The following is a 46,290-nucleotide window of genomic DNA, read 5'->3' on the forward strand; positions in this document are numbered from 1 at the left end:
TTGCTGGCGTTGCGATGGGTCTCATCATGGAAGAAGACGGCTCCTACGCGATCCTGTCCGACATCCTTGGCGACGAAGATCACCTCGGCGACATGGACTTCAAGGTTGCGGGTACCGAAAACGGCATCACGTCCCTTCAGATGGACATCAAGATTGCAGGCATCACGCCTGACATCATGGAAAAAGCTCTGGATCAGGCCAAAGACGGTCGTATGCACATCCTCGGCGAAATGGGCAAAGCCATCTCTGGCGCGCAGGAATTCTCTGTGCACGCGCCTCGCATCGAGACCATGCAGGTTCCAACAGACAAGATCCGTGAAGTCATCGGGTCTGGCGGTAAAGTTATCCGCGAGATTGTTGAAGTCTCTGGCGCAAAAGTGGACATCAATGACGAAGGCATCATCAAGATTGCGTCGCCAAACGGTGAGTCGATCAAGAAAGCCTACGACATGATCTATTCCATCGTTGCTGAGCCTGAAGAGGGCAAAGTCTACGACGGTAAGGTTGTGAAAATCGTTGATTTCGGTGCCTTCGTGAACTTCTTCGGCAAGCGCGATGGTCTGGTACACGTGTCTCAAATCGAGAACCGTCGCCTGAACCACCCATCCGACGTTCTCAAAGAAGGTCAGGACGTGAAGGTCAAACTGCTTGGCTTCGACGATCGTGGCAAGGTTCGCCTGTCCATGAAAGTTGTAGACCAAGCGACTGGCGAAGAAGTTAAGCCAGAAGCGAAAGAAAAGTCCGACGACTAAGCCTCGTCAGATTGAAATACGAAAAGCCCCGGTGGAAACGCCGGGGCTTTTTTGTTGGGGTCACAACACCAAGACCTTTCCCCGTTCTTTGTTTGATCAGGCCTCTAATGATGCCCCCACAAACAAGGAGGAGGGACTTCCCATGAAAAAACCATTGGCCGAATTTATCGGCACATTCACTCTCGTACTATTTGGTTGCGGCGCTGCCGTCATCGCTGGCGGTGACATCGGTCTTACAGGCATCAGTTTTGCCTTCGGTCTTGCCCTGATTGGCATGGCCTATGGCATTGGCTCAGTATCGGGCTGCCACATCAACCCAGCTGTGACGCTAGGCGTTGTTGCATCGGGCCGTATGAGCATCGCTGAGGCCATTCCCTACATGATTGCTCAGGTCGCTGGTGGCATCGCTGGCGCATTAGTTCTAATGATCATCGCAACAGGAAAAGCTGACTATAGCGTTGCTGCAAACGGACTTGGTCAGAATGGGTGGGGCGCTGGATATCTTGGCGAATACACAATGGCAGCAGCGTTTGTGTTCGAGGTCATCGCGACATTCTTGTTCCTTGTCGTCATTTTGGGCGCGACGGGCGCAGGCGCGCCTTCCGCAATGGCTGGCCTTGCAATCGGTCTCGCACTCGTTGTGATCCACTTGGTTGGCATTAACGTGACTGGCGTTTCGGTGAACCCTGCCCGCTCAATCGGGCCAGCTCTTTTTGCAGGCGGCACAGCGCTTGCTCAGCTCTGGCTCTTTATTGTTGCGCCAATTGTTGGTGCAGTGGCGGCTGGCTTGTTGTTCAAGTCCGGTCTGCTTGACGCCGAGTAATGCGAAAATGGGGTAAAGATATGCTCTTTTCCCCGTTATTTCATTCTTAAACACAGTCAAATAGACTTCATTAGCACGGTACCTTCACTCACGGAAAGTGCCTGAACCTTCGCTCTCGAATTCCCTCGGGGCGGAGGTTCTTTTTGTCGCGTTGTATAGAAGACGCGCCGCAAAGGCTTCCCCCTCCAGCTTCGTTGACTTCACCCCATTTTGGGCAGAAAATTGGACGTAACAAATTTGGAGAAGATGTATGAAAAAAGCGTATTTAGTAGCATCTGTTTTCGCAATGATTGCAGGAACGGCATCGGCACAAGACAACAACCTTCGTTTCGGTCTTGGTGTCTCTACACTCGGCGGTACGCTTGAAGCAGCCTACCGTATCAACCAAAACTTCGCGCTTCGCGGTGTTTTGTCTGGCGGTCTTAATGCCAACGGCAACCAAACAATCGATGGCGTAAACTATTCAACCTCTGGCCAACTCGGTGGTTTCGCTCTCTTAGGTGATTACTACACAGGCAGCACAGGATTTCGCGTTTCTGGTGGTGCCTTTATTTCGAACACCAGCCTTTCTGGTAGCACGACAGCAAGCGCTGCAAACCCAATTACGGTTGGTAACACGACCTTGACTGGTGGCGAAACAGCAAGCGCGAGCGTTGAGTTTAAGCGGAAAGTCTCACCAATGGTTACTGTTGGATATGACTGGAATGTCAGCAACAGCTTTACCATCAGCGGCGAAGTTGGCGCGATTGCAATGGGTGGACTGGATGTCGCACTTTCCGCACCAGCAGCACCAGCGGCCGATGTGGCCCGCGAGAAGCAAAACATCAAGGATGAGCTGTCTCAGTTCGGCGTGTACCCATACATCGCTATCACTGGAAGCTTCCGCTTCTAAGACGCCCCCTACTAACAGAAAAGGCCCAGCGATTGCTGGGCCTTTTTTGTTTCAAGAACCAACTATTACGCTGGCAGTTTTGTTTTACGAAGGTATGGCAATACAGTTTCAAACTCACCAAATTTAGCGGCTGCATCTTCGTTGGAAACGGTTGGTGGAATGATAACATCCTCTCCGCTCACCCAATCCGCTGGTGTTGCGACGCCGTTCGCTGATGTCGTTTGCAACGCATCTAGTGCGCGCACGATCTCTGCAAAGTTACGGCCAACTGACATTGGGTATGTCATTGACAGTTTTAGCTGCTTGTCTGGACCAATGATGAAAACGGAACGCACAGTTGCGCTATCATTTGGTGTGCGTCCATCTGGCAAATACGCTTCTGCGGGTAGCATGTCGAACGCCTTGGAAACCGCAAGGCCTTCGTCTGCGATGATTGGGAAGCCAGCCTTTGCACCTGCAACGGATTCAATGTCGCCTTTCCACTTTTTGTGTTCTTCCACACCGTCAACAGAAACACCGATGACCTTTGTTCCACGTGCTTCCCACTCGCTTGCGAGCTTGGCGACAGCGCCAAATTCTGTAGTGCAAACAGGCGTGAAATCTTTTGGGTGTGAAAACAAGATAGCCCAGCTATCGCCAATCCAATCGTGGAACTGAATCGTGCCTTGATCTGTCTCTGCTGTAAAATTCGGGACGGTTTCGTTAATGCGTAGACCCATTTCGGTGTCCTTTCCTGTCGCTCAAAGTTGTCTCTAAGCGCTACCTAAGCTTTGCTTCACCTACATGCATCCCTTCAAATAGATGAATGTAAGAACAGTGACAGAGTGCCGCTCATTGAAAGCGCTAGAAGGGCGCTTTCGCTCGGAATTTGTGCGTCGCCCCGCCATCAGGATGTTTCACGCGCAACTCTTCTGAATGCAGCATAAGACGCGGGTGATCTTCTAACGCTGCGCCTTTTGCATAGAAGGGATCGCCTAAGATCGGATGACCAAGCGCAAGCATATGCACGCGCAACTGATGAGAGCGTCCTGTCTTTGGCGTCAATCTCACCCGGGTTTCGTCATCCCCATAGCGCATTACCCGATAACCCGTCTGCGCAGCTTTGCCTGTGGCGTGGCAAACCTTTTGTAGAGGGCGGTTTTCCCAGTCCACGATTAACGGCAAATCGACGGTTCCGACCTTTGGTTCAAGCCGCCCTAAAACCCGCGCGACATAAGTCTTTTGCGTCATACGTTTTTCGAATTGCAGTCCCAAATGACGTTGCGCATGGCGTGTCAAAGCGAAGACCATCACGCCAGATGTATCGCGATCCAGCCGATGCACCAAAAGTCCCTGAGGAAACACCGTTTGGATTCGTGACAGCAGGCAATCAGCCAGATGTTCTCCCTTGCCTGGCACAGAGAGCAGACCAGCGGGTTTATTAACGATCAATAACTCATGATCGTCATGGATAATGTCCAAAGGGTCTTGCGGCGGATTGTAATCAGAACTCATACGCCGACTTCTCAGATGTGCGCGCTGGTTACAACCCAAGGTCACGCTTTCCTACCCGCTTGATGCGACCTAGGCTTCCCGCAAAGAGGAGGAAATTAAATGCACCCGACAATAATCACGATGCAAGAGGTTGTCGCTAAAGGCGATGAAACAGCCATAGCGCCGCTCTTGGCCGAGCAAGTCAAATTTATGCCACCGACATATTATGCCACTTGGACGGGGCGCGACGCCGTGGCAGCCGTGCTTGGCCATGTCGGACAGGTCTTTAGTGATTTCAAATACCGCCGCATCATGGGCGACGGCAAGGATTGGGCGCTCGAGTTTCAGTGCAAGATTGGCGAATTGGATGCGGCTGGCGTTGATCTTATTACCCTTGACGATGACGGTTTGATCGCAACCTTTGAAGTGGTGATGCGCCCCTACAAAAGCATCGGCGCACTGCGCGATGCCATGAATAAACGCGTCATGTCAGATCCTGCGTTCCTGAAACACAAAGACGCGCTTAGCTAGTGTTTGCGCATTTGGCGGATCATTGAAGTCGTATAAACAATGAGCGCGAGCCAAATCAGCGGAAACGCAATGGCGCGCGCGCGGCCAAACGGTTCGTCAAAGACGAAAACGGCGATCAGGAAAATGATCGTCGGCGCGATGTATTGCAGGATGCCGATTGTCGAAAGACGCAACAATTTGGCCCCGTTGGCATAGATCATCAGCGGCACCGCTGTGATCACGCCGCAACCAAGCAAAAGCCATGTGTTTGCGCTTGGCGCGAACACGAAATGGGATTGCCCGTTTGCACCAAGATAGGCGACATAGCCCAGCGCGAAGGGCAGCAGGATCAGAACCTCAAGCAGAAAGCCTTGGTTCGGCCCAATCGGTAACTGCTTTTTTGCAAGCGCATAAAAGCCCCAAGTCAACATCATGCCCAGCGCCGCCCAAGGCAGCCCTCCACCATCAACGACCAACACCACAACCGCGCTCGCTGCTAACCCAATCGCCACCAATTGCGCGCGGCTTAGCTTTTCCCCAAGCAGCATCGCGCCAAGCGCAATGCTGAACAGCGGGTTCATGTAATAGCCAAGCGCGGCCTCCATCGCGTAGCCCGCCGTGACCGCCCAGACGTAGATGCCCCAGTTCAATGAAACGAGCGCAGCTGTGACGCAGGCCATGCCAAGCATTTTAGGGGTTTTGAGAGCTGCAACCAGATCCTTGGTGCGCCGCAGCAATAGCAAAACGACAAGCCCAATAGGGACGGACCAAATGACCCGATGCGCGAGAATTTCAACAGGAGGAATATGCGCCAGCAGCTTGATATAAAGCGGCAGAAACCCCCACAAGAAATAGGCGGTTAAGGCAAAGGCGAGACCTTGCGGAGTGTCTTCGTTGGCGCGCTGTGTCATTTAGCGTCGCTACTACACGCTGCCTGCAATGGAAAGGAGGGTGCGTGCGAAGCACGGCACCCTACGTAACGTCGCCCGTAAGGTGCGTGATCTCACGCACCTTCCCTTTAGACCTTCACACGTTCCGATTTGGGGTCATAGAACGGCTTGGACGACACTTCTGCCTTCACCCGCGTCCCAGCAACGTCGATCTCAAACGTTGATCCCAACACATCTGCCAGTTTCTCGCCTTTGCAGGGGATATATCCCATACCCATCGCCGCGCCTTGCGCGTGACCATAGGCACCGGACGTAAGATAGCTCACGATTTCACCGTCACGTAGAACGGGCTCTGCGTGATAGAGCAGTGGCTCAGGATCGTTCAACTTGAATTGCAACAGACGCATTTCCAGACCGTTCTCTTGCTTGTCCAAGATCGCCTCGCGTCCGATGTAATCCGCTTTATCCTTCTTCACCGCAAAACCAAGACCAGCCTCCATCACATGATCTTCGGATGTGATATCATGCCCGAAGTGGCGGAAGCCCTTTTCGATACGGCAGGTGTCCATCATGTGCATGCCACATAGCTTCATACCCATCTCGCGACCCGCCTCGTTGAGCGTCTCGAAAACATGGCCCGCCATGTCACTGGAAACATAGATCTCCCAACCGAGTTCACCCACATAGGTCACGCGATGCGCGCGGGCGAGGCCCATGCCGATCTCGATCTCCTGCGCTGTGCCAAAAGGGTTCACTGCGTTGGTGAAGTCATTCGGCGATACCGCTTGTAACAAATCACGTGCCTTTGGCCCCATTACCGCAAGCACGCCCTCGCCTGCGGTCACATCAGTGATCACGACATTGAAATCCCCTTGATTGCGGCGCAGCCAAGTTTCATCCGCAAGGCGCGTCGCCGCTGGGGTCACAACCAAATACGCCGCCTCGGACATGCGCGTCACGGTTACATCCGCCTCAATCCCGCCACGTCGGTTGAGGAATTGCGTATAGACGATCTTGCCCACTGGCACCGAATAATCACCACCGCCAACGTAGTTCATGAAGGCTTCGGCATCGCGCCCTTCAACGCGGATTTTGCCGAATGAAGACATGTCATACATGCCAACATTCTCTCGAACGGCCATGTGTTCATCGCGCACGTTGTCGAAGAAGTTCTGACGTTGCCAGCTGTATTCATATTCAGGCTTTTGCCCTTCACGCGCATACCAATTCGCGCGCTCCCAACCTGCGAGCTCGCCCATGACGGCACCTTCTTTGAGAAGATGATCGTGGAAAGGCGTGCGGCGCACACCGCGCGCGGTCTTCTTCTGCAAGTAAGGGAAGTGATCCGCATAGAGCAGGCCAAGCGTCTCCTTGGAGCGTTCAAACAGGTAGCTTTTGTTGCCTTGGAAGGGCTGCATGCGCGAAATATCAACGTCGCTCAGATCAAACGGCTTATCCCCGTCATCCATCCATTGCGCCAGCGCAGACCCGGCGCCACCTGCGGATTGGATACCGATGGAGTTAAAGCCACAAGCGACCCAGAAATTATCCATCTCAGGCGCAAGGCCGAGGTGGTAGGCATCATCGGGCGTAAAGCTCTCAGGACCGTTAAAGAAGGTGTGAATGCCTGCTTCGGAAAGCATCGGCATACGCTCAACCGCATTCTCGAGGATCGGCTCGAAGTGATCGAAATCTTCGGGCAGTTGGTCGAACTCAAAGTCCTTTGGAATATCCAATGTCCAAGGCTTGGACACAGGCTCAAACGCGCCGAGCAGCATTTTGCCTGCGTCTTCTTTGTAATACGCGCACTCATCGGGGACGCGTAGCACCGGCATTTGCGTGAGACCTTCAATCGCTTCAGTCACGATATAAAAATGCTCACAAGAATGCAGCGGGATGTTCACGCCCGCCATGCGGCCGATGCTATGCCCCCACATGCCGCCGCAGTTGACCACGTGATCCGCTTCAATCGCGCCAGTCTCGCCGTTCTTGTCTTCCCAAGTGACACCTGTCGCGCGACGGCCTTCCTTTTGGATGCCCGTGACGAGATAGCCCTCTTTCACCAGCGCCCCGTTTTGACGCGCGCCTTTGGCAAGCGCGTGGGCAATGTTGGCAGGATCGCCCTGCCCGTCGAGCGGTAGATAAACGCCGCCTTTCACTCCGTCGATGTTGAGGTGTTCGTACTTCGCCTTCACCTCAGCAGGTGAAATCGGTTCGGCCTCAACACCAAAGGAACGGGCCATTGCAGCCTGACGGTTGATCTCTTCAAGGCGTTCATCAGTCAAAGCAACCGTGATCGAACCACAACGCTTAAAGCCGGTCTCAACACCTGTTTCGGCGGCGAGATTGCCGTAAAGTTCCTGCGAATACTTCGCCAGCTTGGTCATATTCTTCGTCGCGCGAAGCTGTGCGATCAGGCCAGCGGCATGCCAAGTCGTGCCAGAGGTGAGCTGCTTGCGTTCAAGCAAAACAACATCTTTCCAGCCGAGTTTCGCAAGGTGGTAGGCGACAGAGCAGCCAATGACACCGCCACCAATAATGACGACGCGGGCTTTTTCAGGAAGAGACATCAGGCGAATTCCTTCAAACGATGGTGTGACCAGCGGCCTTAAGGCGCTTGGCAATTTCAGCGATATGGGCGGGACCGACTTCACAGCAGCCGCCGACGATGGTGGCGCCTTGCGCGACCCATTTCATGACGTGTTCCGCATAGACTTCGGGCGTGAAATCCTCACGCATGCTCAAAGCATCGACCGTGGGCCGTTCTTTGAGGAAGTCCTTGGTGATCTGCGTGAAACCGTTGGCGTAGGCCCCATAGGGCAACCCCGTTTCGGCAAGCACACTCAAAGCCTGCGGAATGACTTCGGGGGCAGAGCAATTGGCCATCACGGCCTCTGCACCAAGGTCGGCGGCGACTTTCGCAGCCTCGAGCAAAGGCTCACCAGAGCGCAGCTTGCTGCCATCTTCGTCATCCACAGAAAAGGCACACCAGATCGCCGCGCCAGCCGCTTTAGCACCCTCCATAATGCAGCGTGTATGTGTGAGCGAGACAACAGTCTCACAGATGACCAAATCGACCTTGCCCTTAAAGCCAGCGGCAATTTCCGCATAGAGCGGGATAGCAATGTCAGCGCTCGGATGGATGTCCGCGCGATAACTTGCGCCAAGCGGTCCTATGCTGCCCGCGATACGGCCAGAGCCATGGGCCTCGCGCGCGCTTTGCGCCTCGCCCAGCGCTTTGGCGTGGAGCGCTTTGAATTGATCTTCGATGGCGACGGGAACAAGGCGGTCACGATGAAGCGCATAGGTGTTCAGCGTCGCAATCGTTGCACCGGCCTCAAAGAAATCGCGATGTACCTCAGCGACCAAGCCAGGGCGATCCATCATCACTTGCGTCGACCAGAGCGGTGTCGGGCTGTCGCCAGCCCGATGCACCAGCTCTTGGCCCATGCCACCATCCAAAAGGGTGATCGCGCTCATGCACGCAGCCTCTCATTCGCTGGATCCCACATGGGCGCATCTTCTTGAACAGTCGCGCTGTAACGGCCACCGAAGATTTCGACTTCCAGCTTGGTACCAACCTCCAGCAGATCAGCGCGCAGCATGCCGAGCGCGATACACTTTCCCGTGCGATAGCCCATCGCTGAGGATGTGACCTCGCCAACGACTTCATCGCCGTTCCAGATCGTCGACATGTAGGGCGCATCAAACTCGCAAGCGTCATCGATTGTGAGCGTGACAAAACCCTTCTTGCGACCTGCTTGCTTTTCAGACAGCAGCGCCGCCTTGCCCGGGAAGTCCTGTGGCTTGTCGAATTTGACGAACCGCTCATGACCGCCCTCAAGCAGGGTGTAATCTGTGGACAGATCGCCTTTCCATGCACGATAGCCCTTTTCGATCCGCATCGAGTTGAGCGCGTACATGCCAAACGGCGTTGCACCACCGCCAAGCACGGCCTCATAAAGCGCTGGCATATGCGCGTTCTCGGCGTGGATTTCCCAACCCAGTTCACCCGCAAAGCTCACGCGGTTCAAATGGCAAGGCTTGCCAGCCACGGTTGCCGTTTGGTGCGTCAGCCAACCTGTGGAGAGGTCTGCCGCAGTGCCAATGGCTTCGAACAATTCGCGTGATTTTGGACCAGTGACAATCAGCGTTGAATACTCTGTCGTGTGGTCTGTTAGGCTAAGGCCCTCAGGCAGGTTCTTGCTCAGCACATAGAAGTCATGCCACTGCGCCAGCGCTGCTGTGATCAGCGTGAAGTGATCCTCGCCATGACGCATCACGGACATTTCTGTCAGGATGCGGCCACGGCTATCTGCGAAGTAAGCAAGGTTCATGCGGCCGATCTTTGGCAAAGCACCAGCGATCATAGTGCGCAGGTACTCCGCTGCACCCTCACCCGTCAGATTGAAGCGGGAGAAGCCCGGCAGATCGAGAACGCCGACGCCATCGCGCACCGCTTCGACTTCTTCCTTGATGCGCGCTTCCCATGGGCCGTTACGCTCCCATGTTTGTGTGCTTTCCTCGGATGTATCGTCGCCGTCCTTGGCAAACCAATTGGCGCGTTCCCAACCGTTATAGGCCCCCATCTGCCCGCCAAGCTCGCGAATTTTCGCATCCACAGGCGAGAGTTTCTTGTCGCGACCCGCAGACCATTCGTGATGCGGGAAGTGCATCGCGTATTCGTGGCCATAAGTTTCGAGCGCTTTTGCAAGGCAGTGATCGTGATCGGTATAATCGGTGTAGCGACGTGGATCACAGGCCCACATATCGTCTTCGGTTTCGCCGTGCATGATCCACTCAGAAAGCACCTTGCCCGCGCCGCCGCCCTGCGCGATGCCGAAGGTAAAGGAGTGACCCTCAAAGGCATTCGGACAACCGGGCATAGGGCCGATCATCGGCAAGCCATCAGGCGCGTAAGGAATTGGACCGTTGATGTTACGCTCAACGCCGCCCTCGCCCAGCAATGGTACACGCGCCATAGCGTCCTCGATATAGAACTCAAGGCGTTCCAGATCGTCGGGATAAAGCTGGAAAGAGAAGTCCTCAGGCATCGGATCTTCTGGCGTGACCCAATGAGCCTTACAGTTGCGCTCGTATGGGCCGAGGTTCAGACCGTTTTTGTCCTGACGCAGGTAATAGCTGATATCGACATCGCGCAGCAGCGGCACTTTGTGACCTTTTTCTTTGGTCCATGCCTCCAGCTCTGGCAGCTGGCCTGTCAGGAAGTACTGGTGAGACATGACAATCATGGGAACCGTGCGCCCACCGTGCGGCTTGAACATTTCGCCCACGCGCTGCGCGTAATAACCTGCGCAGTTGACGACCTTCTCGCAGCGAATGTCGCCTTTGTCGGTCTTTACGATCCATTCATCACCATCGCGATCAATGCCCGTCACAGGGCAAAAACGTTCGATTCGACCACCTGCATCGCGCGCACCCTTGGCGAGCGCTTGAGTAAGCTGCGCCGGGTCAATGTCGCCATCCAATGGATCCCAAAGACCTCCTGCCAGATCATGCGTCTCACAGAAGGGATGCTTCTCTTTGATGTCATCAAGGGACATGATGTCCATTTCCAGACCCTGATAACGGCCCATACCAGCGACACGCTCAAATTCCTGCATGCGTTCTTTGGAATGCGCGAGGCGGATCGAGCCGGTCACGTGATAGTTCATCGGGTAATCAACATCGGTCCCAAGCGTGCGATACATCTTCGCGCCGTAGCGCTGCATGTTCATCACCGCCCAAGAACCCGCAAAGTTCGGCACATTGCCAGCCGCATGCCATGTGGAACCCGCAGTCAGTTCATTCTTTTCCAAAAGAACGCAATCTTTCCAACCCGCCTTGGCCAGATGATATAGTGTTGAAGTTCCGACGACACCGCCGCCGATGATGACCACGCGGGCCGTTGTTGGAAAGTCTGCCATGTTCGCTCCCTAGTTTTCGCTTTGCGGAAGGTTGTCCGCGATATCGTAGTAATCGCCCTTGAAGGCGGTAAAGATGTGTTTGCCTGTCGTTATGCCTGTTGCTCCGTCGATGGTGCCTGACATCACGGAAGTCGCGCCGCCGTCGTCAACGTGCTGCCAAAACAACGATGATCCGCAACGATTGCAGAACCCGCGCTTTGCCTCGGGCGAAGACTGAAACCAACTCAGCGTTTCATCGCGTGTCAGGACCAGTTGATCGCCGCCAACTTGCGTTGCAGATACATAATGCCCGCTTGTTTTGCGGCATTGATCGCAATGGCATGCAACAGAGGGGCGCAGTTCGCCGTGTAACTCATAGCTCACCCCTCCACACAGACAGCCTCCCGTTTTCATGTCGTTCTCCCAACTGATGCGCTGCCCAAAAGCACGCCGTAAATAATGAAGCAAAGCGCCATGATGCGTCTAAACCAAGTGTTGAAGACCGCCCCGAGTGCAGCACGCCCTAAACCCGCGCCAAGTGCTGTGAAGCCGCAATAACTCAAGGTGGTTAGGGCAAGGGCCGTGGGGACAATGACGCTCATTTGTTCCCAAATCGGGACATTCGGCTGAACAAACTGCGAAAAAGCGGCGAGATAGCCGGCGACGCTTTTGGGGTTTATGACCGCGATAGCCAAAGCGCGCCCATAGATGCTGCCCGTCGTTGGCGGCAGGCTTGGCGCAGGTTTACTGGCGTTCATCCACCCTTTGATCCCGAGCCAAATTAGCCACGCTGCTCCGATATATTTGGCGATAGTGAATGCAGTCTCAGAGGCCGCTATGAGCGCCGTAACGCCGAGCGCGGAAAGCAGCAAAAACGCACTTGCTTGTGTGAGGATTGCAGCAACACCCCAAAGCGAGCGCACAAAGCCAAGCTGCATCCCATTAGAAATACAGTTTACCGCGTTCGGACCGGGCGTCGTCACAAAGACCGCCCAGAAGATCGCAAATACTGTCCATGCCTCAAAACTCATCCGCGCGCGCCTAATACACCGGCGGCGCGATCACCCAGATCGCAACCGCAGGCGCGTCATAGGGATTGGCCCACCGATAAGAGACACCTTTGATACGAAAACTATCGCCAGCGGTTACCGTAAACGCGCGCCCGTCAATTTCTAAATCGAGCGCACCGGAGACCAAGTATCCGACTTCTTGCGTCTCGCGAGTAATTGCTTCTTGCATCGACGCACCCGGATCAAAGGTTGAATGCACCATTTCAAAGTCATCTGTGAGATCAGGCGAAAGAAGTTCTTCGACCAAACCATCCGCCTTCGAGCCGATCGGCCGGCGCGCGTGCGATCTGACAATTACACCTGCTTCACCCGCAGGCGTTTGAGCTTGACCGAACAAGATCGAAACAGGCACGCCAAGTGCTTTTGCAATTTGCTTGAGGTCAGCAACAGAAGGCTCAGACAAATCGCGTTCAACTTGGCTAATCCATCCGACAGAACGCTCTAGAATGTCCGCAAGTTCGCTGAGCGTCATGCCTCGCGATTTTCGGAGAGCCCTAAGATCGGCGCCAAGACTCTTTGTTTTTGTCAGATCAGATTGGATCATTTCGACTCAGATTTCCGTGAAAAATACTTCTCGAATTTCATCAAGCCAGAGAATGCGTGAAAAATCAAAGGATTTTTTCATATGCTTGGGATTTTTGATTACGAAGCGTTTGCGAACACAAGAGTGAGCAAAGACGACAGCTCGTTTGCATCGTTCTGCGTAAAGGCAGCGGGCTGATCACTATCAATATCAAACACCCCTAAAAGCCGCCCAGCGGCGTTCTTAACAGGGATCACCAGCTCGGATCTGGTCGAACTAGCGCAGGCGATGTGACCAACAAACTCTTCAACATCCGCAACAAGCTGAACCTTTTCTTCGCGCGCTGCAGCGCCGCAAACACCCCTTGAGAATGGAATGACTAGACACCCGTGGCCACCTTGATAGGGACCAATTTTCAATATGTTAGGCTCTGTAACTCGGTAGAAACCAGTCCAATCGAAACGCTCATCGCTATTGTGGACCTCGCAGGCGACAGTCGCCATAAGAGCAACTGCATCGTGCTCGCCTTCCGTCAAAGACAGAATCGCATTGCGAAGATCATTGTAATTCACTGCAGTCATAGCGCTCACCGAATCGTAACTAATTGCCTCTAGCTCTGTCTCTATATTCTACAAAACAGGCAAGAGCAGATGAAAATGACTAGCGACATGTCCGGTGATCTCCAGATCATTAAGGTCCTCGACAAACGTATCGATGCAGCCGCGGCGATAAAATTCAAAGACACGATGAAAGAGCTGACCGCCGATCAAAGCGCTCCGGTCGTCCTTGATCTTTCAGAGGTTGATTTCGTAGATTCCAGCGGACTTGGCGCAATCGTCGCTTCAATGAAGCACTTGGGAGGAGCTAGGCCACTTCATCTCGCCGGCCTGACACCAATTGTTGCCAAGGTCTTTATGCTGACAAGAATGGAAAAAGTGTTCAAAATTTTCGGCACAACAGCGGAGGCTGAGAAAAGCTGTGAGGCCAAAATTGCCTGAATGCGTTTGCGCCAGTGAGATGCCAAGCGTGCAAGAGCAACAAGGTTCGAATGACATTCACTTAGTTTTCCCTGCAACTCAGGACTCTGTGCGCGACGCACTTGGCAAGATCACGCAATCTCTGCACGCGCTCGCTCTGGATGACATGACGATTGGAACGATTGAAATCGTTCTTGCGGAAGCCACGAATAACATCGTCGAACATGCCTATTCCGACAAAGGGGTAGGCACGATTGTCCTGACTTGCTGCAAAGAAACCAGTTTGGTGAGGTTCGAGTTAATTGACCAAGGGCTTCCTTTTCCTGGGGGCGAAATTCCTGCAAAGCAATCTCATGATCTGAATGCAGAGCTAAACAGTTTGCCGGAAGGTGGGTTTGGTTGGGGCTTGATACGCGACATGACCACATCGCTGTCGTATCGTCGATCACTTGGGAAAAATGTCCTGCGTTTTGCGATTCTAATTGAGCAGCACTAGACCCTGAATCAACTCTTTCCGAACGAGCCAAGACAGAATCAAATCTGAGCTGCATTTCCAGCCAACACCCACAGGTTGCTGAACTCTCAACACTGCATTTCTGGTTTGCAAATTAGGCGAATCCAACAGGCCACGCCCGAAAATCGCCCCATTTCCTCCCCAGATCAGCCTTTGTAGAGCATCATAAACTAGCTTGTAGCTGCATATAGCTTCATTCCGACGCCGCGTGTTAATTGCCCCCACCCAGTACGCGGCGTCGGGAACCTCATCCCCTGCATTGGCAATTCCAGACGTTACACTTAGTGTCGACGCAATTTCATATTGCGAGGCCCTATGCGTGATTTTCACTTTCCCGGACGCTCCGAAGTTTTTGCAACAAATGGGATGTGCGCGACGTCGCACCCCATTGGTGCAAACGTAGCCCTCGACATTCTGAAGCGTGGCGGTACAGCGATGGACGCGGCTATCGCTGGTGCCTTGGTTTTGGGAATTTGCGAGCCCCAGATGACTGGCATTGGCGGTGATCTATTTGCGCTGGTCTCTCCAGCGGGCAGCGATAAAATTCATGCATACAACGGTTCTGGACGCGCCCCGATGGGCGTAGATGCGGGCAAACTGCGCGATAGCGGACACAGTAACGTCCCGGTCTATGGAGCCGAGGCAGTAACGATTCCGACCGCCATGCACGCATTTTCAGCAATGTCGGAAACTTGGGGAAAACTTGGACTCGATACACTACTCGCGCCCACGATCCACTATGCCGAAACAGGCGTTCCAGTCGCACCTCGCGTTGCGTTTGATTGGATCGAAGCGGCACCGACGCTGCAAGGCAACGCTAGAAAGCACTACTTAGTAAATGGAAAAATCCCGAAAGCAGGCGAACTCTTTCGCGCGCCAGGACAGGCCGAAGTGCTCCGCCGCATCGCCAAGACTGGCGTCTCGGCATTCTACGAAGGTGAAGTCGCAGATGACATGCTTGCCGCGCTTAACGCGCTAGGAGGCACGCACAGCAAAGAAGATTTTGCAAATGTGTCCTCTGAAGAAACTCAGCCCATTTCAGGCAACTACAAAGGATGCGATCTGTTTGAGCACCCACCGAACGGTCAAGGTGCGACAGCAATTTTGATGCTGAACATTCTAAACCAGTTCAATATTGCCGCAATGGACCCTTTTGGCGCTGAGCGCGCGCATATCGAAGCCGAAGCTGCAAAACTGGCTTATGACGCACGCAATCGTTTTTTGGCGGATCCAGATCATACGAACCGCATGGCGCATATGCTGTCTAGAGAAACCGCTACCAAACTCGCTGGACTTATAAACCCAAAGCAAGCGATGCGTGCGCCTGCCGCAACAAGTGAAGCCGTTCACAAAGATACAATTTACATCACCGTTGTTGATCGCGACGGCATGTCCGTCTCTTTGATCTATTCGATTTTCCATGGCTTCGGCTCTGGCATCGCGTCAGAGAAGTTCGGAATTCTTTTGCAAAACCGTGGTGCAGGATTCACATTGGAGCAGGGCCATCCTAACGAATTGGCTGGCGGAAAGCGCCCCATGCACACGATCATTCCGGGCATGCTCGCTGAAAATGGTGTTCCGACGATGCCCTTTGGGGTCATGGGAGGAGCATATCAGCCCAATGGACATGCGCGTTTCGTTTCTAACTTGATGGACTTTGGCATGGATGCACAAAGCGCAATAGATGCGCCGCGCGCGTTCTCGGACGCGGGGATTCTGAAGGTTGAAAAAGGCTATTCAGATCAAGTGCGCGCGGAGCTTGCCGATCTAGGCCACACAGTTGAAATTCCAAGCGGCCCCATCGGCGGCGCGCAATCCATCAAAATTCAAAGCAACGGAGTACTTGTAGGCGCATCTGATCCCAGAAAAGACGGATGCGCGCTTGGGTACTAGTTTAGCTGAAAGTGCAGCGGGTAAGTTCCATCTTCGATAGGGCCAAACAGGTCCTCGATATCCGGGTGATCCACTGGCTCGCCTGAATAGTCAGCGATTAGGTTCTGCTCTGACACATAGGCCACATAGTAGCTTTGGTCATTCTCAGCGAGCAAATGATAATACGGCTGCTCACGCTTAGGGCGGCTATCCTCAGGAATGGCATCGTACCATTCTTCGGTATTGCTGAACGTAGGATCGACGTCAAAAACCACGCCGCGAAACGGGTGCTTTTTGTGACGGACAATCTGCCCAAGGTGATATTTTGCGTGCGCGGTCATCATTGCATTGCAGCCCCTACATTTGGTTAGTACCCAATTCAAGTGCGGTTTGTCCAATTTTTGGACGTAAATTCAGGGAAACAGTTTGTGAACCTCTTTATGACAGTGCTCGAAATCGTAGCACCTGTGTTTTTGTTGGCTCTGGTTGGGTTTAGCTGGGTTAAGCTTGGCTTTGAATACCGCGTTGAATTTGTAACACGTCTCGCGATGACGCTCGCGGTGCCCTGTTTGATGTTTACAGCGCTCATGAAAACCGAGGTCGATCCCAGTGCGTTGTCGACACTGTTTTTCGCCAGTTTGATCGCTTACGCCATTATTGCCGCGCTCGGCGCCTTTGGGTTCTGGCTCTTCAAGTTTGAGCAAAAAACCTACCTTGCCCCTTTCGTTTTTGGCAACACTGGCAACCTCGGCTTGCCGCTCGCTCTCTTTGCATTCGGTGCAGAAGGGCTTGGCTATGCGATGGTTGTTTTTGCTGTCATGGCAGTGCTTTCCTTCACATTCGGCATCTGGGTCGTCTCTGGGGGTGGGAATTTTCTCAAAGCGCTGAAGGAACCATTGGTCGGTGCGACTTTGCTCGGTGCGGTCTTCTTGTGGCAAGGTTGGCAAACCCCAACTTTCTTAACCAACGCGCTCGAATTAGTCGGACAAATGGCGATTCCAATGATGTTGATCACACTTGGCGTTGCTGTGGCCAGACTGACGCCAATGCACATCGGACAAGCCATCATCCTATCCATAATAAAAGTCGTTCTATGCGCTGGTATCGCCTTTGGCGTGAGCGAATTTCTTGGCCTCAATGAAATCGCGCGTGCGGTTCTTGTCGTTCAGATCGCGACGCCAGTCGCCGTTACATCCTATCTTCTTTCTGAAAAATACGGGGGCGACAGCGATGCCGTTGCGGGCCTTGTTGTTGTTTCAACAGTCATGTCCGTTGCCGCAATACCGCTCCTGCTCGCATTTCTGCTTTAACCCGCGCGCTTCAAGCGAAAGTCATTTTGAATCTCGGCAAATTGCGCTAAAATGCACAAAACAAAAAAGTATGAAAAGCGAGAGGCAGATGAGCAGATTCTTTCGCGCCCTGGTAATTTTAAGCTTGGTCGCATCCTGCGGCGGAGGCGGCGGTAGTAAATCGTCCGCTCCCCGAGAACTTGATAACGCGTGTAGCATCGCAAAGCAGCGCCCCGAATACATGACCGCCTTTCGCAAAACTGAGCGGAAATGGGGCGTGCCCGTGCATGTGCAAATGGCCGCGATGTATCAAGAAAGCAAATTCAAGGGCGATGCGCGTACTCCGATCAAATACACACTTGGCGTAATTCCGATGGGGCGTCAAAGTTCTGCATACGGGTATGCTCAAGCGCTAGACGCGACTTGGGAAGAGTATCAAAAGGACCAAGGACGCAGATCAGCGCGTCGGGATCGAATCGGCGACGCCACGGACTTTATGGGTTGGTATATGAGCCGTTCGCGTGACCGTAATGGCATCGCGCTGGATGATGCAACGCACCAGTATCTCGCATATCACGAAGGTCACACAGGGTATAAGCGCGGCACGTTTTACGGCAAAAGCTGGCTCATGCGCGTTGCGTCAGAAGTGGGCAACCGATCGCTTGATTATCGCGATCAGCTACGCAAGTGCCGACGTTAATTAGCGATCATTCCCGCTAGGAAGGGCAGTATCTGGATCAAACAGTGTATTGCTCATCCGCGCCTTTTTATCGAGTTCACCAAGAATAACGGTGGTGCGGCTACCCGCATCATCGTTGATCACCCACTGGCGTAACTCCACTGGGTTTGCGGTGAAAACCAGTTGTATATTGCCATATTCAGGGTGTTCAGGGTCTTGCGCTGTAACCGTCGTCGTCTTGTCGTCTGCGGTATGGCCAACAACCATGCGCGCGCGATTGAGGTTCACATTCTTCTCGAGAATGATTGAGAGCGGCGTACGCGCGAGCGGATATGTTTCCGCCTGCTGTGTTTTTGGATCAAAAATGTAGACGGCTCCACCGCTCGCCAAAACTAGCGTTTTCTCGGGTGGATTATATTCAAAGCGGATACGTCCGGGGCGTTTGATGAAAATCGTTCCCGTTGAAATCGTTCCGTCATCATTAATTTGCGTAAACGCGCCCTTGGCCGTTTTCAGTCCGTTCAAATAGGTCGAAATCGCATTCAACGAAATTTTCTGCGCGGCGGCGGGCATTGCGGTCGCCAGCACGAGTGCGGCAGCGGGAAGAAGGGTCTTTAGTTTCATAAATGTCATTTAACCATTCTCACCATTAGGTACACCCCACACCGCCCTCACAAAAATGAGAGCGGCAATCACCCGCCGTTATTGCGCCTCTGGCACCAATATTTCGCGTTTTCCTACGTGGTTGGCTGGAGAAACGAGTCCTTGATCTTCCATCTGCTCAACAAGGCGCGCAGCTTTGTTGTAGCCAATCGCCAGTTTACGCTGAATGTAAGACGTTGAGCATTTACGATCCTTAACGACAATCGCCACCGCGGTATCATACAGTGCGTCTTCGCCATCTGTATTTCCACCAAGCCCAAGAACCGTATCAATGTTGCCTGCAGACTCCTCTGATGGGCCATCGACGACGCCGCTCATGTAGTTTGGAGGACCGTAAGCCTTGAGGTGGTTAACGATTTCTTCGACTTCTTCATCTGACACAAACGGACCATGACAACGCGTGATCTTCGCTCCGCCCGCCATATACAGCATATCGCCCATACCAAGCAGTTGCTCAGCGCCCATTTCGCCAAGGATCGTGCGGCTGTCGATTTTCGACGTCACTTGGAATGAAATACGCGTTGGGAAGTTAGCCTTGATCGTACCCGTAATCACATCAACCGAGGGTCGCTGCGTCGCCATGATCAAGTGAATTCCAGACGCACGCGCCATTTGTGCGAGGCGCTGAATGCAGGCTTCGATCTCTTTACCCGCGACCATCATCAAGTCTGCCATTTCATCAACGACAATGACGATATAGGGCATTTTCTCTGGTTGCGTCTCTTCTGTTTCGAAGATTGGCTCGCCCGTTTCATCATCAAACCCAGTTTGCACAGTGCGCGAGAACATTTCGTTCTTGCCAAGAGCATCCGCAACACGAGAATTGTAGCCATCAATGTTGCGCACGCCCATCTTGGACATTTTGCGATAGCGATCTTCCATTTCGCCCACGACCCATTTCAAAGCGACAACCGCCTTTTTCGGATCAGTCACAACAGGTGAAAGCAGATGTGGAATCCCGTCATAAACGCTGAGTTCCAGCATCTTCGGGTCAATCATGATCAAACGGCATTCATCAGGGGTTAGCTTGTAAAGAAGCGACAGGATCATCGTATTGATCGCCACGGACTTACCCGAACCGGTTGTACCCGCAATCAAAAGATGCGGCATCTTGGCAAGGTTAGCGACGATTGGATCACCACCAATGTCTTTGCCCAAAGCAAGCGGTAGTTTTTGCTGACCATCACCGAAGTCACGGCTGGCAAGAATTTCGCGCAAGACTACCTTTTCGCGATTTTCGTTTGGCAGCTCGATGCCAATGACCGATCGGCCCGGCACGGTAGAAACACGCGCAGACAAAGCAGACATAGAACGCGCGATATCATCAGACAGGCCGATCACACGGGACGCTTTCAAACCGGGTGCTGGCTCAAGCTCATACATCGTAACAACAGGGCCCGGACGGACCGAAACGATTTCGCCTTTGACCCCGTAATCATCCAGAACCGCTTCAAGCATGCGTGCGTTCTCTTCAAGCGCTTCATCACTGAGGTGATGACGCTGAACAGTCGTTGGACTTTCCAACAAATCAAGCGGCGGTAGTTCAAATGCGGCGGCACTATCAGCAAACTTCAAGGACGGCTGAGCTTCGGCTTTGGCACGTGCTGAAGGCTTTACCACTTTACGTGGCCTATGCTGCACGACGCTCTTTGGCTCTGGCGTTGGAATCGCGATCTCTGCTGGTGCAAATTGTGCGATCGCGTCTTCGTCAACCTGCGGGGCGCTTTCAAAGCTTGGAGCCTCAAGGTATTCCGATTGCGGCAAATGCTCTGACGGCATTGCATCGAACGTCATCGCTTCAGGATGATGGTGCTGCATCGGTGCGACCGCTAGCTCAGGCTCGGGCATATGCACCGCTGACGCCATTGCCATAGGCTCTTGCGGAACAGGTTGTTCGATCGGCGCGTGCGTTTGCATCTCTGCACCGAGATATGCAGGCTCAGACGCAGGAACTTCCATTTGCGGCATCTCGCTTGGCTCCATACGAGCTGAGCTAAAAGAAAGTCCACCCGCGTTGCTCATCACATCCGCAACGGGCTGGGCAACAAGCGTTGCCGTCATTGGCGGCTCAACGCGTTGGCTCGCCTGCGTCGTGTCCACAACCAAAGGTGTAGGTCCGCGGCCACGCAACTTTGCCATAGGGGCAACACGCGGGGGCTGAACGGGAAGGCTATTGCGAGCGCGATGCTTAATAACGTCGGAAATTTTACTCTTGATGCGGTCATCGGTTGGCATCTCTGCGTAGTCGGCTACTTGCAATTGCTCGACCAACTCTGGTTCAGGCATCGGCTCCGCACGCTTGATCAAGGACGGCATGCGCGCAAGCAATCCTGTCTTTTCTTTTTCTGGCAACGGTGTTGGCTCTAGCTCTGGCTGCTCGGTTAGAAGCGGTTCAATCACCGGCTCTGGCTCGGCATGCGACATCACTGGCTCTTGCGCCACTCGACGCGCAGCAAGCGCTTCTTCCTCTGCGCGTTGGTTCTCACGGCGATCTTTTTGGCGAGCTTGCATGTCACCAGCAGCTTTCATGGCGCCGCTTGCACCTTTGCCGATGAGACGCATCGCTATGACATAGGTTACAACAACACCGATCGCGAGGAAGCGCGCGCCCTCTTTGATCTCTTCGCGGGTTGCGCCGACAACGAAAGCAATCATAGCGACCGTTGCAATCGCCAACAAAAACGCAACCAGTTTGAGACCGAATGCAGCGCTAAATGGCAAGAATGTTAGGAAAGCGCCCAAAACGGCGTCGCCAAACAATCCACCTAGACCAAAGGCATGCGCCCATTTTTCGCTTGGCACCAAAGACGATGCATAAACAGCGCAAACGACAACGGCGATCGGTAAAAAGATCAAACGACCCAGCGCACGATCTGCACCTTTGTGCAAAATAAACCGCACGCCCCATGCCAATGCAGTCACAGGGATAACCCAAGCAGCCTTGCCAACAATCATAAAGAGAGGCGCAGCAATAGATGCTCCAAGCTGACCAAACATATTCTGCACAGGGGCGTCCGTTGCCGACAACCAGCTCGGATCCGTCGGTGAATACGAGCCAACGATCATTGCAGAAATGACGCCAAGAATGATCAACGCTACGCCGATCATTTCTTTGCCCCGTTTTTCAATCATGGCCTGCATGTTGCTGTCCAAAAGTGGATCGCGTCCCCGTGCCTGATATGCCATTGCCGTTCCTCGTTATTATGCGAATAAGCAGTCGCGGATTTTCTCAAGTCCACGCTGCATTTCGTCTTTTGGGGCCACCATTGCGACCCGGATGTATTCTTTGCCAGGGTTTCCCTGATCAGTGTCTTTGCTGAGATACGCGCCCGGTAAAACGCGCACTCCCGTCTCTTTCCAAAGCTTCAGCGCGGCCTCTTCGCCGTCGTCAACGGGAAGCCATAGGAAAAACCCGGCTTCCGGCCCTTGATAGCCCTGAACATTACTGAAAACCTCGTCAGCAATGCGGTATTTCTCTTGATAAAGTGCGCGATTTTCATCGGCGTGATGATCATCAGCCCAAGCTTTTTCCGCCACCCTCTGCAACGGCAGGGGTAGCGGCGCACCTGAATAGGCACGCAATTGCTTGATCCGTTTGATGCTCTCGGGTCCGCCTGCAACAAAGCCAGATCGTAGCCCCGGCAGATTAGAACGCTTGGATAGGGAATGAAACACAACAACGCGTTCTGGGTCAGCGCCCATGTCCTGCGCAACCTTTAACGCGCCAACTGGAGCCGCATCGCGGTAGATTTCAGAATAACATTCGTCAGCAAAAATTTGAAAATCATGCTTTTCGCCCAGCGCGATCAAATCACGCCAAAACGCGTCCGTCGCCACAGCGCCTTGCGGATTTGAAGGCGAACACATGTAAGCAATCGACGTTCTATCCAACACTTCCGTCGGCAAGGTTGTGAAATCAGGCAGATGACCAGACGCCGCCGTCGCATTTACGAAATGTGCCTCTGCTCCCACCGAAATAGCAGCAATCATGTAAACTTGGTAAAATGGGTTCGGCGTCAGAACAATCGGCGTCTCGCCATTTTTTGTTTCAGGACAGAGCGCCATAGCCGCGTTATACAATCCCTCTCGCGTTCCGTTTAACGCCATCACTTGATGCGCTGGATCGACCTCTGCGCCAAAGCGACGTTTCAGCCAATCAGCAATCGCGCCTTGTAGCTCGGGTGTTCCATCATTCGGGGGATATTTGTTAAAACCGGCAGCATTTTCAGAAATTATGCCTGAAACCCAGTCGGGAAAGGCATGTTTCGGCTCTCCGATCGTCATATGCACGACCTCATCACCCGCCGCGAGGCCGGGTTCATGATGGTCCAATAGCGCACGCAAACGCGGAAACGCATAGGCCGGAAGGTTCGAAAACCGCTCGGGAAACATATTCAATTGCCTCAATTTCGGGATCGTTTTCGCCCCGTTAAGGCTAAAGTAACCTGAGCGCGCACCTCGCGTCCAATGAAAACCGCAAGTTACGGCCAAACTTGTGGCATTTAGGCCAACGCGGCCTCTGACGCCGCGCCAATTCTCAAGAGCCGCTCTTCTTCAAAGGGCCGTGCCACCAGCATTATTCCACAGCTCGGCAATCCTGTAGGAAGCGTTAAGGCACAAGCCCCCATAAGGTTGCCAATTCTCGTGTTACGCAGCGCTTTCAGATTTCGTTCAACATAAAGGGCCTCATCAGCCTCAAGATCAGCGATCTTAGGCGGCAAAATTGCGCAAGTTGGCATAAGCACCGCATCAAACCCTGCAATTCGCGCGTTCCAAACTTCGCGGAGCTCGTGAAGTTTTTCCCAAGCCGCAACATAGTCAGGCGCAGAAAAATCAGCGCCTGCACGGAAACGGCCAAGCACCTGTGCGAACATCACATCCGGGTTTGCATCAATCACATCGCGCCATTGCCCATAGGCTTCGCCCGGAAAAAGAGGTCCAGCAAAAGAAATCGCCTCTACAATCTCAGGCGCTTCGATCATCGTGATCTCGGCTCCTGCTGCACGCAAACGTTGCACGGCGCTTTCAAAGGCGGCGCGCGGTTGGTCTTCGAGATCATCTAAGGCGAGCGTATTGAGCACCGCAAAATGGCATCCCTCAAGCGTTGCGCCGCTTAGGTCAGCAGGTTTTGTGCCCTCTAGCGCTGCAAGCGCCTGCGCCGCATCTTCGACGGTGCGCGCCAATGGGCCAACAGTGTCAAAACTTTTCACCAGTGGCACAACGCCCTTTAGCGAAACGCGTCCAGACGTCGTTTTCAAACCCACAAGATCATTCCAAACAGCAGGCAAGCGCACCGACCCCCCCGTGTCTGACCCGATCGCTAAAGGCGCAATGTTGTGGGCAATTGAGGCCGCAGCACCTGATGATGATCCACCTGACACCGCGTCTGGATCATGTACGCACGGCGATGTTTCAGTAATTGGGTTATAGCCAAGACCTGAAAAGGCCAGTTCGCTCATATGGGTTTTGCCGATGCACACGGTTCCCATCGCGCTTGCTACTTTCAAGACCTCTGCATCCTGTGTCGGAACGCGATCCTTTAACAAAGCACTGCCCGCTTCTGTGGCAATCCCAGCTGTATCAAACAAGTCTTTCCAACTGACAGGAACACCGTCCAAAGGCGACAATCTTTGACCGGTCTTCGCCCGCATTGCAGCGGCTTTTGCCTCGCTTAAGGCGCGCTCAGGAGTTAGCCTTGCATAGATGCGTTTGCTCATGGGATGCGCACGCGCTGCGTCCAGATAGGTCTGCGCTAAGGCCACTGGGTCAATTTCCCCCGTTTCAATCCCACGTCCCAGCGCTGAAGCGCTCATTGTTAGCCACTCTTGCATCACATCTCTCCTGTTTGACTGAACGGTAGCGGCAGAGTTGCGCATGGACAATCCTATGCGAGCGCCCATATTGCAGAGTATGACTTTTGATTGCGATCTCATCATCATCGGCGGTGGCTTGAACGGCCCTGCTCTCGCCCTCGCAGCAGCGCAAGGCGGACTTACCAGCACTGTCATCGACGCGCTTCCTGTCGCGAACAGGAAAGCCAGTGAATTTGATGGCCGCTCTTATGCGCTGGCGCTTTCTTCGCAGCGATTGCTATCTGCAATTGGGCTATGGGACGATCTACAAGAGAACGCGCAGGCGATGCTTGAAATCAAAGTCTCCGACGGTCGCGCGGGCGAAGGTCCATCGCCGTTTTTCATCCATTTTGATCACGCAGAGATCGAAGAAGGTCCGATGGGTTACATGGTGGAAGATCGCTATCTTCGCCGTGCCTTACTGAATGCGTTGGACAACGAACCCGCCATTACAGTGCGCAATGAAGAAACGGTTGTTGCGCAAGAAACCAGCGCGCTTGGTGCCTCCGTGACGCTCGCGTCGGGAGAGATCTTGCGCGGGCGTCTGCTTGTTGGATCGGACGGACGCAAGAGCGGCACAGCAGAACGCGCCAAGATCAAACGCACAGGCTGGGGGTATGGGCAAACCGCTTTGGTCTGCGCAATTGAGCATGAAAAGCCACACGGCGGGATCGCTCATCAGTTCTTTATGCCGTCTGGCCCATTGGCAATCTTGCCACTCATCGGCAATCGCTCTTCTATTGTTTGGAGCGAAACGGATGAAAATGCAGCGCGCATCAACGCACTAACTGAAAACGATTATCTGGAAGCGTTGCGCCCAGCATTTGGCGATTTTCTTGGCCAGATCAAACTTTCTGGCGCGCGTTTCACCTACCCTTTGAACCTGACGATTGCAGATCGTTTCATTGATGAACGTCTCGCGTTAATTGGCGATGCTGCGCACGGGATGCACCCAATCGCAGGCCAAGGCTTAAATGCCGGGCTGCGCGATGTCGCGGCGTTGGCTGAGGTTATGATCCTCGCCCAGCGCCGTGGAGAAGACATTGCATCTCCGCTTGTGCTGGAGCGCTATCAGCAATGGCGCCGCTTTGACACAACGACGCTTGCTATGGCGACGGACACGTTCAACAGGCTGTTCTCAAACGACAACCCAATCTTACGGTTGGGTCGCGATCTAGGAATGGGGTTGGTTAACTCGATCCCGAGTCTTCGACGTAACTTTATCCGCGAAGCCGCTGGCCTCACTGGTGACTTACCCAAGTTGATGACGGGTCGCGCGCTTTAATCGAGCTTTCGCGCTTCATCTAGCAACATCACAGGAATGCCATTGCGGATAGGGAAGGCCAAACCAGCCTTCTTTGAGACCAATTCTTGCGCAGCTGCATCATATTCAAGCCGCCCATGCGTATGCGGGCAGATCAGCGATTCTAGCATACGAGGGTCAAATCCCGGGGCATTGTTTTCAACGTTCATTGCATCATTTCCTCTGCATCTCCACCGCGCATCGAATACTCGATCAAAGTAACAAGCGTTTCTCGGCGCGTGGATAAGCTTGGTGCCTCTAGCAAGGCTTGTTTGTCTTCTGGCTTAAAGTCGAGCATCATAGACAACGAATTAACCAAAAGCTCATCGTCTGCCTTTTTCAACGTTTCCCAATCTGCATCCAGATCTCGCGACGCGAAATACTTGGTCAGAAGCGTTAAAAAACGATCTCGGTCAAACGCGGTGTCTTTGTCCGGAACGCTTCTGTCTTGCTCAAATCCATCCCAATTCACCTCAATTCGGCGATAAGGTGTAAAGCCATCGACTTCTCCAACAAGGCGGAATCGAGATATGCCCGACAAAGTGCACATATACCGTCCGTCTTCCATTTCGGCGAACTGAGTAATGCGCCCGGCGCATCCAATTGAATGCAAACCCTTTTCATCCGCTGTTCGCCCAGGGTTTGGCTGGATCATAGCGATCAGACGCCCTTGTGTTTTAAGCGCGTCGTCAAACATCGCGAGATAGCGTGGCTCGAAAATCTGCAAGGGCAATCGAGAGCGCGGCAAAAGCAACGCACCCGATAAAGGAAAAGCAGGAAGCAGATCAGGAAGGTCGCCAATATTTACCAACTGTCGATCTCCCCTTCTGGTTTGCCTTAAACAAAAATCATTGAGCTTAGCTTGCGGCGTCCGTTCAAAACGATGGGATCTTCGGCTTTGAGCGCATCAAAAATCGTAAACAACTGCGCTTTTGCTGCGCCATCGTTCCACTCGCGATCACGGCGGAAAATCTCAAGAAGCGCATCAACGGCCTCTTGCGTTTGTCCATTGGCATTGAGCGCAGTCGCCAAATCAAAGCGCGCTTGCAAATCATCAGGATTGGCCTCAACGGCCGCGCTCATCTCTGCCAATGGTCCAGCTTCGGCTGCTTGGCGCGCTAATGCGAGCTGCGCAAAGGCGGCTTCAATCAAAGCGTCAGAAGAAATCTCAGCCGGAACACCGTTCAAGATCGCTTCGGCCTGATCCATGTCCTCAAGCGCCAGATACGCGCGTGCAAGACCTGCATAGGCAGCAACACATTGATCATCTTCTTCTAGAATTGCTGCAAATGTTTGCGCGGCATCATCTGCAGCACCTTCGTCGAGCATCGCGTTGGCGGCGTCTAGCGCATCGTCCAATCCGCCAGACGCATCACCGCCGCCTGCTTCGATCACTTTGGCAACAAACGCCTTGATTTCAGACGGGGGAACCGCGCCCTGAAAACCGTCAACAGGCTGCCCTTTGTAGAATGCAAAAACCGTCGGGATCGATTGCACCTGCATTTGGCCAGCAATCATCTGGTTTTCGTCAACGTTGATCTTAACCATTTTGACCGCACCTTTTGCAGCGATCACTTCGGCTTCTAGCGCAGGGCCAAGGGTTTTGCAGGGACCGCACCAAGGTGCCCAAAAATCAACGATAACAGGTACTTCATTAGACGCTTCGACTACGTCTTGCATGAAGTTGCTCTCATTCACGTCTTTTATCAGATCGCCCGAATCCGCCGGTGCACTGCCGCCTAGTTCAATCATTGTCTTGCGCCTTATTTATCTCACGTGTTGCCCACTAGATGGCCCATCACCCCCGCTTTCGCAAGGGCAGGATATCATAGATCAAACGTCGCAAAAACAGGCGCATGATCTGACGGCTTTTCCCAGCCGCGCGCATCACGTAGCACGCGCGAAGAATGTCCCGATTGACGGATATCACCCGTCGCCCAAACATGATCAAGACGACGGCCTTTATCAGCCCCGTCCCAATCTTTGGCGCGGTAAGACCACCAGCTATATAGACGTCCTTCAGGAATATCTGCGCGGGTTACATCGTGCCAATCACCTGCTTCCATCACATCATTGAAATGTTCGACTTCAATTGGCGTGTGGCTAACGATTTTAAGCAGTTTCTTGTGGTCCCAAACATCATCTTCGCGTGGTGCAATGTTCAAATCCCCAACGAGGATGGATTTCTGAGGTTTATCGCCCTTGAACCAATCGCGCATCTCAGTGAGGTAGTCGAGTTTCTGACCGAACTTCTCGTTGATCTCGCGATCAGGTTTGTCACCGCCCGCAGGAACATAGAAATTATGGATCGTCACGCCGTTCTCAAGCTGACCCGCTATATGACGCGCATGACCAAGCGCGGCAAAATCTTCTGAACCCGTCTCTTTGATCGGGAGCTTGGAGAGGATCGCAACACCGTTATATCCCTTTTGACCGCGCGCAATCATGTGAGTGTAGCCAAGCGCTTCAAACGCTTCGCGGGGGATCAATTCAACCGGTGATTTGCACTCTTGCAAGCACAGCACGTCTGGCCCTTCTTCTTGCAACAATTTGCAGACGATTGGCTCGCGCAGACGCACAGAGTTGATGTTCCAAGTGGCAAGAGTGAAGGGCATGGCGCGTCCTTTGATTTGAGGTCGCGCCAACCTATCCTAGATGCCGTTCGGTGCAAGCAGCACTTTGCCTGTGCGTTCCCCTGCCCACGTATATCGCGCAGCTTCGCTCATCTCTTCCAGCGTGAATACGCGATCAATCGGCGCATGAAGCGTGCCCATGGCAACCGCCTTGGTCAGCGCGCCGTAGACTGACATGCGCTCTTCTTTGCTTGCACGCTCAAACCAGTTGACCAGCCAGAAACCCCGCACACGAATGTCACGGAAAATCATCGCGCCTGCTTGCATAGACGCCGCTTCATTGGACATCGCTCCGTAATTCACCAGCGTGCTACCGATATCCAGACTCTCGCCCAAGCGACCGAAGGTTTCACCAGCAACAGCATCAAGCGCGAGCTTGATCTTTGCCCCATTGGTTGCTTGCTTCACGCGTTTTACAAGATCGGGGCCATCTACCAGCACCGCATCAGCACCCAAATCGAGCAAGCCTTGAACCGCGCCTTCTCGGCGCACGACGCAAACCGTTTTGACGCCCATCGCCTTGGCCAGTTGCACGACGTAATTGCCAACCGCCGAATTCGCGGCGCTCTGAATGACCCAGTCGCCCGCCTCAAGCGTTACAAAATCCGTCAGCAGCAGTTGCGCAGTTGCAGGGTTCACCATCATCATGGACAGCTGGTCTACATCGCCTTCTGGCATCGGAATGAAGGCACCTGCTGATGCAACAACCTCTTGCCGCCAGATCCCCGCGCCAGCGGGCAATAGAACCAACTGTCCAACGGAGAGCCCACGTGCATCGCCGCCGACTTCTGTGATGCGCCCGATGCCCTCGTTGCCAGCTACCGCAGGAAGAGGGGGACGAACCCCATAATTTCCTGAGATTTGGATCAAGTCCGACGGATTTATTGGCGAGCGCAAAACCTCAGCTCGCGCCTGCCCGTCCTGCAAGTCCTCGCGCGCGACCTCTTCCAATCGCAGCACCTGCGTTGGATCACCGAATTCGGAATATACGATCTGTTTCACTGTCTCGGACATTTTTGCGCTCCCTATGTGTCTTTCGCAAGATGGCGCGCAACGTGGCTCAAGTTAACCCCATCCGCCGCAACGTCATGCGACCTCCTGGCGATAAACCCCGTGGGGATTGCTGCATGCAGCGCTCAATCGTAAGCGACAATCTCATATTCAATGTCATTCTCGTCATAGAAATAGAACCGCTCACCCGGTTCGTATTTCTGGTGCGAATGCGGCTCATAACCCTCGGCGCGCACCGCCTGCTTAGTCGCGCTTAGATCATCCACGACGATCCCGACGTGATTAAGCTGGCCGCGCTGCATGTAATTTGGCCTGCTTCCCGCGGCGGAATCCTTAGGTTGATAGAGCGCGAGGTAATCATTTTCCGTACCCACGTGTATCGTTTGCCCTGCGCCGTTCATCGCGGATCCCTCCCAACGAATGCCCCAACCGAAAACGCGCCCAAACCATGATGCTGTCCTTTTAGCATCCTCAACTGTGATATTTGCGTGCTCCAAACGTGCCATACATTCTCTCCTTGAATCTCGATGCTGCGTTTGTAATTTCTAAAGTTAACTTTAGATCAAGAAGAAAATCACATGCGCACTCAACATTCTGAACTCACCATTGGTCAGGTCGCCAAGAGAACGGGCCTCGCGGTATCCGCAATCCGCTATTACGAGAGCGAAGGCTTGATTTCTGCCAATCGCAACAGAGGCGGCCATCGCCGCTTTGCGCGCGCTCAAATCCGCCGGGTTTCCTTTGTCTTGATTGCCCAGAAATTTGGCCTAACCTTGCCACAGATCAAGAGTGTCCTAGCCGAGCTGCCTGATAAGCGGACCCCAACTGCACACGATTGGGCGCGCATTTCCAGGAACTTACGCGACCTTCTCGACAAACAGATCGCTGATCTGCAGCGCATGCGAAATAGCCTTGATGGATGTATCGGTTGCGGGTGTTTGTCGCTTGAGACTTGCGCCCTTTACAACGCTGATGACAAAATGTCAGCGCGCGGCACGGGTCCGGTGATTTCCCTCCAAGGCAGCGATTGAACAAAAAAAGACCCGGGACAAGCCCGGGTCAGTCCAACAGGGAGGTGCATATCATGACCCGGATATGCGCGGGAACTCTTGGAACTTACTTAAACATGAATTCGCTATAAAGCTTTGACTTGGGTCAAAGATTTTTGCGCATTCACGCTGATTTAACGTTCACGCAACCAATCTATAGCCACCAGATTCGGTCACAAGAAGGCGCGCATTGGACGGATCTGGTTCAATTTTTTGACGAAGGCGGTAGATATGTGTCTCAAGCGTGTGGGTCGTTACGCCAGCATTGTAACCCCAAACTTCGTGCAAAAGCACATCACGTGGCACAACACCCTCGGTTGAACGATATAGAAACTTGAGAATATTCGTCTCTTTTTCGGTTAAGCGAATTTTACGATCTTCTTCAGTGATCAGCATCTTCATTGCCGGCTTGAACGTATACGGACCTAGGCTGAAAACCGCGTCTTCTGACTGTTCATGTTGGCGCAGCTGCGCACGAATACGAGCCAACAGAACAGGGAATTTGAAAGGTTTAGAAACGTAATCATTCGCGCCAGCGTCTAGGCCTAGAATTGTATCAGCATCGCTATCATGGCCTGTAAGCATGAGAATAGGGCTTTTAACGCCTTGTTTTCGCATGAGACGGCATAACTCGCGCCCATCTGTGTCAGGAAGACCGACATCCAAAATCACCAGATCATATAGCTGCTCTTTAACGCGCTCCATCGCCTGAGCACCACAATCTGCCTCGAAAACCTCAAAGTCTTCGGTCATAACAAGCTGTTCGGACAAAGCTTCGCGCAGATCATCGTCATCATCGACGAGCAGGATATTCTTTAGCTGGGGCATCGGTATCTCCGGTCTGTTGTTGTAATACAGATGATACTGTTGGACCCTTTGGACAAGTTTTGTGGCAAGTCCCTCACGTCCATGTGTTATTCCCCCTTGATATGTTTCATATTCCCCCTCAATCAATGTAATTCAGTTACAAAGTGTTTCAGAAAGCGACCGCACATCACATGAGTTTTCTTCCAACTTTGTCCGAACAAATTGCGCGCGCGCGCAGTGATCTGCGAATGGGGGTGCCAATTGTCATCCTTGGCACAGAAACAGATGTGCTTGTTCAAGCGTGTGAAACCTTAACCTCGGATCGCGTCGCTGCTGCACGCAACTTATCTGGAACAAGTGTCGTCGCCATCACAGCGCGACGCGCTGAGACGCTAAAGGCACGTGCTTATGATGGCGATATCGCGCGAATTCTGGTGCCGAAAGAGGCTGACCTCAAATGGATCGTTTCGCTTGCAGATCCGTCAGGTGATCTGGAAAATCCGTTGAAAGGTCCTTTTCACACCGCGCGCGAGGGCAGCGCCGACGCGCACAGGGTTGCGCTTCAACTCACCAAAGATGCGCAACTTTTGCCTTCTACCCTAATAACCGAGCTAGAAAATGGCTCCGAATTTGCGAAGGAGCACCTGCTCACCTCAATTCGTGCAGACCTTGCGAAACCGCTTTTGGGGGATGCGGCATTGTACGACAACGTTGTTCATGCTCGCTTGCCGATTGAAGCTGCGAAAGCCGGTCGATTGCATATTTTCCGGCCAGATGATGGCGGTGAAGAGCACTATGCGATCGTAATCGGCAACCCCGATCGCAATGAACCAGTGCTTACACGACTCCACTCCGCGTGTTTCACAGGCGATGTACTGGGGTCTCTAAAATGCGACTGTGGCCCTCAACTGCACGGTGCTCTGACACAAATGGGTCAAGCTGGTACGGGCATTTTGCTCTATCTGAACCAAGAAGGGCGCGGTATTGGTCTCGCGAACAAAATGCGTGCTTATTCGCTACAAGATCAGGGATTTGATACAGTTGAAGCCAATCACCGTCTCGGTTTCGAAGATGATGAGCGGGATTTTCGCATCGGCTCGGAACTTCTCAAGAGCCTCGGGATTTCCAAAGTTCGCCTTTTGACAAACAATCCTGCCAAAATTGATATGATGCAGAAAAATGGAATTTCGGTAAGCGAGCGCGTTCCTTTAAAGGTTGGGCAAAATCCTCTGAACCGAGCATACTTGCAAACCAAGGCGCGCAAATCGGGCCATATGCTGTGACTCCTAATGATCTGGTTTTGACCCCCCTCGGCATTCGTTTCCAAGGACTGCGTTTTCCTTGTACGATTGGCAAAACGGGCATTTCAACAAACAAAAAAGAGGGCGACGGTGCAACGCCGCTTGGCACCCATCGCATTGTTGGCATGTTTTATCGCGCGGATCGGATGTCACGCCCCACTGCCTGGGCCAAGCCAATTGGCCCCCGTGATCTTTGGTCAGATGATGCGAACGATAGCCAATATAATAGGCATGTCCGCGCGCCCTATCCGCATAGCCACGAAGCCTTGCGCCGCGCCGATCCCTTGTATGATCTGATCATTTTAACCGATTGGAACTGGCCGAATGCAATTGCAGGAAAGGGATCTGCCATCTTTATTCATCAATGGCGCCGCCGTGGTTATCCAACAGAAGGATGCATCGCATTTCGTCGTGACCACCTGCGCAAGATTGCCAGACAGATCACAAAATCCTCGCGCTTGATTGTGCGCTTGTAAGACTTACTCTTCGGTCGTCCTTTCACCGAAGATCGCTGATCCAACACGCACATGCGTCGCGCCCAGCGCAATCGCCCGTTCAAAATCACTACTCATGCCCATTGATAAACCGTCAAGTCCGTTGCGCTTTGCAATCTTAGCCAAAAGCGCAAAATGAAGTGACGCCTCTTCATCTGCTGGTGGAATGCACATCAGCCCTTTGATCGGAAGGTCTAGAGCACGGCATTCAGCGATGAAACTGTCCGCGTCTTGCGGTGCAACACCTGCTTTTTGCTCTTCCTCGCCGGTATTCACTTGCACGAATAGATCAGGGCAGTGACCCAGCTCCTGCGCCAAACGCGCGATGGTCTGGGCGAGCTTTGGACGGTCAACCGTATGAATAGCATCAAAAAGCTGCATCGCTTGGCGTGCTTTATTGGTTTGCAAAGGTCCAATCAGGTGAACTGATACATCGGTAAAGTCTTTGCGAAAATCAGGCCACTTGGCAGCCGCCTCTTGCACGCGGTTCTCACCAAACACGCAATGACCTTCTTCAAGGACCGCCCGCACACGTGCATTGGGTTGGACTTTGGACACAGCAATAAGCTGAGCACTGCCCGCCGAACGATGGGCATTTTGTTCTGCTTTTGAGATTTTTTCTTGGATATTTTGTAGCGACATGCACTGACCTCTGACGTTCACGGTAGAGTTAATATGCATCTTCGCAAAAGAAAAGGACGGGTCCGAAAACCCGTCCTTCTTTTAGATCGCTTAACTTCTGAGATTAGAAGTTGAAGTGAAGACCTAGGTCAGCAACTGTTGTGGAGTTCTTACCCAATGTTGCGATAGAAGCGATACCACCTTCGATGGATGCGCCACCGCCGAGATCGTGGGATACGCCAAGGCCGTAGCCTTCGCCAACACCGTTGTTCTCGCTGTTTACGTAGCCGTAAACGCGTGTTGCTGCGCCTACGTCAAAGCCAGCATTGATCTGGTACTTTGTTACGGTTGTCGCTGCGCCGGAACCAACCTGAGCAACCTGGAAGCCAACATCCGCGATGCCAACGTTGCCGCCAACAGTCAAGATTGTCATGTCGTGTGCATTGTTGTTAGAGTCTTGGTAACCCAGAGCAACTGTCCAACCGGAGAACGTGTAAGACGCGCTGATTGCTGAACGCTCAACTTTAGCTGCACCAGCACCGTTGCTGGAGTAAGATGCTGTCACACCGAAGTCGCCAGCAGCGTAAGCCAATGTTACACCGTTTGGAGCTGTGCCTGCACCCGCGCTGGAGTAGTTGTCAAAGGTGAAAATGCCGTGCGTAACTGTGTTCGCTGCTACGCTGTTCCAGCCAAGACCTTGCAGACCAAGACCCGCACTCTTCGTGCCAAGTGGGTAGTTGCCAGGCATCGCGTCGATCGCGCCAACAATGTTACCAACAGTAACGGTCAAACCGCCTGCGCCAACACGGAATACTGGAGCGTTTGTTGACATTACGCCGCCGTTATCAGCTTGAAAACGTACACGTGCGGAGAAAGACAGACCGTTGTCTGATTCTGCGGACGCGTCTACTTGCAAACGGAAACGGCTTACAGCTGCTGTAGTGCCTTTAGCTGCGCCAGCTGGATCTGTGTACTGTGCACCAAAGCGACCGTAGCCGCCAAATGAAACGTCAGCAGCTGCAACGCCGGCTGTGGCGATCAGTGCTGTTGTTGCGAAAAGAACTTTTTTCATCGTTTTTCCCTCGGGGTTTCTATTCTCGTGCCTAGCCCGGGGAATCCGTACTAGGTCTGAAGGCTGTTTCGCTCTTTTAGGGGGTTCATTGCAAGGCTCCCAAAACAAGGCGCGATAAAGGCTGGCAAAATGGTGCAGCTTTGCCACAGTGCTGCCACACTGAAGGATACGCAAACTCATGCCTATATATAGCGAAAACTCTTGCCCCGACTGAATCCCTTGGGTAGGACAAAGAAAACAGGGGTCCGGGCGGATAATTATGGGCAATTTGATCTCAGCGAAACCAATCTTGGGCGTGACAGCGGCATTGTTGCTATCTGCATGTAGCGGCGGCTTTGGCGGAGGAGGCTCCAACAGCGCAGGCAATTTGCCAGCAGGCCACCCCGATTCGATAGCCCAGAAAGGATCAACCATCTGGGATCTTTTCAAACCATCTGATGTTGGCACCAACGTTAAGGTGAACAAATACATCTGGAACGCATCCCTCGAAGTCCTCAACTTCTTGCCTGTCGAGTCGGTCGATCCATTTTCGGGCGTAATCACAACGGGCTATGGGCGACCTCCTGGTGGTGGACGCGCATACCGTGCAACTATTCTGGTAAATGACCCTGCACTTGAAGCACGCTCTTTAAATGTCGCGCTTCATTCTCGCAGCGGCCCCGTTAGCGTTGCAACATCGCGGGCAGTAGAAGACGCCATTCTAGCGCGTGCGCGTCAATTGCGCATTGCAGATGGCCGCTTCTAACTGATCTTCGCCAGATCGCTTACCCATTCTAACTGCTTAGGCAGACAATGGGTTTTAAGGTCATAGGTCTTAAGAACAAACTCACGCGCTGCTTTTCCTAGTCGCGCGCGTGTTTCATCGTCCTCCAAAAGCGCACATGCCTTTTTGACCAACTCATCGCCATCAAAGAAATCCGTCAACCAACCCGTTTCATCATGGCGGATTGCTTCTAGGACTGGCGCTGTATCTGAAGCCAAGATCGCAGCTTCCGCGCTCATCGCCTCAAGCAAAGACCAACTTAGAACAAACGGGTAAGTCAGATAGATATGCAGGCGCGACACCTGCATCATCGCGAGGAACACATCGTAAGGGACGCGGCCCATGAAATGAACGCGCGCCCAATCTTCATCGGAAATCTGGTCGCGCACCTCATCGATATAGATTTGTTTCCATGTTTTGCCGTCAGGTGCTCGTGCGCCGTAGCTCACCTCGTCACCGCCAAGCAATACGACCTGAGCGTTCGGGCGCGCTTTTAAAAGCTTGGGCAGCGCTCGCATAAACACATGATAGCCTCGATACGGCTCAAGGTTACGATTGATAAACGTGATGACTTCATCATCTCTCGTCAGGCTGAGTTTATCCGATACTTTTAGAACTGCATCCGCTTTTGGCTTAACGATCTCAGTATCAATCCCATCGTGAATCACACTGATCTTATCTCGAAATGGCTGGGGGAAGGTATCGGCCTGAAAGACTGTCGGGCTTATTCCGGCATCGCCTACATCAAAGTGCAGCGCATTGTTCAGATTACGCAATCGCAGACGTAGTGCATTGCCGCGCAAATCTTTGGTTTCAAACTCTGGATCAAAATTGACGGTCTCGCCTTCATCCAAATGATAAAGCTCACAATAGAGCCCCATCTTCGCATTCGGCCAAACATCCTTTAGGAACATCGGTTCGCCCCAACCGTGATGGGCAAGGATCACGTCAGGCTCTAACCCTTTTTCCTTCAAAACCAATGCGTGGCGATAGCAGGCCTCAGCGCGAATAACCTTCGTTTCCAAGTCAGACAGCCACGGATGCACATCCTTGGAGGAAGATCGGCTGATCTTATACGGGAGCAAGGTCACACCTTTCCAATTCGTGACCTTCTCAACTTTGGGCGTCAGCGAAAAAACCTGATGACCTTGCTGCACCAAGGCAGGGGCCAAATGTTTATACTGCCCGGGAAAATTTTGGTGGATAATGAGAATGCGCATTAGAAAAGCCTGTTTATGTGTTTTGGCGACTATAGAAACACCATTGTGGCGCGCCAATGGCGAATTGTTGCGCCTCTTGGCTCTGGACGCTTAAACGCCCTTCGCATATCATCGCTGCAACAGTATTTTAAGGCGCGGACGCGCGCAAAAGGACATGCCCATGCAACGCTATGACGCCACCTCCATCGAAGCGAAATGGCAAGAGGCGTGGAACAACGCCGAAACTTTCAAAGCCGAGCGCGATGAGAGCAAGCCAAAATACTACGTTTTGGAGATGTTCCCTTACCCTTCTGGTCGTATCCACATGGGCCATGTGCGCAACTACACCATGGGCGACGTGATCGCGCGTTATAAGATGAGCACGGGCCACAATGTTCTGCACCCCATGGGTTGGGACGCCTTTGGTATGCCTGCGGAAAACGCCGCAATGGCGATTGGTGGCCACCCCAAGGATTGGACCTACAACAACATCGCGGACATGCGCGAGCAGATGAAGCCGCTCGGTCTGTCTATCGATTGGTCGCGCGAATTCGCGACCTGCGATGTGGATTATTACGGTCAGCAACAGGCGCTGTTCCTCGATTTCCTCGACGAAGGATTGGTTTATCGCAAGAACGCTGTGGTGAACTGGGATCCGATCGACATGACGGTTCTAGCGAACGAGCAGGTCGAAAACGGTCGCGGCTGGCGCTCTGGCGCTTTGGTTGAGCGTCGCGAGCTGACGCAATGGTTCTTTAAGATTTCAGATCATTCTGAGGAATTGTTGTCCGCGTTGGACGGCCTCGACGACTGGCCTGCCAAAGTGAAACTGATGCAGGAGAACTGGATCGGTAAGTCACGCGGCTTGCAGTTTGCGTTCTCAACGATTGATGGGCCTGACGGACATGACCGTATCGAGGTTTACACAACGCGCCCCGATACGCTGAACGGCGCAAGCTTTGTAGGCATTTCGCCCGATCACCCATTAGCCAAGCAGCTTGAAAAAGACAACGCCGAGATGCTGGCGTTTAACGAGGACTGCCGCAAGGGTGGCACGACAGCAGAAGAAATCGAAACCGCTGAGAAAAAGGGCTTCGACACGGGTCTGCGCGTGCGTCACCCGTTTGATACCGCTTGGGAACTGCCCGTCTATATCGCGAATTTCATCATGATGGACTATGGCACAGGCGCGATCTTTGGTTGCCCTGCCCATGATGAGCGCGACTTTGAATTTGCGACCAAATACGGACTACCGATCACATCGACCTACCTGCCGTCTGAGGACGCCGACCCAAAGCTGACCGAGGCCTATGTGCCTGCGAAAACCGAAAAGGTTTTCTACAACGGCGGTTTTGCGGGCGAGCAATGGCAGACAGGCAATGAGGCTATCAATACCGCCATCGCCTTCTGTGAAGAAAATGGCATCGGCCAAGGCGTCACCAAATATCGCCTGCGCGATTGGGGGCTGTCGCGTCAACGTTATTGGGGTTGCCCGATTCCTGTTGTGCATTGCTCTGACTGCGGTGTGGTTCCGGAAAAGAAAGAGAACCTGCCGATTGAGCTGCCTTATGACGTCAGCTTTGACACGCCCGGCAATCCGCTGGATCGTCACCCGACGTGGCGCAATTGTTCTTGCCCGAACTGCGGCAGCCCTGCGCAACGCGAGACGGATACGATGGACACTTTCGTTGACAGCTCTTGGTATTTCGCGCGCTTTACATCGCCAAATGCAAAGACGCCCGTTAACATGGATGACGCAGAATACTGGATGAACGTCGATCAATATATCGGCGGTATCGAGCACGCGATTCTGCACTTGCTTTACTCCCGCTTTTTCGCGCGCGCGATGAAGATCACCGGAAACCTGCCAGCAAAAGCGATTGAGCCATTCAATGCGCTCTTCACGCAAGGCATGGTGACCCACGCGATTTACAAGCGCGACGGCGACAATGGGCGCCCAGTTTATTACTACCCCGAACAAGTTGATCTGAAAGATGGCAAAGCCTTCCTGAAGGAAGACGGCAGCGAGTTGGACATCGTGCCTTCCGCGAAAATGTCGAAATCGAAGAACAACGTGGTTGATCCGCTGAACATCATTTCAGCATTTGGCGCGGATACTGCGCGTTGGTTTGTTCTATCCGATTCCCCGCCTGAGCGTGACGTTGAATGGACCGCGTCTGGCGCGGAAGCCTCGTTTAAGCACTTGGGCCGTGTCTGGTCGATCTGTGACAAGATCGGGCAAATGGACAAAGACGCCAAAGGCAACGGCGACGAAGACTTGCTGCGCGAAATGCACAAAACCATTCGCGACGTGACCAACGGCGTTGAAAGCTTTGGTTTTAACGCAGCGATTGCCAAGCTTTATGGCTTCACAAGCACGCTCGCAAAATCCAAAGCGAGCTATGCGGCACAACGCGAAGCGATCATGACACTCGCCCAGCTTATGGCCCCAATGACGCCGCACCTTGCCGAAGATATCTGGGCGCATCAGGGCGGCGAAGGCTTGATCATCAACGCGCCTTGGCCTGTTGCGGATGAGGCGATGCTGGTTGAAAGCAACGTCACCCTTCCGATTCAAATCAACGGCAAACGTCGCGGCGAAATCACTGTTCCCAAGGATATGCCAAAGGAAGAGGTTGAAAAAATCGCGCTAAGCGATGAGGCTGTAATGAGATCACTCGACGGCGCTACGCCTAAGAAGGTGATCGTTGTGCCAGGGCGGATTGTGAATGTCGTTGTCTAATCGAAGACACTTTCTATTGGCTGGCGGTGCCCTGATGGCTGGTGCGTGCGGGTTTACCCCTGTCTATGCTCCAAATGGTGCCGCCTCCAAGCTTGAGGGGCGTGTTCATATCACCGCGCCGAAGACGAAAAATAAGTATCTCGTCACACGCCGTCTAGAAACGCGCTTGGGGCGTTCTGATCCTGCTCCGATGACCCTTTCCTTTTCTGTTTCCGAAGGCGCAACCAGTCTTGGAACCACGGCAACGGGGTCTACGACCCGCAAGCATCGCACTGGCACCTTGAACTACACGCTGAAGAACGCCGAAACGGGTAGCACCATCGACAAAGGCAAGGTTACTAATTTCACGGGGTATTCGTTGACCAGCAACACGGCCGCGACTCTTGCCTCCGAGAGAGCTGCGTCCGAGCGTTTAATGGTGATACTTGCTGATCAGCTCATCGACAGACTTCACCTTATTGATCCCGCTCTTTTGCCATGAAGCTGTCCGCGCGCGAAGCCTCTGGCTATTTCGCCAAACCTGACGCGGGCAAAACGGGCCTTCTTATCTTTGGGCCGGATGCCATGCGCATCGCGCTTAAGCGCCAACAGGTGATCGCCGCTTTGATTGGACCTAACGGCGAAGAAGAAATGCGTCTGTCTCGCTTGCCAGCTGCCGATCTTCGCAAGGACCCTGCCGCGCTGATCGACGCAATGACCGCACAAAGCTTTTTCCCCGGCCCGCGTGTCGCCTTTGTTGAGGATGCCACCGATGCAATGGCCAAAACCATCGCGCCAGCTTTGGAAGATTGGCGCGCAGGCGATGCCCAGATTATCGTCACGGCGGGCCAACTCACCGCACGTTCCGCACTGCGCAAATTGTTCGAGGGCCATTCAAACGCCTTTGCAGTTGGTATTTATGACGATCCCCCTTCTCGTGCAGAAATAGAAGCAGAGCTTGCACGTGCTGGCATTACCGCGCCAGATCGCGATGTTATGGATGATCTGACTGCATTGTCTAAAGACCTCGATCCCGGTGATTTTCGGCAGACTCTGGAAAAACTCGCCCTCTATAAACTGGGCGACACTACGCCACTAAGCAGCGAAGACATCGCGAATTGCGCGCCAACGTCGACGGAAGCGGGCCTTGATGATGTTATTAATATCGTTGCGGAAGCCCGCTCGGGCGAAATCGGTCCCATCATGCGCAAGCTTCAAGCGCAAGGCGTTCAGCCTGTCGCACTTTGCATCGCCACGCTGCGCCATTTCAAAACGCTATACGCGGCAGCGAGCGATCCGGGGGGTGCCGCGCAAGGCATAGGCAAATTGCGCCCACCTGTCTTTGGTCCGCGCCGCGATAGAATGCTGAGGCAAGCGCAGGGATGGGGTATCTACAATCTTGAAGCGGCACTAAGCTTGCTGGTGGATACAGATCTCAAGCTTCGCAGTGCTGGGCAACACGCGCCAGCTATGGCGCTTGTAGAACGTTGCCTTATCCGCCTTGCTATGATGGCACGCAAATAGAGTTGAGAGGACTGCCCTATGTATGAAGTGTTTGGAACCTTAAGCACGCGCGCTTTTCGCGTCATCTGGGCGCTCGAAGAATTGGGCGAGCCCTACGAACTCATCCAAACAAAGCCACAAGACCCCGAGCTAAAGGCGTTTTACCCAGCAGGCAAAGTTCCCGCGATGAAAGTAGACGGGAACATTATCACCGACTCGGTCGCGATCATGACGTATCTCGCGGATTCCCATGGCAAATTGATTGCTCCTGCGGGAACGATCGAGCGCGCGAAACAGGACGCAATCACCCATGCGATAAACGATGAAATCGACGCGGTGTTGTGGGCCGGTGCGCGTCACAGCTTTGTTTTGCCAGCAGATCAGCGCGTTCCCGAAGTCAAACTTTCGCTCAAATGGGAATTCAATCGCAACGTAAACCGCCTAGCTGATCGCATCACGACGCCGTTTGTAGCAGGTGAGTCCTTTTCGATCACCGACATCCTGTTAACCCAATGCTTGAACTGGGCCATTAGTGCAAAATTTGATTATGACAATGAGAAGATGAAGGACTACGCCAAACGCATGCGCGCGCGCGAAGCCTTCAAGCGCGTTCGGGCGCTGGCGTAAGTCCGAGATAGCGCGCGGCACCTCGCCCAGCGGTGCGACCACTCGCAAAGCACGCGGTTAAGAGGTAACCGCCTGTCGGGGCTTCCCAGTCCAGCATTTCACCCGCGCAGAAAACGCCCTGTTTTGCGCGCAGCATCAGGTTTTCATCAAACGCTTCCCGCTTTATGCCGCCAGACGTTGAAATGGCATCATCCATCGGACCAAGTCCGGACAGACCAACGCGCAGTTGTTTAACTGTTTTCGCAAGTTCTGCTGGATCATTCGGCAAAGGGCGCGCCCATTCGTTGATAAGCGCCATTTCGTATTTTTTTATCTTTAAAACACGCCGCATATGATTGGAGAGCGACGCCTTGCCTCGCTCTTTTTGCAGCGCGGTTGCAATTTGCTGCACGCTCAGATCGGGGCGAAGGTCTATGAAAAGTGGGTGTCCTTCGCGCACACCTCTTGAAATCGAATACACCCCGCCGCCTTCCAAGCCTATCTTGGAAATGATCGCTTCACCGCGACTTTTGTAAGGTCCGCTGGTAAAGGCGACCGACTTTATCGGTGTGCCAAAGTGGGGAGCCATAAACGCGCTCCACGCTATCGAAATGCTTGAGTTCGAGGGTCCGAACGGAGCTAATTCGATACCTTCGCTTTTGAAAGTTTGCGCCCAAGCTCCGTCCGATCCTAAGCGTGACCAACTGCTGCCACCTAGGGCAAAAACGACTGCCTCTGCTTCAAGGGTCATTTTGCCTTCAGGTGTCTCAAAGGTCATGCCTTCGTTAGCCCATCCAAGCCAACGCCATTTGGTTCGAAACTCAACGCCTTGAGAGGTCAGTTTTTCTATCCAAGCGCGTAGCATCGGGGATGCTTTCATCGCCTTCGGGAACACGCGGCCAGATGAGCCGGTAAAAACGCTTTGCCCCAATTGTTCAGTAAAACGCATCACTTCGGACGAGCCGAAGTCCGCCACCATTGGATTTAGCCAGTTCTTTGCATCTGTGTATGCTGTCACGAAATCGCTTATTGGCTCGTCTTTCGTCAGATTTAAGCCTGACTTACCCGCCATCAAAAACTTGCGTCCTATCGATGCTTTTGCCTCAAGCACGATAACCTGAGCGCCTGCACGAGAAAGCTCATCCGCGGCCATAAGGCCTGCGGGTCCACCCCCAATGACAAGTGCTAGACTCATTTAGCCCGCGTGCGAATTTCGCCTTTCAGCTCAACAACACGCTGAGGATATGGAATTTCTATGTTGTTTTCTTTCAACGCATTCCAGATCAAGAACAACACATCGGATGTGAATTTGTGCCTTCCATCGTCTATGCCATTGACCCAAAATTCGACCGAAAAATCGACGCCGCTGTCCCCAAATCCACGCAGTTCACAATCTGCAGGAAAGGGCTCGCTCAAGACTTCTGGGTGTTTGGAAACCGCAGCTTCCACAATCGCAGGTACAAGATTGATGTCCGTATCGTAGCTGACAGAAAAGGGCGCCTCATACCGATTAGCCGATCCGCTATCTGAATAGTTCACAACGCGGGTTGTTATGAAATCCTCGTTAGGAACAACAATCCAGCGCCCATCAAAAGTTTCAAGAATTGCGGCACGCGCAGTCATCTTAACGATTGTACCAGCTTCACCGCCATCAAGCTCCACGTAATCGCCAACGGTCGCTTGCCCTTCCAGCAACAGAATCACGCCAGAAATAAAGTTCGATGCGATCTTCTGAAGTCCGAATCCAAGTCCTACACCAATGGCACCTCCAAGAACCGCAAGCGATGTCAGGGAAATGCCCATGATGTTCATAAGAACCAGGAAAGCAGCGCCAAAGATTGCGATTTCAGCAGTTTTTGACGCTAGTTCGCGCGTGGCAGGGCGCATCTCTTCTTGCTTTGAGATGAAGCTGCTGGACTGATCATTGGACCAACGGCCGAACCAAAAGATGATACCGCCAACAACAGCAAACCTGATCGCAAAAAGGAGAGAAAACGATAAGTTGCCCAAGGGAACGACAATAGCATCCAGTCGTTCCGTCGCGATCTCAAGCAATCCAATCGCATATAGTGCAGCGACAGGAATGAGAATGAATTTTCCTAAGATCTTTAGGAAGCCATCTTTGATGATTTGCTCAACGAGAATACGAGCGGCAAGGAATAGGAAAACACGCTTACCAAATGCGATGACCGCTCCGCTTCCGAAGATTGAGCGCGTCAATCCTTCGCCAGCGCCTGTGAAAGCATACGCAAGAAGCGGCAGCAACAACGGTAAGAAAATGAGAACAAAGCGGCGCGCGGTCGCAAAAACGTTCTCTTGCTCAGTTGGCGGCGTCAAAACCCGTGATAATACAGGTTTCAGCTTACGCGAAATATAGAGCGCCAAAAGGTAGGCAACGATCAACAAGGCAAATTGAGACCAAGCAGCAGGGCTTAGCAACCATCCCTTTGCCAATTCCCAACCTTGCAGCGCAAATTCCGCCACTTGTTGCACTATTTCAGGTTGTCCACTCAGGTCCATGCGTGCGCTCACTTTTTAGATTAGTTCGCTTTTGCCCTATGAAACGTGGTTTGACTAGGGGTTGGCGATTGCCAGTACAATCTTACAAGCTGCGCGCGATCTCTAATACAGTTTCGAATGCAACATGGACATCCTGTTCTGTGCAATCAAATTGCCCGATCTGGAAACGAATGACCTTTTTCCCATCGACAAAAGTTTGGGTGAGATAGATGCGGCCATCATCATTCAAACGATCAACGAGCCTTTGATTAAGATCATCCAAGTCGCCTTCTCCTAAAAACCGGAAGGTAAAAAGGGAAAAGATTGGATTAGTAACAATCTCAAAATCGTCTTCTTTAGCAATGCGCGCAGCCAGCGCCTCGGCCCAAGCAACATGGTTGCGCATGCGGTTACGCAATCCATCAATCCCATAGGCGCGCATGAGGAACCACAATTTGAGCGCCCGAAAGCGACGACCAAGCGGGACGGACCACTCGGAATAGTCCGTTACTTCAGCCTGGCCATGTGTTTTCAAATACTCTGGCCTGATCGCAAGTGTTTGGCGGAGGGCATCAGGGTCACGCAAAAATTGTACCGAACAATCAAACTGCGCCCCGAGCCACTTGTGCGGGTTAAACACAATGCTATCGCAGCGCTCTACGCCCGCCCAAAGTTCCCGAAATTCAGGGCAGAACATGGCAGAGCCAGCCCATGCCGCGTCAAGGTGAGTAAACAGCCCCTCGTTAGCTGCTACTTCCGTAACCGCCGAGATATCATCACAGGCACCCATGCCGGTCGCACCAGTGACCGCTATTATGCCAGCGGGAAGGTATCCGTCGGCGCGATCCTTAGCGATCGCATTTTGTAGTGCCTTAATATCAATTGATTTTTTATCACCAGTTGTTGGCAACTTAACAAGGTTATCCTGTCCAATACCCGCGATCCAAATAGCGCGATCTATCGACGTGTGCACTTGATCAGAACAATAAATCCGGAGCGTCTTTTGGCTACTTAATCCAGATTTGTTCCCATCCCAGTTCAAGGCACGCTCTCGCATAGTAAGAACCGCGGCCAGTGTCGCAGACGATGCACTGTCTTGTATTACGCCCGTAAACGCATCAGGCAAACCAAGCCCATCGCGTATCCATTCCATCATACGAGTTTCAAGCTCAGTTGCGGATGGCGATGTTTGCCAAAGCATACATTGCGCTGAAATTGCGCTCACAATTTGCTCAGCGAGAATAGAAGGAGGCGCGGCATTCGACGGGAAATAGGCGAAAAAGCGAGGGTGCTGCCAATGGGTGATCCCTGGCATAATGATGCGTTCAAAATCATCAATGATGTTTTGCATCGGCTCTGCGGAATCAGGTGCGGTTTCCGGCAGCAAGCTTAGCGTATCACCCGGAGAAACCTGCGCGCGGACTGGTTTATCCCTTAGTGTACGGTGATAGTCAGCTGCCCAGGTCGCCATTTTTTGCGACCATTCTTCGAATTCATTCCATTGCATTTTGGGCAACACTCTCAATTAACTTGCTTTGTTAAGTAAAGCAGAGTGATTGGCGTATTACAAACGAAATCGCAGTGAGCAACCGCGCGCGATGCGGGTTTGTGTGCTTAGCTGAACTGGATTTGTGTAGATATTACGATCGATATAGAGAATGGATTATTTGGATTGGCGGTGACCTACTCTCCCACGTCTTAAGACGCAGTACCATTGGCGCGGTGGCACTTAACTTCCGGGTTCGGGATGGGACCGGGTGTTTTGCTCACGCTATGACCACCAAACCAAATAATCCAGAACAAGCTGTTTTGTCAGCTTGTAAAATTAGCGTTGTCCAAGTCGTTTTCGACTTATGGTTTTGTGTATGCTTCTGTTTGTCTCAGTTACAGTCTGTGCTGTTACTGGATCAAATCAAGCCTATCGGACGATTAGTACTGGTCAACTGAGTGTATTACTACACTTACATCTCCAGCCTATTGACGAGGTGGTCTACCTCGGTCCTCAGGGATACCTTGTTTTGA

General features: G+C 53.0%; 46 protein-coding genes and 2 rRNA genes (2 of these 48 cut by a window edge). 18 read left to right on the forward strand and 30 right to left on the reverse strand.

All coding sequences use genetic code 11. The features are described 5' to 3' along the window. The 3 genes from pnp to ACRBCU_RS06475 form a co-directional block, all read left to right on the forward strand. On the forward strand, window positions 1-752 hold the 3' portion of the coding sequence (gene pnp, locus ACRBCU_RS06465) for a polyribonucleotide nucleotidyltransferase (protein WP_431364561.1). The gene continues 1,390 nt to the left of window position 1, outside the view; 752 of the gene's 2,142 nt are visible here — the last part of the coding sequence; the start codon falls outside the window, past its left edge; the stop codon is at window positions 750-752. 142 nt (window positions 753-894) lie between these two features. After that, window positions 895-1,575: an aquaporin Z gene (gene aqpZ / locus ACRBCU_RS06470; RefSeq protein WP_431364562.1), complete on the forward strand. Its 681-nt coding sequence runs from the start codon at window positions 895-897 to the stop codon at window positions 1,573-1,575. A 250-nt stretch (window positions 1,576-1,825) separates the two neighbouring features. Next, window positions 1,826-2,467: a hypothetical protein gene (locus ACRBCU_RS06475; protein ID WP_431364563.1), complete on the forward strand. Its 642-nt coding sequence runs from the start codon at window positions 1,826-1,828 to the stop codon at window positions 2,465-2,467. A 65-nt stretch (window positions 2,468-2,532) separates the two neighbouring features. Here ACRBCU_RS06475 and ACRBCU_RS06480 read toward each other — a convergent pair whose 3' ends face one another. Both ACRBCU_RS06480 and ACRBCU_RS06485 read right to left on the reverse strand, forming a co-directional pair. Further along, window positions 2,533-3,186, reverse strand: a complete 654-nt coding sequence (locus tag ACRBCU_RS06480; RefSeq protein WP_431364564.1) for a peroxiredoxin — start codon at window positions 3,184-3,186, stop codon at window positions 2,533-2,535. A 124-nt stretch (window positions 3,187-3,310) separates the two neighbouring features. Then, window positions 3,311-3,961: an RluA family pseudouridine synthase gene (locus tag ACRBCU_RS06485; RefSeq protein WP_431364565.1), complete on the reverse strand. Its 651-nt coding sequence runs from the start codon at window positions 3,959-3,961 to the stop codon at window positions 3,311-3,313. A gap of 99 nt (window positions 3,962-4,060) precedes the next feature. Here ACRBCU_RS06485 and ACRBCU_RS06490 point away from each other — a divergent pair, with 99 nt between their 5' ends. After that, a complete protein-coding gene (locus ACRBCU_RS06490) occupies window positions 4,061-4,471 on the forward strand; it encodes a nuclear transport factor 2 family protein (RefSeq protein ID WP_431364566.1) in 411 nt (136 codons plus the stop codon). Here ACRBCU_RS06490 and rarD read toward each other — a convergent pair. The 8 genes from rarD to ACRBCU_RS06530 all read right to left on the reverse strand — a co-directional run bounded on the left by rarD (window position 4,468) and on the right by ACRBCU_RS06530 (window position 13,420). Next, window positions 4,468-5,361 carry an EamA family transporter RarD gene (gene rarD, locus ACRBCU_RS06495; protein WP_431364567.1) on the reverse strand — a complete coding sequence of 298 codons (894 nt, stop codon included), beginning with the start codon at window positions 5,359-5,361 and terminating at the stop codon, window positions 4,468-4,470. The two genes, ACRBCU_RS06490 and rarD, sit on opposite strands and share 4 nt — an antisense overlap. A gap of 107 nt (window positions 5,362-5,468) precedes the next feature. Then, entirely contained in the window at window positions 5,469-7,910 is a 2,442-nt protein-coding gene (locus tag ACRBCU_RS06500) for a GcvT family protein (RefSeq protein ID WP_431364568.1), read from the reverse strand. A 13-nt stretch (window positions 7,911-7,923) separates the two neighbouring features. Next, window positions 7,924-8,820 carry a homocysteine S-methyltransferase family protein gene (locus ACRBCU_RS06505; protein ID WP_431364569.1) on the reverse strand — a complete coding sequence of 299 codons (897 nt, stop codon included), beginning with the start codon at window positions 8,818-8,820 and terminating at the stop codon, window positions 7,924-7,926. Beyond that, window positions 8,817-11,267, reverse strand: coding sequence for a GcvT family protein (locus ACRBCU_RS06510; RefSeq protein ID WP_431364570.1), 2,451 nt, complete (start codon window positions 11,265-11,267; stop codon window positions 8,817-8,819). The genes ACRBCU_RS06505 and ACRBCU_RS06510 overlap by 4 nt, the downstream gene beginning before the upstream one ends. Window positions 11,268-11,276: 9 nt before the next feature. Continuing rightward, window positions 11,277-11,660, reverse strand: a complete 384-nt coding sequence (locus ACRBCU_RS06515; RefSeq protein WP_431364571.1) for a GFA family protein — start codon at window positions 11,658-11,660, stop codon at window positions 11,277-11,279. Continuing rightward, window positions 11,657-12,277 carry a LysE family translocator gene (locus tag ACRBCU_RS06520; protein ID WP_431364572.1) on the reverse strand — a complete coding sequence of 207 codons (621 nt, stop codon included), beginning with the start codon at window positions 12,275-12,277 and terminating at the stop codon, window positions 11,657-11,659. Before ACRBCU_RS06520 ends, ACRBCU_RS06515 begins: the two co-directional genes overlap by 4 nt. Before the next feature lie 10 nt (window positions 12,278-12,287). Then, window positions 12,288-12,860 carry a helix-turn-helix domain-containing protein gene (locus tag ACRBCU_RS06525; protein WP_431364573.1) on the reverse strand — a complete coding sequence of 191 codons (573 nt, stop codon included), beginning with the start codon at window positions 12,858-12,860 and terminating at the stop codon, window positions 12,288-12,290. A 98-nt stretch (window positions 12,861-12,958) separates the two neighbouring features. After that, window positions 12,959-13,420, reverse strand: coding sequence for a GAF domain-containing protein (locus ACRBCU_RS06530; RefSeq protein WP_431364574.1), 462 nt, complete (start codon window positions 13,418-13,420; stop codon window positions 12,959-12,961). Window positions 13,421-13,489: 69 nt separating this feature from the next. Between ACRBCU_RS06530 and ACRBCU_RS06535 the strand changes: the two genes are divergently transcribed. The 3 genes from ACRBCU_RS06535 (at window position 13,490) to ACRBCU_RS06545 (ending at window position 16,223) form a co-directional block, all read left to right on the forward strand. Next, window positions 13,490-13,837: an STAS domain-containing protein gene (locus ACRBCU_RS06535; RefSeq protein ID WP_431364575.1), complete on the forward strand. Its 348-nt coding sequence runs from the start codon at window positions 13,490-13,492 to the stop codon at window positions 13,835-13,837. A 28-nt stretch (window positions 13,838-13,865) separates the two neighbouring features. Further along, window positions 13,866-14,312 (forward strand): ATP-binding protein, encoded by a 447-nt coding sequence (locus ACRBCU_RS06540; RefSeq protein WP_431364576.1) that lies wholly within the window; start codon window positions 13,866-13,868, stop codon window positions 14,310-14,312. A gap of 333 nt (window positions 14,313-14,645) precedes the next feature. Further along, window positions 14,646-16,223 carry a gamma-glutamyltransferase family protein gene (locus tag ACRBCU_RS06545; RefSeq protein ID WP_431364577.1) on the forward strand — a complete coding sequence of 526 codons (1,578 nt, stop codon included), beginning with the start codon at window positions 14,646-14,648 and terminating at the stop codon, window positions 16,221-16,223. On the opposite strand, the gene hspQ is transcribed toward ACRBCU_RS06545, so the two are convergent. Further along, window positions 16,220-16,546 carry a heat shock protein HspQ gene (hspQ, locus tag ACRBCU_RS06550; protein ID WP_431364578.1) on the reverse strand — a complete coding sequence of 109 codons (327 nt, stop codon included), beginning with the start codon at window positions 16,544-16,546 and terminating at the stop codon, window positions 16,220-16,222. The genes ACRBCU_RS06545 and hspQ overlap by 4 nt on opposite strands. A gap of 84 nt (window positions 16,547-16,630) precedes the next feature. Here hspQ and ACRBCU_RS06555 point away from each other — a divergent pair, with 84 nt between their 5' ends. Together ACRBCU_RS06555 and ACRBCU_RS06560 are read left to right on the forward strand one after the other, a co-directional pair. Beyond that, window positions 16,631-17,512, forward strand: a complete 882-nt coding sequence (locus tag ACRBCU_RS06555) for an AEC family transporter (protein ID WP_431364579.1) — start codon at window positions 16,631-16,633, stop codon at window positions 17,510-17,512. 88 nt (window positions 17,513-17,600) lie between these two features. Then, complete coding sequence (locus tag ACRBCU_RS06560) at window positions 17,601-18,191, forward strand: lytic transglycosylase (protein WP_431364580.1); 591 nt, start codon at window positions 17,601-17,603, stop codon at window positions 18,189-18,191. Here the strand turns inward: ACRBCU_RS06560 and ACRBCU_RS06565 are convergent, their stop codons facing one another. The 4 genes from ACRBCU_RS06565 to ACRBCU_RS06580 all read right to left on the reverse strand — a co-directional run bounded on the left by ACRBCU_RS06565 (window position 18,192) and on the right by ACRBCU_RS06580 (window position 24,664). Continuing rightward, window positions 18,192-18,794: a LolA family protein gene (locus tag ACRBCU_RS06565; protein WP_431364605.1), complete on the reverse strand. Its 603-nt coding sequence runs from the start codon at window positions 18,792-18,794 to the stop codon at window positions 18,192-18,194. A 78-nt stretch (window positions 18,795-18,872) separates the two neighbouring features. Further along, a complete protein-coding gene (locus tag ACRBCU_RS06570) occupies window positions 18,873-22,019 on the reverse strand; it encodes a DNA translocase FtsK (protein ID WP_431364581.1) in 3,147 nt (1,048 codons plus the stop codon). Window positions 22,020-22,034: 15 nt separating this feature from the next. Then, window positions 22,035-23,225: an aminotransferase class I/II-fold pyridoxal phosphate-dependent enzyme gene (locus tag ACRBCU_RS06575; RefSeq protein ID WP_431364606.1), complete on the reverse strand. Its 1,191-nt coding sequence runs from the start codon at window positions 23,223-23,225 to the stop codon at window positions 22,035-22,037. Window positions 23,226-23,335: 110 nt separating this feature from the next. Beyond that, complete coding sequence (locus tag ACRBCU_RS06580) at window positions 23,336-24,664, reverse strand: amidase (protein ID WP_431364607.1); 1,329 nt, start codon at window positions 24,662-24,664, stop codon at window positions 23,336-23,338. 43 nt (window positions 24,665-24,707) lie between these two features. Here ACRBCU_RS06580 and ACRBCU_RS06585 point away from each other — a divergent pair, with 43 nt between their 5' ends. Next, window positions 24,708-25,970 (forward strand): UbiH/UbiF/VisC/COQ6 family ubiquinone biosynthesis hydroxylase, encoded by a 1,263-nt coding sequence (locus ACRBCU_RS06585; protein WP_431364582.1) that lies wholly within the window; start codon window positions 24,708-24,710, stop codon window positions 25,968-25,970. On the opposite strand, the gene ACRBCU_RS06590 is transcribed toward ACRBCU_RS06585, so the two are convergent. The 6 genes from ACRBCU_RS06590 to ACRBCU_RS06615 form a co-directional block, all read right to left on the reverse strand. Further along, a complete protein-coding gene (locus ACRBCU_RS06590) occupies window positions 25,967-26,158 on the reverse strand; it encodes a Trm112 family protein (protein WP_431364583.1) in 192 nt (63 codons plus the stop codon). The genes ACRBCU_RS06585 and ACRBCU_RS06590 overlap by 4 nt on opposite strands. Then, window positions 26,155-26,799, reverse strand: a complete 645-nt coding sequence (locus tag ACRBCU_RS06595) for an LON peptidase substrate-binding domain-containing protein (protein ID WP_431364584.1) — start codon at window positions 26,797-26,799, stop codon at window positions 26,155-26,157. Before ACRBCU_RS06595 ends, ACRBCU_RS06590 begins: the two co-directional genes overlap by 4 nt. A gap of 26 nt (window positions 26,800-26,825) precedes the next feature. After that, complete coding sequence (trxA, locus tag ACRBCU_RS06600) at window positions 26,826-27,740, reverse strand: thioredoxin (protein WP_431364585.1); 915 nt, start codon at window positions 27,738-27,740, stop codon at window positions 26,826-26,828. 74 nt (window positions 27,741-27,814) lie between these two features. Continuing rightward, window positions 27,815-28,603 (reverse strand): exodeoxyribonuclease III, encoded by a 789-nt coding sequence (locus ACRBCU_RS06605; protein WP_431364586.1) that lies wholly within the window; start codon window positions 28,601-28,603, stop codon window positions 27,815-27,817. A 36-nt stretch (window positions 28,604-28,639) separates the two neighbouring features. Beyond that, window positions 28,640-29,635 carry a zinc-dependent alcohol dehydrogenase family protein gene (locus ACRBCU_RS06610; RefSeq protein ID WP_431364587.1) on the reverse strand — a complete coding sequence of 332 codons (996 nt, stop codon included), beginning with the start codon at window positions 29,633-29,635 and terminating at the stop codon, window positions 28,640-28,642. Window positions 29,636-29,757: 122 nt separating this feature from the next. Beyond that, window positions 29,758-30,138 carry a VOC family protein gene (locus ACRBCU_RS06615; protein ID WP_431364588.1) on the reverse strand — a complete coding sequence of 127 codons (381 nt, stop codon included), beginning with the start codon at window positions 30,136-30,138 and terminating at the stop codon, window positions 29,758-29,760. A gap of 72 nt (window positions 30,139-30,210) precedes the next feature. Between ACRBCU_RS06615 and soxR the strand changes: the two genes are divergently transcribed. Beyond that, on the forward strand, window positions 30,211-30,663 hold the full coding sequence (gene soxR / locus ACRBCU_RS06620) for a redox-sensitive transcriptional activator SoxR (RefSeq protein ID WP_431364589.1): 453 nt from the start codon (window positions 30,211-30,213) through the stop codon (window positions 30,661-30,663). 159 nt (window positions 30,664-30,822) lie between these two features. Here the strand turns inward: soxR and ACRBCU_RS06625 are convergent, their stop codons facing one another. After that, window positions 30,823-31,509: a response regulator transcription factor gene (locus ACRBCU_RS06625; RefSeq protein WP_431364590.1), complete on the reverse strand. Its 687-nt coding sequence runs from the start codon at window positions 31,507-31,509 to the stop codon at window positions 30,823-30,825. Window positions 31,510-31,679: 170 nt separating this feature from the next. Between ACRBCU_RS06625 and ribA the strand changes: the two genes are divergently transcribed. Together ribA and ACRBCU_RS06635 are read left to right on the forward strand one after the other, a co-directional pair. After that, window positions 31,680-32,771 (forward strand): GTP cyclohydrolase II, encoded by a 1,092-nt coding sequence (gene ribA / locus ACRBCU_RS06630; RefSeq protein WP_431364591.1) that lies wholly within the window; start codon window positions 31,680-31,682, stop codon window positions 32,769-32,771. Then, complete coding sequence (locus ACRBCU_RS06635) at window positions 32,768-33,265, forward strand: L,D-transpeptidase family protein (protein ID WP_431364592.1); 498 nt, start codon at window positions 32,768-32,770, stop codon at window positions 33,263-33,265. Before ribA ends, ACRBCU_RS06635 begins: the two co-directional genes overlap by 4 nt. Before the next feature lie 3 nt (window positions 33,266-33,268). Here the strand turns inward: ACRBCU_RS06635 and ACRBCU_RS06640 are convergent, their stop codons facing one another. Next, a complete protein-coding gene (locus tag ACRBCU_RS06640; RefSeq protein ID WP_431364593.1) occupies window positions 33,269-33,925 on the reverse strand; it encodes a YggS family pyridoxal phosphate-dependent enzyme in 657 nt (218 codons plus the stop codon). Between the two features lie 103 nt (window positions 33,926-34,028). Beyond that, the gene (locus tag ACRBCU_RS06645) at window positions 34,029-34,976 is read right to left on the reverse strand and encodes a porin (protein ID WP_431364594.1); all 948 of its coding nucleotides are present in this window, start codon (window positions 34,974-34,976) and stop codon (window positions 34,029-34,031) included. Between the two features lie 259 nt (window positions 34,977-35,235). On the opposite strand from ACRBCU_RS06645, the gene ACRBCU_RS06650 reads away from it, so the two are divergent. After that, on the forward strand, window positions 35,236-35,721 hold the full coding sequence (locus ACRBCU_RS06650; protein WP_431364595.1) for a DUF3576 domain-containing protein: 486 nt from the start codon (window positions 35,236-35,238) through the stop codon (window positions 35,719-35,721). Here the strand turns inward: ACRBCU_RS06650 and ACRBCU_RS06655 are convergent. Then, window positions 35,718-36,959 (reverse strand): glycosyltransferase, encoded by a 1,242-nt coding sequence (locus ACRBCU_RS06655; protein WP_431364596.1) that lies wholly within the window; start codon window positions 36,957-36,959, stop codon window positions 35,718-35,720. The two genes, ACRBCU_RS06650 and ACRBCU_RS06655, sit on opposite strands and share 4 nt — an antisense overlap. Before the next feature lie 160 nt (window positions 36,960-37,119). On the opposite strand from ACRBCU_RS06655, the gene leuS reads away from it, so the two are divergent. The 4 genes from leuS to ACRBCU_RS06675 are packed head-to-tail and all read left to right on the forward strand — an operon-like array spanning window position 37,120 to window position 41,790. Further along, a complete protein-coding gene (gene leuS, locus ACRBCU_RS06660) occupies window positions 37,120-39,681 on the forward strand; it encodes a leucine--tRNA ligase (RefSeq protein WP_431364597.1) in 2,562 nt (853 codons plus the stop codon). Beyond that, a complete protein-coding gene (gene lptE / locus ACRBCU_RS06665; protein ID WP_431364598.1) occupies window positions 39,668-40,162 on the forward strand; it encodes an LPS assembly lipoprotein LptE in 495 nt (164 codons plus the stop codon). Before leuS ends, lptE begins: the two co-directional genes overlap by 14 nt. After that, on the forward strand, window positions 40,159-41,184 hold the full coding sequence (gene holA / locus ACRBCU_RS06670; protein WP_431364599.1) for a DNA polymerase III subunit delta: 1,026 nt from the start codon (window positions 40,159-40,161) through the stop codon (window positions 41,182-41,184). Before lptE ends, holA begins: the two co-directional genes overlap by 4 nt. A gap of 18 nt (window positions 41,185-41,202) precedes the next feature. Beyond that, the gene (locus ACRBCU_RS06675; protein ID WP_431364600.1) at window positions 41,203-41,790 is read left to right on the forward strand and encodes a glutathione S-transferase family protein; all 588 of its coding nucleotides are present in this window, start codon (window positions 41,203-41,205) and stop codon (window positions 41,788-41,790) included. Here the strand turns inward: ACRBCU_RS06675 and ACRBCU_RS06680 are convergent. From ACRBCU_RS06680 to ACRBCU_RS06700, 5 genes are all read right to left on the reverse strand, one after another. Further along, a complete protein-coding gene (locus ACRBCU_RS06680; RefSeq protein ID WP_431364601.1) occupies window positions 41,765-42,964 on the reverse strand; it encodes a TIGR03862 family flavoprotein in 1,200 nt (399 codons plus the stop codon). The genes ACRBCU_RS06675 and ACRBCU_RS06680 overlap by 26 nt on opposite strands. Next, window positions 42,961-44,289, reverse strand: coding sequence for a mechanosensitive ion channel family protein (locus tag ACRBCU_RS06685; protein ID WP_431364602.1), 1,329 nt, complete (start codon window positions 44,287-44,289; stop codon window positions 42,961-42,963). The genes ACRBCU_RS06680 and ACRBCU_RS06685 overlap by 4 nt, the downstream gene beginning before the upstream one ends. An 82-nt stretch (window positions 44,290-44,371) precedes the next feature. Next, window positions 44,372-45,775: a pyridoxal phosphate-dependent decarboxylase family protein gene (locus ACRBCU_RS06690; protein ID WP_431364603.1), complete on the reverse strand. Its 1,404-nt coding sequence runs from the start codon at window positions 45,773-45,775 to the stop codon at window positions 44,372-44,374. Between the two features lie 163 nt (window positions 45,776-45,938). Beyond that, a 5S ribosomal RNA gene (gene rrf / locus ACRBCU_RS06695) occupies window positions 45,939-46,053 on the reverse strand. 123 nt (window positions 46,054-46,176) lie between these two features. Further along, window positions 46,177-46,290 (reverse strand): 23S ribosomal RNA (locus ACRBCU_RS06700); its annotated part runs 300 nt beyond the window's last position; the annotation flags it as partial.

This window comes from Planktotalea sp., assembly GCF_050633725.1.
Lineage (GTDB): Bacteria > Pseudomonadota > Alphaproteobacteria > Rhodobacterales > Rhodobacteraceae > Planktotalea.

Bases quoted from the DNA above. Each gene is read 5' to 3' on its own strand.
- aqpZ (WP_431364562.1), top strand. From the start codon at position 895: ATGAAAAAACCATTGGCCGAATTTATCGGCACATTCACTCTCGTACTA.
- ACRBCU_RS06615 (WP_431364588.1), bottom strand. From the start codon at position 30,138: ATGGCACGTTTGGAGCACGCAAATATCACAGTTGAGGATGCTAAAAGG.
- ACRBCU_RS06530 (WP_431364574.1), bottom strand. From the start codon at position 13,420: ATGACTGCAGTGAATTACAATGATCTTCGCAATGCGATTCTGTCTTTG.
- ACRBCU_RS06640 (WP_431364593.1), bottom strand. From the start codon at position 33,925: ATGTCGCTACAAAATATCCAAGAAAAAATCTCAAAAGCAGAACAAAAT.
- ribA (WP_431364591.1), top strand. From the start codon at position 31,680: ATGAGTTTTCTTCCAACTTTGTCCGAACAAATTGCGCGCGCGCGCAGT.
- ACRBCU_RS06500 (WP_431364568.1), bottom strand. From the start codon at position 7,910: ATGTCTCTTCCTGAAAAAGCCCGCGTCGTCATTATTGGTGGCGGTGTC.
- ACRBCU_RS06565 (WP_431364605.1), bottom strand. From the start codon at position 18,794: ATGAAACTAAAGACCCTTCTTCCCGCTGCCGCACTCGTGCTGGCGACC.
- ACRBCU_RS06690 (WP_431364603.1), bottom strand. From the start codon at position 45,775: ATGCAATGGAATGAATTCGAAGAATGGTCGCAAAAAATGGCGACCTGG.
- ACRBCU_RS06580 (WP_431364607.1), bottom strand. From the start codon at position 24,664: ATGCAAGAGTGGCTAACAATGAGCGCTTCAGCGCTGGGACGTGGGATT.
- ACRBCU_RS06655 (WP_431364596.1), bottom strand. From the start codon at position 36,959: ATGCGCATTCTCATTATCCACCAAAATTTTCCCGGGCAGTATAAACAT.
- rarD (WP_431364567.1), bottom strand. From the start codon at position 5,361: ATGACACAGCGCGCCAACGAAGACACTCCGCAAGGTCTCGCCTTTGCC.
- leuS (WP_431364597.1), top strand. From the start codon at position 37,120: ATGCAACGCTATGACGCCACCTCCATCGAAGCGAAATGGCAAGAGGCG.
- ACRBCU_RS06585 (WP_431364582.1), top strand. From the start codon at position 24,708: ATGGACAATCCTATGCGAGCGCCCATATTGCAGAGTATGACTTTTGAT.
- ACRBCU_RS06560 (WP_431364580.1), top strand. From the start codon at position 17,601: ATGAGCAGATTCTTTCGCGCCCTGGTAATTTTAAGCTTGGTCGCATCC.
- ACRBCU_RS06535 (WP_431364575.1), top strand. From the start codon at position 13,490: ATGAAAATGACTAGCGACATGTCCGGTGATCTCCAGATCATTAAGGTC.
- lptE (WP_431364598.1), top strand. From the start codon at position 39,668: ATGTCGTTGTCTAATCGAAGACACTTTCTATTGGCTGGCGGTGCCCTG.
- soxR (WP_431364589.1), top strand. From the start codon at position 30,211: ATGCGCACTCAACATTCTGAACTCACCATTGGTCAGGTCGCCAAGAGA.
- ACRBCU_RS06650 (WP_431364595.1), top strand. From the start codon at position 35,236: ATGGGCAATTTGATCTCAGCGAAACCAATCTTGGGCGTGACAGCGGCA.
- ACRBCU_RS06680 (WP_431364601.1), bottom strand. From the start codon at position 42,964: ATGAGTCTAGCACTTGTCATTGGGGGTGGACCCGCAGGCCTTATGGCC.
- holA (WP_431364599.1), top strand. From the start codon at position 40,159: ATGAAGCTGTCCGCGCGCGAAGCCTCTGGCTATTTCGCCAAACCTGAC.
- hspQ (WP_431364578.1), bottom strand. From the start codon at position 16,546: ATGATGACCGCGCACGCAAAATATCACCTTGGGCAGATTGTCCGTCAC.
- ACRBCU_RS06610 (WP_431364587.1), bottom strand. From the start codon at position 29,635: ATGTCCGAGACAGTGAAACAGATCGTATATTCCGAATTCGGTGATCCA.
- ACRBCU_RS06520 (WP_431364572.1), bottom strand. From the start codon at position 12,277: ATGAGTTTTGAGGCATGGACAGTATTTGCGATCTTCTGGGCGGTCTTT.
- ACRBCU_RS06485 (WP_431364565.1), bottom strand. From the start codon at position 3,961: ATGAGTTCTGATTACAATCCGCCGCAAGACCCTTTGGACATTATCCAT.
- ACRBCU_RS06545 (WP_431364577.1), top strand. From the start codon at position 14,646: ATGCGTGATTTTCACTTTCCCGGACGCTCCGAAGTTTTTGCAACAAAT.
- ACRBCU_RS06505 (WP_431364569.1), bottom strand. From the start codon at position 8,820: ATGAGCGCGATCACCCTTTTGGATGGTGGCATGGGCCAAGAGCTGGTG.
- ACRBCU_RS06685 (WP_431364602.1), bottom strand. From the start codon at position 44,289: ATGGACCTGAGTGGACAACCTGAAATAGTGCAACAAGTGGCGGAATTT.
- ACRBCU_RS06590 (WP_431364583.1), bottom strand. From the start codon at position 26,158: ATGAACGTTGAAAACAATGCCCCGGGATTTGACCCTCGTATGCTAGAA.
- ACRBCU_RS06645 (WP_431364594.1), bottom strand. From the start codon at position 34,976: ATGAAAAAAGTTCTTTTCGCAACAACAGCACTGATCGCCACAGCCGGC.
- ACRBCU_RS06480 (WP_431364564.1), bottom strand. From the start codon at position 3,186: ATGGGTCTACGCATTAACGAAACCGTCCCGAATTTTACAGCAGAGACA.
- ACRBCU_RS06525 (WP_431364573.1), bottom strand. From the start codon at position 12,860: ATGATCCAATCTGATCTGACAAAAACAAAGAGTCTTGGCGCCGATCTT.
- ACRBCU_RS06675 (WP_431364600.1), top strand. From the start codon at position 41,203: ATGTATGAAGTGTTTGGAACCTTAAGCACGCGCGCTTTTCGCGTCATC.
- ACRBCU_RS06625 (WP_431364590.1), bottom strand. From the start codon at position 31,509: ATGCCCCAGCTAAAGAATATCCTGCTCGTCGATGATGACGATGATCTG.
- trxA (WP_431364585.1), bottom strand. From the start codon at position 27,740: ATGATTGAACTAGGCGGCAGTGCACCGGCGGATTCGGGCGATCTGATA.
- ACRBCU_RS06515 (WP_431364571.1), bottom strand. From the start codon at position 11,660: ATGAAAACGGGAGGCTGTCTGTGTGGAGGGGTGAGCTATGAGTTACAC.
- ACRBCU_RS06570 (WP_431364581.1), bottom strand. From the start codon at position 22,019: ATGGCATATCAGGCACGGGGACGCGATCCACTTTTGGACAGCAACATG.
- ACRBCU_RS06510 (WP_431364570.1), bottom strand. From the start codon at position 11,267: ATGGCAGACTTTCCAACAACGGCCCGCGTGGTCATCATCGGCGGCGGT.
- ACRBCU_RS06475 (WP_431364563.1), top strand. From the start codon at position 1,826: ATGAAAAAAGCGTATTTAGTAGCATCTGTTTTCGCAATGATTGCAGGA.
- ACRBCU_RS06605 (WP_431364586.1), bottom strand. From the start codon at position 28,603: ATGCCCTTCACTCTTGCCACTTGGAACATCAACTCTGTGCGTCTGCGC.
- ACRBCU_RS06575 (WP_431364606.1), bottom strand. From the start codon at position 23,225: ATGTTTCCCGAGCGGTTTTCGAACCTTCCGGCCTATGCGTTTCCGCGT.
- ACRBCU_RS06490 (WP_431364566.1), top strand. From the start codon at position 4,061: ATGCACCCGACAATAATCACGATGCAAGAGGTTGTCGCTAAAGGCGAT.